Origin of the sequence: Serratia sp. OS31, from assembly GCF_014164835.1 — a bacterium.
GTDB classification, from domain to species: Bacteria; Pseudomonadota; Gammaproteobacteria; order Enterobacterales; family Enterobacteriaceae; genus Serratia; species Serratia liquefaciens_A.
The window spans coordinates 1-57,671 of record NZ_JACJFQ010000019.1 but is presented as its reverse complement, the minus strand read 5'-3'; the positions used below and the strand labels follow the sequence as shown (position 1 = coordinate 57,671).

Below are 57,671 nucleotides of genomic sequence, written 5' to 3'. Positions count from 1 at the left end.
TGTTTTCAAAAACGATGTCGTCATCGTTCATTTCGTCAACAAATTCCAGCACGTACGCCATCCCGGAGCAGCCGGAGGTTCTCACTCCCAGACGCAGGCCAAGACCCTTGCCGCGGTTATTCATAAATGCCTGAACACGCTGCGCAGCGCTGTCGCTCATGGTAATTGACATCACAACCTCACACTTCAAAGCCCAACCAAGGCTGGGCTAAATGACTCAAAAAAATTACTTGGCGCTGTGTTTGCTCTTGTAGTCGGCAATCGCTGCTTTAATGGCGTCTTCCGCCAGAATAGAGCAGTGAATTTTTACCGGCGGTAATTCCAGTTCTTCGGCGATCTGGGTGTTTTTGATCGCTTCGGCCTGATCAAGAGATTTGCCTTTCATCCATTCGGTCACCAGCGAGCTGGAGGCGATGGCGGAACCGCAGCCGTAAGTTTTGAAACGCGCGTCTTCAATGATGCCTTCATTGTTGACTTTGATCTGCAGCTTCATGACGTCGCCACAAGCCGGTGCGCCAACCATACCGCTGCCGACGCTAGGATCTTCGTTGTCGAAAGAACCCACGTTACGCGGGTTTTCATAGTGATCGATTACTTTTTCGCTGTAAGCCATGACCTTGCTCCTGAATCCTGAGAATTAATGATGTGCCCATTCGATGCTGTTGATATCCACGCCCTGCTTGAACATATCCCACAGTGGAGACAGGTCACGCAGACGGCCAATGGATTTACGCACCAGTTGAATGGTGTAATCGATCTCTTCTTCCGTGGTGAAACGCCCCAGGGAGAAACGGATCGAGCTATGCGCCAACTCGTCGGTCATACCCAACGCGCGCAGCACGTAAGATGGCTCAAGGCTGGCAGAGGTACAGGCGGAACCTGAAGAGACGGCAAGGTCTTTCAGCGCCATGATCAGCGATTCACCTTCAACATAGTTGAAGCTGACATTCAGGATGTTAGGAACGCCGTGTTCCAGATCGCCGTTCAGATACACTTCTTCCATATCTTTCACGCCGTTCCACAGACGGTCACGCAGCGTACGCAGGCGCGCCATTTCAGTCGGCATTTCTTCTTTGGCGATACGGTAGGCTTCACCCATACCGGCGATCTGATGCACTGGCAACGTACCTGAACGCATACCGCGCTCATGACCGCCGCCGTGGATCTGGGCTTCGATACGGATACGCGGTTTACGACGCACGTACAGCGCACCGATGCCTTTCGGGCCATAAATCTTGTGGCCGGAGAAGGACATCAGATCGACTTTCAGCTTGCTCAGGTCGATAGGCAGTTTGCCCACGCTCTGGGTCGCATCAACGTGGTAGATGATACCGCGCGCGCGGCACATTTCGCCGATAGCTTCGATATCCTGCACCACGCCGATTTCGTTGTTCACGTGCATGATCGAAACCAGAATGGTGTCTTCACGCATCGCGGCTTCGAGGGCTTGCAGGCTGATGATACCGTTGCTTTGCGGTGCCAGGTAAGTCACTTCAAAGCCTTCACGCTCGAGCTGGCGACAGGTGTCCAGCACGGCTTTATGTTCGGTTTTGCTGGTGATGATGTGCTTGCCTTTCTTTTGATAGAAATTGGCAGCGCCTTTAATCGCCAGGTTGTCGGATTCGGTTGCTCCGGAAGTGAACACGATTTCGCGCGGGTCAGCGCCAACCAGTTCAGCAATTTGGTTACGGGCGATATCTACCGCTTCTTCCGCCTGCCACCCGAAACGGTGGGAACGGGAAGCCGGGTTACCGAAAGTCCCGTCCAGAGTCAAAAACTGCATCATTTTCTCAGCGACGCGCGGATCAACCGGCGTCGTTGCTGAGTAATCCAGATAAATCGGTAATTTCATTGCTCTTGTGCTCCGTACATCACTTCCAAAAACTAAAAAAAGTATCGCCAGCTGCTTATGCGCGCAGATTAACGTTGATAGTTTCTTGCGGACGACCGTTGGCCGTGCGACGGGTATCGTTGTTTTGACGGTCCGCCACCACCAGCACTTCCTGGTTGTTCACCAGTTCAGCCAGCGTAATGTTGTTCAGGAACCCGCTGATGCGCTCGCTCAGATCGCGCCACAGGGTATGGGTCAGGCAGCGATCGCCACCCTGACAGCCTTCTTTACCCTGGCAACGGGTTGCATCTACCGATTCATCGACGGCAGTGATAACTGCACCAACGGCAATCTCACCCGCGTCTTTGCCCAGCAGATAACCACCGCCCGGTCCGCGTACGCTGGCCACCAGGCCATTTTTACGCAGACGGGAGAATAATTGTTCCAGATAAGAGAGCGAGATACCTTGGCGCTCAGAAATATCCGCCAGAGGGACTGGCCCTTCCTGGGAGTGCAATGCCACGTCAAGCATAGCGGTTACGGCATAACGGCCTTTAGATGTCAGTCTCATAGCTAAGTGGTTACCTGTTGGTCAAACATGGCCGAAAGTCTGACATTCCCGAGTAAATCAGTCAACTATTTAACCTAGTAATTTACTCAAGTATTAGCACATTTTGTACTTAGCCATGCAAAATGCATATAAAATACATGTTATAACCCTTGGATAACTAATGCTATTACCTTTAACCGTTACGCAACCCTAAAATTAATGACCTTGCTGTTTATCCTGTTTCTCTATCGACGTCAGCATGCCGCGCAGAATATTCAGCTCTTGAGCTTCCGGCCGTGCGCGGGTGAATAAACGGCGTAAACGACTCATCACCTGCCCCGGATGGGACGGACGAATGAAGCCGCTATTTTGCAGCGTTTGTTCCAGGTGCTGATAGAAACGCTCGAGGTCATCCACCAGCGGATACGGCGTCTCTTCCAATGGCGGCACGCCCGCCTGTTGACGATCGAGGTAAGCCACGCGCACTTCATAGGCCAGGATCTGCACCGCCATCGCCAAATTCAGCGAGCTGTAATCCGGGTTGGCAGGAATGGCAACGTGATAATGACACTTTTGCAGTTCGTCATTGGTCAGGCCGACACGTTCACGGCCGAAGACCAACGCCACTGGCGCATGTTCACCTTCGTGCACCGCGCGTACGCCGCATTCACGGGGTTCCAGCATCGGCCACGGCAAAGTGCGTGAACGCGCGCTGGTACCCACCACCAGGCTACAGCCAGCAATAGCGTCGTCCAAAGTGTCAACAATAGTGGCGTTGCCGATCACATCGCTGGCGCCAGCGGCCAGGGCGATCGCCTGAGAATCGGGTTTTATCAGCGGGTTAACCAGATAAAGGTTGGTTAGCCCCATGGTTTTCATGGCTCTGGCGGTCGAGCCCATGTTGCCGGTATGAGAGGTTTCTACCAGAACAATGCGGATGTTATGCAGCATACAAACTCTGAGCGTAGCGGAAAATCACAGCATCTTAACACAGCCGTAGGCATTTTACCGAACACCTGCTATACTTCGCGCCGTTTCCTGTTCTTTAACATCCTAGTTGGAAGATACCCATGCATCCGATGCTGACGATCGCCGTGCGCGCTGCGCGCAAGGCCGGTAACCTGATTGCCAAAAACTACGAAACCCCAGACGCTGTAGAAGCGAGTCAAAAAGGGACCAATGACTTTGTCACTAACGTCGATCGCGATGCAGAGCATCTGATCATCGAAGTCATTCGCAAGTCCTATCCGCAACATACTATTGTTACCGAAGAACGCGGCGAATTGGTCGGCGAAGATAAAGACGTACAATGGGTGATCGATCCACTGGATGGCACATCAAACTTCATCAAACGTTTCCCACACTTCTCAGTCTCTATCGCTGTACGCATTAAAGGCCGTACCGAAGTCGCTGTGGTTTACGATCCAATGCGTAACGAACTGTTCACCGCTACCCGCGGTCAGGGCGCACAGCTCAACGGTTACCGTCTGCGCGGCACCAACGCCAAAGACCTGGATGGCACCATCCTGGCAACCGGCTTCCCGTTCAAGGTGAAGCAGCACGCAACGCCATACATCAACGTGGTTGGCAAACTGTTTACCCAGTGTGCCGACTTCCGTCGTACCGGTTCTGCCGCACTGGATCTGGCCTACGTGGCTGCCGGTCGCGTGGACGGTTTCTTCGAAATTGGCCTGAAGCCATGGGATTTCGCCGCGGGTGAACTGCTGGTGCGCGAATCTGGCGGCCTGGTGACCGACTTCGTTGGCGGCCACAACCACTTCAGCTCCGGCAACGTGGTAGCCGGTAACCCACGCGTAGTGAAAGCCATGCTTTCCACCATGCGTGATGAACTGAGCGAAGCGCTGAAGCGTTAATCTCGCGAAGTAGAAGTCCTGAATAAAGAAAAAGCGCTGCAATGATTGCAGCGCTTTTTTTATGCCCGTTAGCGGGAGAAAGGCCGAATGCCGCCGCCGAATTCCGGCTGGGCGCTGGTGTACAGCAGCAGCCCGGCAAACAACAAGATCAAACCACCGGCCAGCGCCAGCGAACCCCAGGCCACCGCACTCCAGGCGGCGGGAGCGCGGGAGCGGCTAAGTCGCACCGCCAATCGGCGGCTGTAATGCACCAGTAAGGCCAGTAACGAGATGGTCAGTGAAGTGCCGAGCGCCATCGCCAATGCGGAAACCACCCCCCAGGCGAAAACGCCAATCACCTTGGAAAACAGCAACACCAGTATCGCCCCCGAGCAGGGCCGCATGCCCATCGCCAACACGATGGCGGTCTGTGTACGCCAGTCGCTGCCGGCCTGCAGCTCTGTATCACTCGGCAAATGGCGGTGACCACAGCCACAATGCTCGCTGTGAACGTGATCCGCCGGCAAAGGTTGCAGGCTGTTGATTCGCAGCGCCGGTTGCGGACGCAGGGTTTTCACCGCGTGATACAAACGCTTCAACGCGCGCCAAGTGAGCAGCACGCCGAGCAACATCACCAGAACAAAACTGCCCTTCTCCAGCCAGAAACTGCTCTGATGCAACTGCCGGGATGACAGTTGCAGCACAACCAGCATCAGAGTTACCAGGGCGATAGCCACCAGCCCCTGCACCAGCGAGGCGGCAAAGGTCAGTTTCAGGCTGCTTTTCAGCCGCGCCGGGTGGGTCGCCAGATAGGTGGTAATCACCACCTTGCCGTGGCCGGGACCGAGCGCATGCAGCACCCCATAGCTCATGCTGAACAGCATCAAGGCCAATCCGGCTTGCTGCGGTGCCGCTTTGACCTGCTGCAACAGATCGGCCATCTGCAGATGCAAACCTTTTTGCCACACCACGCTTTGCAACAGCAACTGCGGCCAATAGTGCCACGCCAACCGGGCTCCCAGTACCAGCAGCAGCGCAAACAGCAACAGCGGCCACAGGCTGAAGGCCCAGTGCCGTTTACGCGTGGCGGGCTGGCTGAGATTTATTGACATTGCAGACTGACCCTCTGCGCAAACTGTTGCCCCAGTTCCATATCTTCACCGGGGGAATCGTTCTTATCGAGGGATAACGCATAAGCCTGCAAGGAGGAGTTCGGTTTTGGCGTCATCAGCTTGAACTTGCATTGGGCGGCCATTTCCGGCGGTAAATGCAGCGCCGTTTTATCTTTATAGGTCATATCGACAAAGTAGGTGGGATCGTAAGTGGCGATTTCAAACGGCTTGCCCGCCAGCGGCTGCGGCTCGGCCAGCGGCAACACAAACTCCAGCACCGCCTGATGCCCCTGACGCGACAGGTGATATTCCGTCGGCAGGTTCAAATATTTCACTCGTTTGCCGTCGCGATACACGTCGGTGAAATAGTGTTGGCCAAGCACGTTGGCCATCACCTGCGCCGCCAATTTCTTCCACACTTCCGAGTCGTCTTTGGCATTTTCCGCATCGTAGAGCAGATCCGCCGAGGTAATTTCGTCCATAACCCAAACCATTTTCAAGCCAATCAGCTGTTGATCCTTAGCCACGAAAGTGGTGTTCATATCAATAAAGCTGTGTGGGTGAGCGACAGCACCGGCGCTAAAAAGCGTCAAAAAACCGGCCAGAATAAGTCGTAACTTCATCATCAAACGATACTCATTATTGTTATAAAGTAACATCAACCAAACTTAAACCATCGCCATTACAGCCAATAATTGTGACGAAAGTTGTAAGCCGAAGTAAAACCGGGTGCCGTCGCCGCGCCGCGCATCGCCTTTTGCTATGCTTATTCATAATTTAAACGTTACCCGCCAGAAGGTGATATGAGCCTGGACACCTCCCCCGTGCCTGAGCTCTCCGGTCAACAGCGACGCTGCCATCTGTTATTGATGCTGTACGCGCCGGTGCCCGCAGTACAACTGGAGACTATCAGCCAAATTAATGGCGTCGCCCCCCTCATCACCCGGCAAGATATAGCCGAGGTTGCCACTGAAATCCAGCGTTTCCATCACCTGGAAATTGACGGCAACCCCGACGAAGGCTACCGGATCAGAGGCAGCGCGCTCAACCAACGCCTCTGCCTGATCCACTGGCTGCGACGAACCCTGCGCTGCAGCCCGGAGTTTGTCGAACGTCACTTTTCCCAGTGGTTACAGCAGGCGCTGGGGCGAGTGGCAGACCTGACGCCAGAGTTGGAACAGTGCATCGGCGAATGTGAAGCGTTGCTCGAACGCAGTTTCGATCGACGCGATCGTCAGTTTCTGCAGCACTACCTGCGCTACTGCGCCTGGGAAGGCCAGCGCCAGCGGCACCCCACTTTCAGCCCGATTCAGCGCGACTGGCTGCGTCAGAAGCCGGAATGCCAGGCGGCCGGCAGGCTGCATCACTCGCTGAATCGGCTCTTTGCCCTGCAGCCCGAGGCAAGCGAAAGCGACTTTCTGGTACTGATGTTCACCATGCTGAAAAATCACAGCTACCACAGTAACGACTCAGCGGAAGACCTGAGGCTGATGGCGGCAATTGAAAATATGGTCGAACGATTCCAACAGATCTCCGGCATGACGTTCAGCAGCAAAGAGGATTTGATCAGTCAATTATTTGCCCATCTGGCGCCGGCGGTGGAGCGCTGTCGCTTTGAGATTGGTATCGATAACCAGCTGCTGGAAGAGGTCGAGCGCAAGTACCCGCGGCTGATGCGTACCGCACAAGAGGCGCTGGCGCCGTTGGAGCAGGAGTACGACATTCATTTTTCCAGCGAAGAAGCGGGATTGGTCGCCATCAGTTTTGGGGCCTGGCTGATGCAAGGCAATGCGCTGCAGGAAAAGCAGGTGCTGTTGCTGACGCTGGACAACCCGCAGTTGGAAGAGGAAGTGGAGTATCAAATCCGCGAATTAACGCTGCTGCCATTGAACATCAAATACCTGCCGCTGCGCGACTATCTGCGATCCGGCGCACCGCAGGGGGTCACGCTGGTGATCACCCCCTATGCCGCACAATACAATGAACCGCAGCCGCCGCTGATTTATACCGTGTTGCCGTTGGAACGCCAGCAGCGCAAAGCCATCCGTGCGCTGCTGGAAACCGCTTAACGGCTGCCGCTGACCGCCACCGCCGGCGGGCGAATAAACAGCGCCGGCAGAGCCACCGCGGCCATCACCCAGAACACCCCGCCCTGCAGATACTCGAACAGGAAGCCGGCAATCACCGTCATAATCGCAATCCCGCCCCCCATCGCCAGCGCCGAGTAGACCGCCTGCAGCCGGATCACTTCCGGCCCTTTGCGCGCGGCGATAAAACGCATCGCCGCCAGATGGCAAACGGTGAAGGTGCCGCAATGCAAAATTTGGATCACCAGCAGCCATCCCAGTTCGGTACTGCTCGCCATCAGGCTCCAGCGCAGTACGCCACAGCAAGCGGAAAGCAGCAGCAGATTGCGCGCATTCCAACGTCGGAACAGGAAATTACTGCTGGCGAAAATGATCACTTCCGCCACCACGCCAAGCGACCACAGGTAGCCAATGGTCGAAGCCGAATAGCCCGCTTCCTGCCAATAGATCGAACCAAAGCTGTAATAGCCGGCGTGCGCGCCTTGCAGCAGCGTAACGCACAGCAGGAAACGCCAAACCGGCCCTTCCTTTAGCATCTCACGCAATGAGCGGTCGGCTTCGCTGTGGCTGCGCGCTTCCCCCTGTGGCATCACGCTCGGTTTCAGCATCATGCCCAACAGCATCGCCAAAATACTGATGATCAGGCTGTAAAGTATGGCGTTGTGGCCCCAAACAGACACCATCTGTCCGGTCAGCGCCGAACCGATGACAAACGCCAGCGAGCCCCACAGTCTGACCCGGCCGTAATCCATGGTGATCTGTTTTTGCCAGGTCGCGGCTAGCGCGTCGGTCAGCGGCACCAACGGCGAAAAGAACAGGTTGAAACCGGCAATCACCAACATCAGCCAGCCCCAGCCGTTACCGAAACAGAACCCGATGGCAAAAGCCAGCGTCAGCAATGCCAGCAGCCGCAAAGCCGTCACCAAATGAGAGGGATCCTTAACCCGGGGAGCAATCAGCAAACTTCCGAGGAAACGCGCAACCAACCCGGCGCCGAGCAGAATACCGATGGTTTCAGGCGGTATGCCCTCGCCTTTTAACCAAACGCCCCAAAAGGGTAAGAAGATGCCGTAAGAAAAGAAGTAGGTGAAATAACTGAGAGCGAGCCAACGTGTTGATTGCAGAACCATGATCCCTCCGGTGTGAAGGCAATACTTTGACAGAGCTCACACTGGCTAGCAATGTACATTCAGGAGCGAGTCCATAGAGTGCAAGACAGTTCACAGTTTACCGACCACAAGCATAAAAAAACCCGCCGAAGCGGGTTTTTAAACAGAAAGCGGAATTAGGCGTAAACCGGCAGGCGGGCGCAGATATCCAACACTTTCTTCTTGGTGCGTTCGATGGTGGCTTCATCGTTGATGTTGTCCAACACGTCGCAGATCCAGCCGGCCAGCTCACGCACTTCAGCTTCTTTGAAACCACGGCGAGTCACTGCCGGAGTACCGATACGCACGCCAGAGGTGACGAACGGGCTCTTAGGATCGTTTGGCACGCTGTTTTTGTTCACGGTGATGTTAGCGCGGCCCAGGGCGGCGTCAGCTTCTTTACCGGTCAGATTCTTGTCAACCAGATCCAACAGGAACAGGTGGTTATGGGTACCACCGGAAACCACTTTGTAACCGCGCTCCAGGAACACTTCCACCATCGCTTTGGCGTTATCGGCCACTTGCTGCTGGTAGATCTTGAACTCAGGCTCCATCGCTTCTTTCAGCGCTACCGCTTTACCGGCAATCACGTGCATCAGCGGGCCGCCCTGCCCGCCCGGGAACACGGCGGAGTTCAGCTTCTTGTACAGATCTTCATCACCGCCTTTCGCCAGGATCAGGCCGCCGCGCGGACCCGCCAGGGTTTTGTGGGTGGTGGTGGTCACGATGTGAGCGTGTGGAACCGGGTTCGGATAAACACCGGCGGCGATCAGGCCCGCAACGTGCGCCATATCGACGAACAGGTAAGCGCCGATGCTGTCGGCGATTTCACGCATTTTTGCCCAGTCAACGATACCGGAGAAGGCAGAGAAGCCGCCGATGATCATTTTTGGCTTGTGGGTTTGCGCCTGCTTGGCCAGGTCTTCGTAATCGATTTGGCCTTTTTCGTCGATGCCGTAAGGCACCACGTTATACAGCTTGCCGGACAGGTTAACCGGTGAACCGTGGGTCAGGTGGCCGCCGTGCGCCAGGTTCATCCCCAAAATGGTGTCGCCCGGCTGCAGCAGCGCGGTGTAAACGGCGAAGTTAGCCTGGGAGCCGGAGTGCGGCTGTACGTTGGCGTAATCGGCACCGAACAGCTCTTTGGCACGGTCGATAGCCAGTTGCTCAACGATATCCACGTATTCGCAGCCGCCGTAATAACGCTTGCCCGGATAACCTTCAGCGTATTTGTTGGTCAGCTGGGAACCCTGAGCCTGCATCACGCGCGGGCTGGTGTAGTTCTCAGACGCAATCAGCTCAATGTGCTCTTCCTGACGCACCACTTCTTGCTCCATTGCACGCCACAGTTCGGCATCGTAATCAGCAATGTTCATTTCACGCTTTAACATCCGGCTTCTCCTGACTTAAATCGGCTAACTAAAAAATCACCAAATAACTACCCGTTTGGGTTCTGGGGCACAGTGTAAACTGTTTCCCCCTACTGAGGATAGGCCTTGACAGAGGTTTTTACGCAAACGATTGGCATTAGGCGCGGCAAGGCTTTGATCCGATAAATCCCCCCATTCGGCAACGGACTTTTACTCATGCTGAGAATGCGGTTTTTTCATGTTCTGTGAGCGGGATCGCCGCTCGCCGACCCCGCAACAAAAACAGGGGTATTTACAGCCACCACAGAAACCGTTAGGATGCGCTTAAACTTAAAGATGCATTTAAAATGCATCATTAGATTATTCCAATAATGAACGACCAAGGAGCGCTGCCATGCTGGATAGCCAAACCATCGCCACCGTAAAATCTACCATTCCCCTGCTGGCCGCTACCGGGCCGAAGCTGACCGCACATTTCTACGATCGTATGTTCGAGCACAATCCCGAACTAAAAGACGTGTTCAATATGAACAATCAGCGCAATGGCGATCAGCGTCAGGCGCTGTTCGATGCGATCTGCGCCTATGCCGCGAATATCGAAAATCTGGCGGCGCTGCTGCCGGCGGTAGAACGTATTGCCCAGAAGCACACCAGCCTGAATATTCAGCCGGATCAATATCAGATTGTCGGTGGCCATTTACTGGCAACTCTCGACGAAATGTTCAGCCCGGGTCAGGAAGTGCTGGATGCCTGGGGCAAAGCCTATGGCGTACTGGCGGACGTGTTTATCCAGCGTGAAGGCCAGATTTATCAGGCCAGCGAAAGCGCCGACGGTGGCTGGCGCGATCTGCGCGCTTTCCGCATCGTCAAAAAACAGCCGCAGAGCGAGGTGATTTGCAGCTTCGTGCTGGCGCCGGTTGACGGTGGCCGGGTCATCGACTTCAAACCGGGGCAATACCTGGCGGTGTATATCAAGCACGACAGCATGGAGAACCAGGAGATTCGCCAATACTCGCTGACCACCTCCCCGAACGGCGAATACTATCGCATTGCGGTGAAGCGTGAAGATCAGGGTAAGGTTTCGAACTTCCTGCATCAGCAGGCCAAAGAAGGCGACGTGATTTACCTTGCTCCGCCGCACGGGGATTTCTTCCTCGAAGCCAAGCCGGATACTCCAGTGGCGTTGATCTCCGCCGGCGTTGGCCAAACGCCCATGCTCGGCATGCTCAATACCCTGCACGATAACCGACATCAGGCAGACGTGCACTGGCTGCACGCGGCGGAAAACGGCAGCGTTCACGCCTTTGCCGATGAAGTGGCGGACATCGCCGGGCGCATGCCAAACCTGAGCCGCCACGTGTGGTACAACCAACCGAATGCTAATGATGTTGAAGGCCGAGACTACCAGAGCCGTGGCCTGATGGATCTCAGCGCCCTGCGCGAAACGCTCAGCACCCCGCAGATGCATTACTACTTCTGCGGACCGGTACCCTTTATGCAGCACGTAGGCAAACAGCTGCTGGAGATGGGCGTCAGTGCCGATCGTATCCACTACGAATGCTTCGGCCCACACAAGGTGATGTAATTGAAAAGGGCGCGGCCTGTGATGCCGCGCCCTGATGTTATTTCTCCGCCAGCTTGCGCGTCTCCTGCACCTGCTGCGCCGTCACCGGTGCCGCCTGATTCCCCCAACTGCCTCTTAGATAGCTCATCAAATCGGCTGCCTGCTGGTCATCCAGTGCCCAGGCATAGCCCGGCATGGCGATCGCGGTGGCGTGTTGGGTGATTGGCGTGTGTGCACCTTCCAGCACCACGCGCAGCGCAGTGATCGGATTTTCTGCCGTCACCGTCGTGTTGCCCGCCAACGCAGGAATGGTGTTGTCGCTGCCCTCGCCCTTATTGCCATGACAGGTTGAACAGTACATCGCATAGCTGCGCTGCCCCGCCTGCTGATGGTCGGCGGCCAGCGGCGTCACTTTCTGCGCCGCAGGTTGTTCCGCCGCCAGACTGTGCAAATAGGTGGCCATAGCGTTCAGATCGCCCTCGGTAAGATACTGCGTACTGTGGCTCACCACTTCGCTCATCGGCCCGGAAACCGCCGCATGTTGGCTGCGCCCGGTTTTCAACAGGGCAACCACTTGTTCCTGTTTCATTCCGCGTAACCCGGAAGCGTACCAACCGTCCAGCTCGGCGCCGCTCAGGAAGGCCGGCTCTTTGCTGTCCAGACCTTTTTCCTGCATCGCCCAGCCACGCGGCGTATGGCAACTGCCGCAGTGCCCCGCCCCCTGAACCAAATAGGCGCCGCGATTCCACTCTGCGCTCTGGTTGTGGTCCGGCTGGTAAGGCGTATCGTCATGGAACAGTTGATTCCATACCGCCAGCGGCCAGCGCATCGACAACGGCCAACTGATGTCACTGTCGCGGTTGGCGGTATTCTGCGCCGGTACTTCCTTCATCAGGTAGTCATACAGCGCACGCATATCTTCCGCATTCATTTTGGCGTAAGAGGTATAGGGCATCGCCGGATAAAGCCGGTGGCCATCTTTAGCGATCCCCTGACGCATGGCCCGATCAAACTCGTCAAAAGAATAAGCACCGATGCCATGCTGTTGGTCCGGCGTGATATTGGTGGCGTAAATATTGCCCAGCGGGGTCGGGAATTTCATGCCGCCGGCAAACAAGGCGCCCCCCGGCGCGGTATGGCAGGCGGTACAGTCACCGGCCTTGGCCACGTATTCCCCGGCCGACATCGCCTGGGCCGAGCCGCCCGCCGCCAGTAAGGTCAGCAAATACAGTGAACGCATTCTCATGCTCCCTCCTTCGCGGCAACCTTGCCATAGGCCAGCTCATTGACCGCGCGCCATGCCTGGTCGATCGCCGAGTTGGCGTACGGGCTCCAGTCTGAATCCGAGTTGGCAATCACGATTTTGCCGATCGGCTGGCGCGCTGTCTCAATGATCTTCTTCGCCTCGTCCTCATCGTCAAACAGCCCGTTAAGGAAGTAAGAGTAACCGTGTGACCAGCGGTTAACGGTAATGGCTTCAATATCGCGCTGATGATCGAAGCCGGCAGACCCCAGCATGCCTTGCAACTGTTCGCGGATCATCTGTTCATGCGCTTCAAACGGCGTCCCCAGCAGCAGGGCGCGGCCTTTGCGAGACTGTTCACGCGGGCTGAGTCCGCTGCCTGCCAACGTCGGCACGTACACCATATGCAGGCCAATCGGCTGGTCAGGATCGCTGGGATGCTGATAGCCGCCCATGCTCACCGGATAATCCAGCTTCACGCGGCAATAAGGGGCGGTTGGGGAGTAAACTTCGTGCACGCCCAGTTTGATAAACGGCTGCCAGTTGCGGATCACCACTTTGCTGTACACCAGCGGCGACTTCACGTTCTGCTTCAGCGCCTCTTGCTGTTCGGCCGACATTTCCGGCACCAGGTAAGGGATCATCATGTTATACCCGGCCATCACCACCTGGCCGGCGCGCACCTTGGTCATCTTCTCTCCGGTCATGTAGGTCACTTCGACCTTATCACCAACGTTGGCTGCGTGCAGTCCGGTGCTGTTCAATCGCAGTTTTACCGGTGACTCGGCCCGGTCGAGCTGGCTGTAATCAAACCTGGCGAGAACGATGTCATTCATGTCTTTGCCGCCAGGTGAAACGGCCGGGATCAGATGACGTACCATCAAACGCGTCAGGGTGGCGTTGCCGTCCGGGAAGTGGAACACGTAAGGATCGTCGAGATCCGCCTGCGACTCTTCGTCCAGCGGCGGTAAATTCATGCCGTTCAGGCCCGGCAGGTCACAAATGCGGGCGTCGCTGCACGAGGTCGCGTCAATCCCCACCGCCTGGAAGTCGCTGGTGGTCTGCTGAAAATAGCGAATGGCCATTTCGCTCAGGCCCACCTTTTCACGCAGGAATTCGGTATAGCTGTGCTTGTCGAGCCACTCGCTTTTCTGCTCCTGGCTCATTTCCGGCAGGTAGTCTTTGTCCACCGTATGCAGTGCAATCAGCGCCTGGCGGTCACTTTCCGGCAGCGGGAAATCGCCGATAAAGGCTTCATAGGAGCGGCCATTGAGGCGGTCGTGCGGAATATCATCCGCCACCATACGCCCAGGGTCACCGCTCACCACTTTGTCGACGCCAAAGTTCTTACGGTCGAAATAGACGCCGCGACTCAGGTTCAGATTGGGGTAAAAGGTGGTGTCGAAAGCCTTTTCCAGGTTGTCGATGCTGACGCCCAGCTTCTTCAGCAGGCCCATCGCCACCGGGCTAAAGTTGGAACGCGGCGACTGCAACGACTCGCTGCCGCCATAGCCGAGGATCGTCCCGTTCTCACTGCTGAATTCATTGCGTTTGGCGTGGCCGCCAAAATCATCATGATTGTCGATCAGCAGAATACGCTGCTGCGTCCCCTTCATTTGCTGCCAGAAGCAAGCTGCCGCCAGCCCGCTGATCCCGGCACCGACCACCACCAGATCAAACTCTTCCGTCGCCGGTACGGCGGCAAAATCGAAGGCCCTGCCGTCACGCCCCAATTGGTGGGCATGTTCAAAGGAACCGGGGTGGTTGCCCCGCAACCCTGTCAGCGTCGGCGGATAGTAAAGGGTTTGATTGGCAGTTTGCGGCGATGCCCGCAGGATCTGCATCGGCGTCAGCCCGGCAGCGATGGTGATCGCCACTCCATTAAGAAAATCGCGTCTGGTGATGCCCATAATTGGCTTCCTTTCAGTTTTTATTATCATCAGACCGGCGGGGCCGGTCTGAAGGCCGCGTTATTTTGCGGATAAATACAGTAAAATCAATGTTTGAACATCACATGACGTATCGCAGTGTAGTCTTCCAGACCATACATCGACATATCCTTGCCGTAACCGGACAGCTTTTGCCCCCCGTGCGGCATTTCACTCACCAGCATGAAATGGGTATTCACCCAGGTGCAGCCATACTGCAGACGAGCGCTTAGACGGTGTGCCCGGCCGACATCCCGGGTCCACAGCGACGACGCCAGGCCATACTGTGACTCGTTGGCCCAGGCCAACACCTGCGCCTCGTCCTCGAATGCCGTGACGGTCACCACCGGGCCGAACACTTCGCGCTGCACAATCTCGTCTTCCTGGCGCGCACCGGCCAGCAGCGTTGGCTGGAAATAATAGCCGGGGCCGTTGACTCGCTCACCACCGGTCACCACCTGCACGTGCGGCAGCGCCTTGGCTCTATCGACAAAACCCACCACCCGCTCCAGATGCTGAGCGGTGATCAACGGGCCGAGTTCGCTGTCAGGATCTTCCGGCCGGCCCATTTTCAGGCTGCCGATAGCCTCACCCAAGGCTTTCACCAGCTGCGGGTAAATGCCTTTCTGGGCGTAAATCCGGCAGGCGGCGGTACAATCCTGCCCGGCGTTGTAGAAACCAAAGCTGCGGATGCCCTCGACCACCTGTTGCAGATCGGCGTCGTCGAACACCAGCACCGGTGCTTTGCCGCCCAGCTCCATATGGGTACGTTTAATGCCGGGCGCGGTATGGGCAATGATGTGTTCGCCGGTAGCGATTGAGCCGGTCAGCGATACCATACGCACTTTGTCATGGCCGGTCAGCCGGTCACCGACGCTGGCGCCACGGCCAAACAGCACGTTGAATACGCCCGCAGGGAACACATCGGCGGCCAGCTCTGCCAGCTTGAAGGTGGTCAGCGGGGTTTGTTCCGAAGGCTTGAGCACCACGCAGTTCCCTGCCGCCAATGCCGGAGCCAGCTTCCATGCCGCCATCATCAGCGGGTAGTTCCAGGGGGCGATCGAGGCCACCACGCCCAACGGATCACGGCGGATCATCGACGTGTGCCCGGCCAGGTATTCACCGGCCGCCAGCCCACTCAGGCAACGGCTGGCACCGGCGAAGAAGCGGAAGACATCCGCCACCGCCGGCAACTCATCGTTCAATACGCAGTGGTAAGGTTTGCCGCAGTTAAGCGACTCCAGGCGGGCGAAAGTTTCCGCATGGTGGTCGATCAGGTCCGCCAGCTTCAACAGGTGCTCAGCGCGTTCTTTCGGTGTGGTCTGGCCCCATTCGACAAACGCGGCGTCGGCCGCCAATACCGCCTGATCGACCTGCTCTGCACTGGCTTCAGCCACCTGCACCACCACCTCTCCGGTTGCCGGGTTATACACCGGCAACAACTCGCCCTGGCCGGTAACCAGTTGGCCGTTAATCAACAGTTGGCTTTGCATAGGGTTATCCTTTTATAAGATGTCTGGTACGCATTAGGGTCAGAGGTTATTTGCCGCTGCCGGCGACGCTTTCGCCGCCTTTGGTCAGGTAATAGGCCCCCAAAATCGGGATCATGGTCAGCAACATCACCGACAGCGCCACCACGTTGGTGATCGGCACATCACGCGGGCGACCTAGCTGGTTCAGCAACCACAGCGGTAGCGTGCGCTCATGGCCGGCGGTGAAGGTGGTGACAATGATTTCATCAAACGACAACGCGAACGCCAGCATGCCTCCGGCCAGCAGCGCCGAGCCAAGGTTGGGCAATATCACGTAGCGGAAGGTTTGCCAGCCGTCGGCACCGAGATCCATAGAGGCTTCGATCAGGCTGTAGGAAGTTCGGCGGAAACGAGCAATCACGTTGTTGAACACGATCACCACGCAGAAGGTGGCATGGCCAATGACGATGGTCAGCACCCCCGGTTCGATATTCAACGCCTTAAACGCCGCCAGCAGTGCCAGACCGGTGACAATGCCCGGCAGCGCGATCGGCAACAGCAGCAGCAACGAAATGCTGTCTTTACCGAAGAAGTCACGCCGGTAAAGAGCCGCTGCCGCCAGAGTGCCCAGCACCAGTGCCACGACGGTGGCCAACGCGGCAATCTGCGCGGACAGCAGCATCGCATCGATAATGTCCTGACGCCCGGCGGCAACGCTGAACCAATGCAGCGTAAACCCCTTTGGCGGGAAGCTGAATGCCGCATCCTCGGTGTTGAAGGCGTAGAGGGCGATAATCGCCAACGGGAAATGCAGGAAAATCAGTCCGCCCCAGGCGGCCAGTTTTAGCCCTAACGGCGCGCGTTCAGAGTGCATCGAAGGCCCCCAGACGTTTCACAATGGAAAGATAAATCGCGATCAGTACGATCGGCACCAGAGTAAAGGCCGCGGCCATAGGCATATTGCCGATCGCCCCTTGCTGGGCGTAGACCATGCTGCCGATAAAGTAGCCCGGCGGCCCCACCAGCTGCGGCACGATAAAGTCCCCCAGCGTCAGCGAGAAGGTGAAAATTGACCCGGCGGCGATCCCCGGCACTGCCAGCGGCAGGATCACGTAGCGAAAGGTCTGCGCCGGTCGGGCACCCAGATCCGCCGATGCATGCAGCAGCGAAGGAGGCAGGCGTTCCAGCGCCGCCTGGATCGGCAGGATCATGAACGGCAGCCAGATATAAACAAACACCAAAAAACGGCCCAACCCGGAGGTGGATAGCGTGTTGCCGCCGACGCCCGGTACGGTCAGGATCGCCGCCAGCAACGGCTCCAGCCCGAGATGCTGCAGGAACCATTGCGCTACGCCATCCTTCGCCAACAGCAGTGTCCAGGCGTAGGCCTTGACGATATAACTGGCCCACATCGGCATCATCACCGCGATGTAGAAAAACGCCTTGGTGCGGCCGCTGGTGTAACGCGCCATATAATAGGCAATCGGAAACGCCAGCACCGCGCTGGCCAGGGACACCAGTACCGCCATCGTCAGCGTTCGCAGAATGATGTCGTAATTGGCGGGGTTGAACAGCGCCCGCAGGTTATCGAAAGTCAGATCCGGCGTCACCGTCATGGTGAAGTCGTCGAAGGTGTAAAAACCCTGCCACAGCAGCGTCAGCAGCGAGCCGAGGTAGACCGCGCCAAACCACAGCAGCGGCGGCACCAGTAACAGCAGCAGGTACAGCGTCGGCCGACGATATAAGTAGGTCGACAGGGTGCGCAAGGTACCGCGGCGCGGCGCGGGATAATCGATGCTCATCTCCATTTCACCTCGCCTCCAGCAATGGCACCATCGCCTCGCGCGACCAGCAGGCGGTGACCGGTTGGCCGATCAGATGTGGCTGCCCATCGGCGTGCCACTGAGGGTTCGCCTGGCTGACCAGCAGTTTCTCACCGCTGTTCAACGCAATTTCGTAGCGCGTCGCCGCTCCCTGATAATGGATCTCCTGCAGCGTACCCTGCACCTGAATTTCCCCCTGCGCCGCGCCGGCCTGATCCGCTAGCCGAATATGCTCGGGACGGATCGAGAAGGTAGCAGCCTGCCCCAACAACCGCTGCGCCAAATCGCTACGCACCACGTTTGAGGTGCCGACAAACTCGGCGACAAACGGCGTCTTCGGTCGCATGTAGAGTTCACGCGGCGCGTCCACCTGTTCAATACGGCCATTGTTGAACACCGCCACCCGGTCAGACATCGACAGCGCTTCACTCTGATCGTGGGTAACGAAAATAAAGGTGATGCCGAGCTGACGCTGCAGCTTTTTCAACTCCCCTTGCATCTGCTCGCGCAGCTTGAGATCCAGCGCGCCGAGCGGTTCATCCAGCAGCAGCACCCGTGGCCGATTGACCAGTGCGCGAGCCAGTGCGACACGCTGTCGCTGGCCGCCGGAAAGGTGCGCCGGTTTGCGCTCGGCAACAAACCCCAGCGCTACGCTGTCCAGCGCTTCCTGCGCGCGGGCCAGGCGTTCACGCTTGGCGACGCCTTTAACCATCAGCCCGTAAGCGACGTTTTCCAGCACCGACATGTGTGGGAACAGCGCGTAATCCTGGAAGACGGTATTCACGTCGCGCTGATACGGCGGCAAATTGGCGGCCTCCTGCCCGTGAATACGAATCGAGCCGGCAGTGAGCTGTTCGAAACCGGCGATCAACCGCAGGCAGGTGGTTTTCCCCGAGCCGGAAGGCCCGAGCATGGAGAAGAATTCCCCGTCTTGTATCTCGATTGAAACCCGGTCCACGGCGCGAACCTCGCCGAAGCTTCGCGAAACATCGATAAATTGCACGGCAATGGTCATGATCTGCGCTCCTGATTGACGTTAATCGGGCGTAGCGAACTACGCCCGCACGGGTTACCGACCGCCCATGATGGCGATGTAATCCTGAGTCCAGCGGCTGTAGGGCACGAATTTTCCGCCCTGCGCCTGTGGCGTTTTCCAGAAGGCAATCTTGTCGAACTGGTTGAAACCGTTGGTCTCGCAACCTTTATCACCCAACAGCGTGCTGGCTTTGCAACCCGCCGGCGAAGCCGGGACAGAACCGAACCAGGCGGCAACGTCGCCCTGCACTTTCGGTTCCAGCGACCAGTTCATCCACAGGTAGGCGCAGTTCGGGTGTTTGGCATCGGCGTGCAGCATGGTGGTGTCGGCCCAACCGGTCACCCCCTCTTTCGGGAACACCGTCCCGATCGGTTGGCCTTCCCCTTTCAGGGCATTGGCCTGATACGGCCAGGCGCTGGAGGCGACCACGCCTTCGTTTTTGAAATCGCTCATTTGTACCGAGGTGTCATGCCAGTAGCGATGAATCAATGCATGCTGGGTACGCAGCAGTTTCAACGCTGCCTGATACTGCTCTTCGTTAAGCTGATACGGATCGCTGATACCAAGCTGCGGCTGCGTGGCCTTCAGGAACAACGCCGCATCGGCGATATAGATTGGCCCATCGTAGGCCTGAACCCGGCCCTGGTTGGTTTTGCCATCCGGCAGGTTCTGCTGCTGGAACACCACCGCCCAGCTGTCCGGCGGCGTCGGGAAAGTTTTGGTGTTGTACATCAGCAGGTTCGGGCCCCACTGATAGGGCGTGCCGTAAGTTTTTCCGTCCAGGGTGTACCAGGCACCGTTTAACAAGCGCGGGTCGATGTTTTTCCAGTTAGGGATCAACGCGGTATTGATCGGCTGCACCCGCTTGCCGAAAATCAGCCGCAGCGATGCGTCGCCGGATGCAGTGACCAGGTCGTAGCCTCCTTTTGCCATCAGGCTGACCATTTCGTCGGAAGTGGCGGCGGTTTTCACATTCACCGCACAGCTGGTTTGCTTTTCAAACTGGCTGACCCAGTCGTAGTTTTTATCGGACTGGCCGCGTTCGATATAGCCGGGCCAGGCAATGATATCCAGTCGCCCTTCGCCCTTGCCGAGCGCCTGCGGCAGATCGGCCGCCTGGGCCAAACCGCAAAGTACGGTAAAACAGAGCGCGGAAACTGTGGTGGTGGCTGCGGTAGTTTTTCCCATCGTAATTACCCCTGTGTAGCCTATCTGTGTGCGGCAGGGAACGGCTGCCGCCCTGGTTTTATTTTGTGAAACCGTTAGAAGCTGGCTTTGAATTTCGCCATTACATGCCTGACAACGCTGTAGTCCTGCAGTGAATCGCTGGAAAGATCCTTGCCGTAGCCGGAGCGCTTCAGGCCCCCGTGCGGCATTTCACTCGCCAGGGTGAAATGGGTGTTGATCCAGGTACTGCCGTATTGCAGATGGGCAGCGATATGCAGCGCCCGATCGATATTCTGCGTCCAGATCGATGAGGCCAGACCGTACTCGGAATCGTTTGCCCAGTTGACCGCCTGTTCCAGATGTTCAAAGCGAGTGATGCTCACCACCGGGCCAAATACCTCTCGCTGGACGATTTCATCGCTTTGCAGACAGCCGGCAAGCAGCGTGGGCTGGTAATAGAAACCCGGGCCGGAATGCGCGGCGGCGCCGGTGATCAATTCAATGTGTGGCTGGCTGAGCGCACGCTCGACAAAGCTGGCGACGCGATCGCGCTGACGACTGCTGATCAGCGGACCGATTTCGTTATCCTCATCGCGTTTACGGGCAAAACGCAGGCTGGCAACCGCTTCGCCCAACGCATCCACCAGCTTCGGATAGATCCCCGCCTGCGCGTAGATGCGGCAGGCGGCGGTGCAGTCTTGCCCGGCGTTGTAGTAGCCATAGGTACGAATGCTGTTGACCACCTCGTCCAAATCGGCGTCGTCGCAGACAATCACCGGTGCCTTGCCCCCCAGCTCCAGGTGCGTGCGTTTGACGCTTTTCGCCGCCGCCTGCAGAATTTTTTGCCCGGTGACGATATCGCCGGTGACCGACACCAGCCGCACCTGCGGGTGGCCGACCAAATGGCTGCCAACCCCTTCCCCGCCGCCGTAGACGATATTCAGCACCCCCGGCGGCAGGATCTCCTGTAACGCGGGCACCAGCGCCAAAATGGTCAGAGGCGTGTGTTCGGAAGGTTTGAATACCACGGTGTTGCCCGCGGCCAGCGCCGGCGCAATTTTCCACGCCGCCATCATCAACGGATAATTCCAGGGCGCAATAGAGGCCACCACGCCGATCGGGTCGCGGCGGATCATTGAGGTGTGCCCTTCGATATATTCTCCGGCCAACTGCCCCTGTTGGGTGCGCACCGCGCCGGCAAAGAAACGAAAGACGTCGATGGCCGCCGGCAGGTCGTCATTGAGCGCCTGATGTAGCGGTTTGCCGCAGTTGAGTGCCTCCAGACCGGCCAGGCGTTCGGCCTGCCGCTCGATGGCATCGGCAATACGCAACAGAATAGCCGCGCGGTAGGCCGGCGTAGTCCGCGACCAGGAAGCGAACGCCTGTTGCGCCGCTTTCACTGCGTTGCCGACCTGAGCGGACGAGGCTTCGGTGATCGAGACCAAGGTCTCGCCATTCGCCGGATTAACGATGCACTCTTGCTGGCCTTCGCCTTCGACCGATTGACCGTTAATGAATTGCTGACAGGATAAACCTGAAAGGAGGTGCACATCTGCCATTGCGTATCGCCTCTGAGTGACAAAAACGTTAACTAAATGTGAAATAAGTTAGTTTTAATCAGACTAAGCGAGCATCAGGCAGCCAACAAATTCTAAATACTGAACGACGCGTTCGATTAAATCGAATGCTTCAGCCCAGCCGCGTGCATATTGCCGTTTTCACGTGCAATGGTGAGAAACGGCGTAACCAGCTCCGGCCGTGCACTACCGCGCCGCCATGCCAGGCCGATATCCAGCGGTTCCAGCAGATCCGCCAGCTTGCGTGCCTCAATCATATTGCCTTCCAGAGACCAGGCGCGGTAGGCCATGTCCGGCAAGATAGAAACGCCCATTCCCGCCGCTACCAGGCTGCGTACCGCCTCGGTTGAAGCGGTTTTCATGGCTATTTCCGGTTTTAAGCCTGCGCGCGCCCAGATACGCCGCGCATGCACGTCCATTTCGTCGGCATTAAGCTGGATCAGTGGCAACTTCGCCACATCCGCCAGGCTGATGCTTTCATGATCCAGCAGTGGATGCAGCGGTGGTAACCACAGGCGATAAGGTGAGTGCATCAGGACTTCGCTTTGCAGCGCATCGCGATCTTCGATGTTCGACAGGATCAGCACGCCAATATCGATTTCTCCACTGACCAGCAGATGCTCAATATAGGGCCGCTCGTCTTCAATCACCTGAATGGTGACGTTGGGGTATGCCGATTTAAAGCGCTTAAGCAGCTCGACCAAAAAGTAGCCTGCCACCAGGCTGGTCACGCCGATGGTCAACTTGCCGGTCAGGCTTTCGGTTCCCAGTTGCAGGCTACGCTTGGCGTTGTCCACCGTGGCAAGGATCAGATAAGACTGGCGCAGAAACTGGTGACCCTGATGCGTCAGGTTCATGCCCTTGGCGTGACGCTCAAACAGACGTACGCCGATGTCGGTTTCCAACTGCTGGATGGCCAGCGTCAGCGAAGACTGGGAAACAAACACCGCCTGGGCAGCGGCAGAGATCGAACCGGTTTCGGCCACCGCGATAAAATGGCGGATTTGGCGCAGCGTCATCATGAATAATCATCTCAGGCAAGGCAGTTGCGTTGAGTGTAGCCATCGGCGCGGTGAAGCGATCGGGAAAAGTATCAAAAACGCGATAGCCTTCGCTTTTTTAGAATGCTAACGCTGAAAGCTTCAGATACGACAAGGGCGCAGCATGCTGCGCCCTTGGGGGATTCAGACCGGAAAGGTTAAATCAAATCGCTTCTTCGTCTTGTTCGCCGGTCCGGATACGCACTACGCGCGCCACGTCGAAGACAAAGATTTTACCGTCGCCGATTTTACCGGTCTGCGCGGTCTGCATGATGGTTTCCACGCAGGTATCGACGATATCGTCGGCCACGACGATCTCAATTTTCACCTTCGGCAGAAAATCGACCATGTACTCAGCGCCACGGTACAGCTCAGTGTGCCCTTTCTGACGGCCAAAGCCTTTCACTTCGGTCACGGTCATCCCGGTAATGCCAACTTCAGCCAGCGCTTCACGGACATCATCCAGTTTGAACGGCTTGATAATAGCGTCGATCTTTTTCATCTTCTTTCCTTTACCAATTTTTGCGGCCAAAGCCGGATGTGATTGGGTAGCGGCGGTCTTTGCCGAAATTGCGGGCGGTGATGCGCGGCCCGACGGCGGCCTGACGCCGCTTGTATTCGTTAATATCCACCAGGCGTATCACCTTGCGAACGATCGCCTCGTCGAAGCCTTCGGCCACCAGATCGGCAACCGATTTATCGCGCTCGACGTAACCTTCCAGAATCGCATCCAGAATGTCGTACGGCGGCAGGCTGTCCTGATCGAGCTGATCCGGTGCCAGCTCGGCGGACGGTGGGCGATCGATAACGCGCTGCGGGATCACGTAAGAGACGGTATTGCGGTATTCGGACAGCTTGAACACCAGCGTTTTAGGCACGTCCTTCAACACGTCGAAGCCGCCGGCCATATCACCATACAGCGTGGCGTAACCTACGGCCATCTCGCTTTTGTTGCCGGTGGTCAACACGATGCTGCGGCGCTTGTTGGACAGCGCCATCAACACCACGCCGCGACAGCGCGCCTGCAGGTTCTCTTCCGTGGTATCGCGCTCGGTCCCCGCGAACATGGGCGTCAGCTGGCCCATAAAGGCGTCGAACATTGGCTCAATCGAGACGATATCGAATTCAATGCCCAGAATTTCAGCTTCTTCCCTGGCGTCGGCAATGCTGATGTCCGCGGTATAACGGAACGGCATCATCAGCGCCTGCACCTTGTCTTTGCCCAGCGCATCGACGGCAATCGCCAGCGTCAGCGCCGAATCGATACCGCCGGAAAGCCCCAGTACGGCACCCTTGAAGCCGTTTTTGGTCACGTAATCGCGCACCGCCAGCACCAGGGCTTCATAGACCTGTGCCAGCTGCGGCAGTTCGGCGGCCGGAGCGGTCATCGGTACCACGTCCAGCTCGTTGAATTCCAGCAGGGTTACCTGCTCGGCAAATGCCGCCAGGCGATGGGTCATGTTGCCGGCTGCGTCGAAGACTTTCGAACAGCCGTCAAAAATCAGCTCATCCTGGCCGCCAATCTGGTTCAGGTACACCAACGGCAAATGGGTACGCTGGCAATGGCCGGCCATCAGGGTTTTACGGATGTACGGCTTTTCGCGGTTGTAAGGCGATGCATTGATCGACAGAATCATTTCGGCACCGGCGGCCCTGGCGGCATCAACCGGCTCAGGGAACCACAAGTCTTCGCAAATCAGCAGGCCCAAACGGTAGCCTTTCAGCTCAACCACGCAGGTGTCATTACCGGCCTGGAAGTAGCGCTTCTCATCGAATACGCCGTAGTTCGGCAACTGCTGTTTGAAGTAACGCGCCAGCAACTGCCCTTCAGAAAACAGCGACAGCGCATTATAGAGTTTGTCGCCTTCACGCCACGGATGACCGACCAGGATCGCCACGTCGGTGGAGGCCTGCTGCAGACGCAGAAGTTGCTCGTCACAACGTTGGTAAAAGTCGTTGCGATACAGCAGATCTTCCGGCGGATAGCCGGACAGCGCCAGTTCGGTGAACATGACCAGATCGGCTCCCGCCTTCTGCTGCTGTTGCACGGTTTGCAACATTCGTTCGGTGTTGCCTTCGATGTCACCGACCAGCAGATTCAACTGGGCCAGTGCGATGGAAAGTGATCTGCTCATTGTTTAGGATCCCGCTTAATACGTTCCATGGTTCTTTGCGTTTGGTCATGCCAGCAATTGAGAACGGAGTGTAAATCATTCCGCCGCGTTTGTTGAGAACCTGCGTGCGCAGGCCGCTGCGGAAAACATCATTCTTTAAAATCGTTGGCGTCCAGTTCATGGCGCGACAGCAATTTATAAAACTCGGTACGGTTACGGCCCGCCATGCGCGCGGCCTGGGTGACGTTACCCTTGGTGATCTGCAACAGCTTGCGTAAATAGTGCAATTCAAACTGATTACGCGCCTCGACAAAAGTCGGCAATGCGGTGTTTTCCCCTTCCAACGCCTGCTCTACCAACGCCTCGCTGATCACCGGCGCTGAGGTCAGGGCCACGCACTGCTCGATCACGTTCACCAGTTGGCGCACGTTGCCCGGCCAGCTGGCGGTCATCAGGCGTTTCATGGCGTCCGAAGAGAAGCTGCGGACAAACGGCTTGTGTCGCTTGGCGGATTCGCGCAGCAGATGATTGGCCAGCAGCGGAATATCCTCGGCCCGCTCGTTCAGCGCCGGGATCTTCAGGTTCACCACGTTGAGGCGGTAGTACAGATCCTCGCGGAATTCGTTTTTCGCCATCGCCTTTTGCAGATCGCGGTGGGTGGCGGAGATAATGCGTACGTCGATGTCCAGATCGCGGTTACTGCCCAGCGGGCGTACCTTGCGCTCCTGCAGCACGCGCAGCAGCTTCACCTGCAGCGAAAGCGGCATATCGCCAATCTCGTCGAGGAACAGCGTCCCGCCCGCGGCGGCCTGGAACAGCCCTTCACGGCTGCTGACCGCGCCGGTAAACGCCCCTTTGGCATGACCGAACAGCTCCGACTCCAACAGTTGTTCCGGCAACGCACCGCAGTTAATGGCGATAAACGCCTTCTTGCCGCGTGGGCTGGCGCCGTGGATCGCCTGCGCCAACACTTCTTTACCGGTACCGCTATGGCCGTTGATCAAGACGCTGACGTCCGACTGCGCCACCATTTTCGCCTGCTCCAGCAGGCGCAGCATGATGGGACTGCGGGTGACGATATCTTCACGCCAGCTGTCATCACCGGCCGGCAATGACTGCGACAGCGCTTCGTCGATGGCCTTGTACAGCGCATCGCGGTCCACCGGTTTGGTCAGGAAGCTGAACACCCCTTGCTGAGTGGCCGCCACCGCATCCGGGATCGAACCGTGGGCGGTCAGAATGATCACCGGCATGCCCGGCTGGTGCTTTTGGATCTCGGCGAACAGCGCCATGCCGTCCATTTCATCCATCCGCAGATCGCTGATCACCAGATCAATTTTCTCGCGCCCTAACAGGCGCAGCGCTTCCTGGCCGCTTTCGGCGGTGGTGACATGAAACCCTTCGCTGGTCAGGCGCATGCCCAACAGCTTGAGCAGGCTGGGATCGTCGTCAACCAATAACAAATTGGCCGGTTTGCGTGCTGTCATTGCGCGTGAGACTCCTTATTAGCGGGGGGCGGCGCGTAAGTATCTTCCGGCTCGATCGGCAGGGCGGTGCCCTTTTCCGGCTCAGCGTCCGATTCTTCGGCCTTGGCCGGCGCCACTTTCTTGCCCGTTGCGTCGGTTTTTGGCTGTGTCCCGCTGTTATCCGGGATTTCACTTTGCAGCTGCTTGCGCGAAGAGAGCTGACGTTCGATATCGGTCAGATTTTCCAGCTTGCGTGACGTGTCCTGCAACTGCGCTTGCAGGCGAACCTGGCTCTGGCGCAACTGGTCTATCTGGCTGTCGGTGCTTTCCTGCAGATGCTGATAGCGTGCCTTTTCATCAAACAGGGTGATTTGCAGCACCTGCTGCTGGCGCCACAGCTGCAACAGTGGGCGCAGCGAGCTTGGGAACTCAAGACGATAACTGTTCAGGCGATCGATAATCTGACGGCGCTCGCCCGAAGTCGGTTCGGCGCTGCCCAGCAGAATGCTTTGTTTGAAGATGCCGTCCCAGCTGTTGCCGGGCACGGTTTTTGCCAGCGCACGCGCCTGGGTTGAACCGATACGATCGGCACAGTCCATAGCGCGCAGCCAGTAAAGTGAGTTATTCAGCGCGTCTTTATCATCCAGCGGCCACAGGGTGTCACAGGCCGCAATGCGGTAATCCACCACTTTGGTATCCGGGATCGCTTCCTGCTGGGGTTGATTCAGACCCCCGCTGACCGCACGATCGACACAGCCAGCCAGCAGAAACGGCATAAAAAGCACGCTGCCTAAAAAAGAAAATCGACGCTTGCCGAGCGGCGTGCCCAGTGTGGCACGCGGTGAACGTTCGGTCTGCGTAAGACGAAGGCGTTTAGACCATGTGTACATTATTATTCATTCTCGGCGGTTAATGGCAATTCAATACGGAAGCAGACGTCTGCGCCGGCGACTTCAACCAGCTGCAGCTCACCGCGCATCCGGCGGATACAATCCTGCGCGATGCTCAGCCCCAGACCGCTTCCTTTTACCGCCCCTTTTCGCTGGTGACTACCCTGGAAAAAAGGCTCGAAAATCATGGTTTTCTCGGCTTCGGGGATCGGTGTGCCGCTGTTGGCGACATCAATCTGCACCCGTTGCCCAACCTGACGGCTGCGGATCCAAATGTTACCGGATTCCTTGCCGTAGTGCACCGCATTGGAGTAGAGATTATCCAGCACGCGCATTAATAGCGTAGGCTCTGCCCAGCATATTTCCGCATCCAGTTGGATCTCGGTGCGGATCATTTTTGCCCGAGCCGGCAAACTGTGCGCAGCCACAACCATATCGACCATGTCGGTCAACTCGACATTTTCATGTTCCGCCGGGCCATCGGCCAGTTTGCGGTTGTAATCCAGCAGTTGTTCAATCAGTTGCTGCAGGTGTCGGCTGCTTTGATCGAGGATCGTCACCACCTCTTTTTGATCCGAGGTCAGCGGCCCTGCCACTTCATCCGCCAGCAGTTCGGTGCCTTCACGCATGCTGGCCAGCGGCGTTTTCAATTCATGCGAGATATGGCGCAAGAACTCATGGCGCTGCGACTCCAGCCACGCCAGGCGCTCGCTCAGCCAAATAATGCGCTGCGCCAGCGAACGCAATTCACGGGGACCTTTAAAGGCGTCGGTGCTGCCCAGCGCCCGCCCTTCACCCAAACGGTTGATCATCCTCTCTACCGCTTTGACCGGCCCGATGATCATTCGGGTGAACAACACCACCAGCATCACGCTGACCAGAAACAGCATCAGTGCCTGCCAGCCGAAGAACTGACCGCGCTCGGCAATCGCCTGCTGTAGCTGCTGGCCGCGTGAAAACACCACGGCACGCGTGGCCTGTACCATCTCGGCATTGGAGCGTGAAAACGATTCTAACAGCGTGGAAGCCTGCGGATCCGGACCACTGCTTTGGCATTTAATCGCTGCCAGCTGGGTCAACAGATCGCGCAAGGTTTGATAATAGCGTTCATCCGGCAGGATCGGGGCATGGGCATCCAGCATTTGCGAATACTGTTTGCGCTGATTCTGATAGAGGCGCGCCAGTGTGGGATCCACCAGCACGCAATATTGGCGGTAGCTGCGCTCCATTTCCAACGCCACGCTGGTCATCGCCTCGCTGCGTCGTGCATCCACCAACGTAGTGCGATTGATGTCCGCCGCTTGTGCGCTGAGGTGATCCAGACTCTGGTAAGCCTGATAGGCCAGCACCAGCAGCGGTAACAGCACCAGCAAGAACGCCATCAACACCAGTTGACGTAGCGAACGGGGAAATAAACGCCATCTTTTCAACGAAATCATCTCATTGTCTCTAGTCTGCTTCGATGCTAACCGAGTCGCCGATGAGAGGAAAGCCCGGCGTTCAGCGGAGCGTCAGGAAAATAAAGGGATCGTGCAGGTGGGCGGGGAATAACGTTAGAACTTACTGATAACGAAAGAGAGGCCAACATGACTTTGAGATTGGACGCTGGGGCAAGACTGCCCCATCGCAAGAATGTGTGGATGCCCTTATTTCTCGTCCCCAGGGTGATGTAGCCCAAAGGCTGGCATCGAACAGGACGAATAGCATCCGTAAGTATCCGGAATTGATGAACACTCATCACAGTTGGATACAGGCGGTGCCTCACTCCACGTGTCGCCCGATGCTTGATAAAGCGCTTGCGCGACTGTTATCGGTTTGGTTGGACGATAGGCACCATTTCTTTGGCATCATTCGGGGGCTTATGAGGCAACTGTTCCGTCTATTTACGGGGCCGTCATAAAAAGTTGAATGAGCAACTGAGCAGAATAATGCACTTAACGTGCCAACTTTTCAATTAATTTATTAACCAACTGAATTTAAAGAAAAATAAATTAAAAAATGCCAAAACACTCGTATTCTCAGCTCTGTGGGCGAAGAAAAAAACGCCGACCTGTCGCCAAAAACCGACAACTTAAGCCAATTAATTTTACATCATTATAAATCAGTAAGTTACATGTCTCTTTTTAGAGACAGTGAAAATACCCTCTGTCGCAAAATGCAGACAATCGCCATCGCCATAAATAAATAGAAAAGGGACGCAATTTCTTGCGTCCCTTTCGGCTAGCACAGCGTTATCGCTTAACCCAGCTGCTTACGGGCGTTGCGGAACATGCGCATCCACGGGCTGTCTTCGCCCCACTCTTCCGGATGCCATGAGTTGCTGACGGTACGGAACACGCGCTCCGGATGCGGCATCATTACCGTTGCACGCCCATTGGCGCTGGTGACGGCGGTGATACCGTTCGGCGAACCGTTCGGGTTGGCCGGGTAGCTTTCCGTAACCTGACCGGCATTATCGACAAAGCGCAATGCCACCAGACCATGGTGCTCCAGGGCTGCCAAATGTGCCGCATCGCGCACTTCGACATGCCCTTCACCGTGCGAAACGGCAATCGGCATACGCGAACCCGCCATCCCCTGCATGAACAGCGACGGGCTGGCCGCCACTTCCACCAGGCTGAAGCGAGCCTCAAAACGGTCTGACAGGTTACGTACGAAACGCGGCCAATGTTCGGCACCGGGGATCAGATCGCGCAGGTTCGACATCATCTGACAACCGTTGCACACGCCCAGTGCCAAGGTCTGTGGACGGTGGAAGAAGGATTCGAACTCGTCACGCACGCGGTCGTTGAACAGAATCGACTTCGCCCAGCCTTCGCCGGCGCCCAACACGTCGCCATAAGAGAAACCGCCACAGGCCACCAGAGTATGGAAGTCCTGCAGGTCACGGCGCCCTTCGAGCAAATCGCTCATGTGCACATCTACCGCATCGAAACCGGCGCGGTGGAATGCCGCTGCCATCTCAACGTGGGAGTTAACGCCCTGCTCGCGCAGCACCGCCACTTTAGGGCGTGCGCCCTTGGCAATATAAGGTGCCGCAATATCTTCTTCCGGTGCAAAGCTCAGTTTGACGTTCAGGCCAGGATCGCGCTCGTCCTGCTTGGCCTGGTGCTCCTGATCGGCACATTCAGGGTTATCGCGCAGACGCTGCATCTGCCAGGTCGTTTCCGCCCACCAGGTGCGTAACGTGGCACGGCTTTCGCTGTATACCGGTTTGTCGCCCTGAGTAATCACAAAGCGATCGCCAGCCTGTACGCTGCCGATGTGGTGCACATTGTCCGTCAGGCCATGCTGAGCAAACGCCTGTTGTACCGCTTCAAGCCGATCGGCCGTCACCTGGATCACCGCGCCCAACTCTTCGTTGAACAGCGCTGCCAACGCGTCGTCGCCCAACCCTTGAATATCTACCTGTACACCGCAGTGGCCGGCAAACGCCATTTCCGCCAGCGTCACCAACAGACCGCCATCGGAGCGGTCGTGGTAGGCCAGCAGTGCGCGGTCGGCTACCAATTGTTGCATGGCGTTGAAGAAGCCCGCCAATTGCTCAACGTTACGCACATCGGCCGGTTTGTCGCCCAGTTGACGGTAAACCTGCGCCAGCGCAGTGGCACCCAGCGCGTTATGACCATTACCCAGGTCGATCAGCAGCAATGCCGTGTCGCCCTTGTCGGTTCGCAACTGTGGCGTTACGGTGTGGCGCACATCTTCGACGCGGGCAAAACCGGTGATCACCAGCGACAACGGCGAAGTCATTTCGCGCTGCTCGTTGCCTTCCTGCCAGCGGGTTTTCATCGACATGGAGTCTTTGCCCACCGGAATGGTGATGCCCAGCGCCGGACAAAGCTCTTCGCCCACCGCTTTTACCGCTGCATATAGGCCGGCATCCTCACCCGGGTGACCGGCGGCGGCCATCCAGTTAGCGGAAAGCTTGACGCGCTTGAGCGAACCGATCTCGGTTGCCGCCAGGTTGGTCAGCGCTTCCCCCACAGCCAGGCGGCCGGAAGCGGCGAAGTCCAGCAGGGCAACCGGCGCACGTTCGCCGATCGACATCGCTTCACCGTAGTAACTGTCCAGACTGGCCGTCGTAACCGCGCAGTCGGCTACCGGGATCTGCCATGGCCCGACCATCTGATCGCGTGCCACCATACCGGTCACGGTACGGTCGCCGATGGTGATCAGGAAGGTTTTCTCTGCAACTGCCGGCAGGTGCAGAACACGTTTTACCGCATCGGCCAAAGTAATGTTGTCGCGCTGTACCGGCTGGCCTTTAGCCTGCAGGCGGGTCACGTCACGCGTCATCTTCGGCGTTTTGCCCAGCAGCACGTCCAACGGCATGTCGATCGGCTGGTTGTCGAAATGGCTGTCGTTCAGCGTCAAATGCTGTTCTTCGGTGGCTTCGCCGATCACCGCATAAGGGGCACGCTCACGGTGACAAATCTCGTCGAACTGCGCCATCTGCGCCGGGGCAATCGCCATCACATAGCGTTCCTGCGATTCATTGCACCAGACTTCCAGCGGGCTCATGCCCGGTTCGTCGTTAAGGATATCGCGCAGTTCGAAACGGCCACCGCGGCCACCGTCGCTGACCAGCTCTGGCATGGCGTTAGACAAACCGCCCGCCCCCACATCGTGGATAAACAGAATCGGGTTCTGTTCGCCCAACTGCCAGCAGCGGTCGATCACTTCCTGGCAGCGACGCTCCATTTCCGGGTTGTCGCGCTGTACCGAGGCAAAATCCAGATCGGCGTCGGACTGGCCGGAGGCCATAGAAGAGGCTGCGCCGCCGCCCAGACCGATGTTCATCGCCGGGCCACCCAGCACCACCAGTTTGGCGCCGACGGTGATTTCGCCTTTTTGCACATGGTCGGCGCGGATGTTGCCGATACCGCCCGCCAGCATGATCGGTTTGTGATAACCGCGCAGTTCGACGCCGTTATGGCTGTTGACCTGTTCTTCGTAGGTACGGAAGTATCCCACCAACGCCGGACGGCCGAATTCGTTATTGAACGCTGCACCACCCAGTGGGCCGTCGGTCATAATGTCCAGTGCGGTTACGATGCGATCCGGTTTGCCAAAATCCTGCTCCCAGGGCTGCTCGAAGCCGGGAATGCGCAGGTTGGAAACCGAAAAGCCCACCAGGCCGGCCTTGGGTTTGGCACCGCGACCCGTAGCGCCTTCGTCGCGGATCTCGCCACCTGAACCGGTAGCGGCGCCCGGCCACGGGGAGATCGCCGTCGGGTGGTTATGGGTTTCCACCTTCATCAGGATGTGGGCCTCTTCCTGATGGTAGTCATACTGACCGCTTTGCGGCGCAGCGAAGAAACGGCCGACCTGTGAACCTTCCATCACGGCGGCATTGTCTTTATAAGCCGACAGCACGTAATCCGGCGTCTGCTCGAAGGTATTTTTGATCATTTTGAACAGCGACTTCGGCTGCTGTTCGCCATCGATGATCCAATCGGCGTTGAAAATTTTATGACGGCAGTGTTCCGAGTTGGCCTGCGCGAACATATAGAGTTCGATATCCGTCGGGTTGCGCCCCAGCCCGGTAAAGGCATTCAGCAGATAGTCGATTTCGTCTTCGGCCAGCGCCAGACCCAGCTTAAGGTTGGCCTGTTCCAGCGCGCTGCGCCCTTCCCCCAGCATATCGATCGCCTGATAAGGCGCCGGCTGATGCTGAGCAAACAGCTGCTCTGCCTGTTGCAAGCTGCTGAAGACGGTTTCCATCATCCGGTCATGCAGCAATGCGGCAAGCTGTTGCCACTGTGCTTCAGTCAGCGTCGGTGCCTTGACGTAAAACGCCAGACCGCGCTCCAAGCGCACCACCTGCTTCAAACCGCAGTTATGGGCGATATCGGTGGCTTTGGAAGACCAGGGAGAAATGGTGCCCGGACGCGGTGTCACCAACAGCAGGCGACCTTCAGGGGCATGTTCGGCGAGAGAGGGACCGTACTTGAGCAGGCGCGCGAGCTTGCCGTGTTCTTCGGCAGTGAGCGGTGCGCTAACATCGGCAAAGTGGACGTACTCGGCGTAGATATCACTGACCGGAAGTTGGGCGTCCTGGCAGCGGGACAACAGTTTGGTAACACGAAAAGCCGACAAAGCGGGCGAACCACGCAGTATTTCCATAATCAAAGTTCTCTCGTCTTCGAAGCAACTGACTTCAGCACTTCATTGGGCGCAACAGGGGGAAAACGCGCGCCATTATAGAGAATCTGCGCGACAGACGAAACCGTTTGCGTAGCTATTATTGATAAAAGCTGTTCACGCCATCGAATTGTCATAACGTATCAATAAAGTTGCACGCTGGCGTTTTGTTGCGCAAAATGCCCCGGCACTGGTGATTTAACCATAAGAAAAAGCGGGATGACAGTCGTCAGTGCACCTGTGCCATCACTGGATAACTATTTGAAACGCCTTAAAATAAACTACATTCTAATCGGTGTTGTCACCCTGCTTCTGGCGCTCGCCCTGTGGCCCAATATTACCTGGCGCGGCGGCCAGGGCGGGCAACTCGAAGAGATCAAATCCCGCGGAGAGTTGCGTATCAGTACGCTGAACTCACCGTTAACCTATTTCACCACCAAGCAGGGGCCAAGTGGCCTCGACTACGAACTGGCGAAACGTTTCGCCAGCTATCTGGGGGTGAAACTGGTGGTGATCCCGCATAAGAACATCAACGATCTGTTCGACGATCTGGACGATGACGATGCCGACCTGCTGGCCGCCGGCCTGATCTACAATCAGGATCGCCTCAGCCGTGCCCGCACCGGCCCGGCTTACTATTCCGTTTCCCAGCAGTTGGTTTATCGCCTGGGCACCGCACGCCCCAAAAGCTTTGCCGATATTAAAGGCAAGCTGGCGGTCGCTTCCGGCTCGGCCCACGTCAGCACGCTGAAACAGCTCAAACAAAGTAAGTTCCCGGACCTCAGTTGGGAAGCCTCCAGCGATCTCACCTCAAAAGAGCTGCTTGAGCAGGTCGCCGACGGCAAACTGGATTACACCCTCGGCGACTCCGTGACCATCGCCCTGCTGCAGCGCATCCATCCGCAGCTGGCGGTGGCTTTCGACGTCACCGATGAAGAACCTGTTACCTGGTACCTGAAGCGCGGCACCGACGACAGCCTGTATGCGGCCATGCTGGATTTTTACAGCCAGATGGTGGACGACGGCACGCTGGCGCGGCTGGAAGAGAAGTACCTCGGCCACGTGGGCAGTTTTGATTACGTCGATACCAAAACCTTCCTGTCGGCAATAGACTCGGTACTGCCCACCTTCCGTTCGCTGTTTGAAAAATACGCCAGCGAGATCGACTGGAAGCTGCTGGCCGCCATTGCCTATCAGGAATCGCACTGGAACCCGCAGGCCACTTCACCGACCGGCGTTCGCGGTCTGATGATGCTGACGCGGGCCACCGCCGACGGTCTGGGTGTTAACGATCGCCTGGATCCCGAGGAGAGCATTCAGGGTGGCGCACTCTATTTACAGCGGCTGATGGCCAAGGTGCCCGACACCGTGCCGGAAGATGAGCGTATCTGGTTCGCGCTGGCTGCCTACAACATGGGCTGGGGCCATATGCTCGACGCCCGCAAACTGACCAAAATGCAAAAAGGCAACCCGGACAGTTGGGTCGACGTCAAACAGCGCCTGCCGATGCTCAGCCAGAAGCGCTACTACCCGCAGTTGACCTACGGCTATGCGCGCGGACGCGAAGCCTATAACTACGTGGAAAACATCCGCCGTTATCAGGTCAGCCTGGTGGGGTATCTGCAAGAAAGGGAGAGAAAGGCGGCGCAGGAAGCGGCCGAACAGGCGGAACTGGGGAAAGGCTATCCGGCGGTGGCGCCGGAGTTGGCACTTAACTTCTGATTATTCCGGGTCCTTATCCGCCTGCGCGCGTTGCGCTTGCTTCAACGCCTTTTGCTGTTCACGGCGCATGCGGAAAAAGTTACTCAAGGTAGCCGCGCATTCCTCGGCCAGCACGCCGGAGAGGATCTCCACCTGATGATTCATGCCGGGATGGCGCAAAATATCCACCAGCGATCCCGCAGCCCCGGTTTTCACATCGGCGGCGCCGTAAACCAACCGACGAATGCGGCTGTGCACCATCGCCCCCGCACACATCACGCACGGCTCCAGGGTCACGTACAAGGTCGCATTCAACAGACGGTAATTCTGCAACACTGCCCCACCCTGCCGCAGCGCCATGATTTCTGCATGCGCGGTCGGATCGTGGCGGCCAATCGGCCGGTTCCAGCCTTCGCCAATCACCTGATTATCCAGCACCAGTAGCGCCCCGACCGGCACCTCTCCTTCTTCCTGCGCACGCAGGGCCAGCCGCAATGCCTGACGCATCCAGTATTCATCGTTATATTCAGTCATTGCATCATTCCTCGTGCACTTTTGCGGCGGGCATTATACACAGTAGCAGTGATGCATGCTGCGCCCGTGTTAACCAGGGCAAATATAGTCGCCCCTTATCAGCGGCGGAGAAGTGACACACTGCGGCTTGAAATACAACGGGTATATACTGATTGAATCAGGGTGTTTTTCAGGGACAGGAAACATGAAACTCAGCAAGAAAAACGCCACCGTCGTGCGCAAAGCGCTGGACGGCTGGGTAGATGAAGGCGCGCTGACGGCGCAACAGCAGCAACAACTGCTGCAACACGTTGAGGTACAACCCTTCGACTGGCGACGGCTGGCACGTTATGCGTTTCTCGCCGCGCTGGCTTCGCTGGTGATTGCCATCAGCAGCCTGTTCGCCGACGGTGAATTGCTTTATCGCCTGGGGGAATTGTTCCGCTTCGATGCACCGGTACGTATGGCGATCGCCGCCGTAGTGGCCGCTCTTTGCTATGTCTGGGCGCTGCGACGCCGCCGTCGGCATCCGGAGAAACGCTACGGTAATGAAGCCGCTTTGTTCGTTGCCGTGTTGTTCACCGCCTGTGCCCTGTGGCAAATGGGCGTCTGGCTGGATAACGGCAGCGGCCGGGTCTCGCTGCTGTTGACGTTCGCCGCACTGCTGTATGGCGTGATTGGCTGGTTCAGCCGCTCCGGGCTGGTATGGTGGTTTGCTCTGCTGTCGCTGGGCAATGCTTTCGGGGCCGAGACCGGTTATCTGTCCGGCTGGGGGGCTTATTGGCTGGGCATGAGCTTCCCGATTCGCTTTATTGCCTTCGGCATGGTGTTGATCGCCGCGGCGTTGCTGTTGCAACCGCAGCTCGCCCGTCGTGGACTGGAGCGGGTTTCGCTGGCGATGGGCCTGTTGTACCTGTTCATCGCCCTATGGTTGCTGTCGATTTTCGGGAATTATGGCGATCTCGATAGCTGGTATAACGTACGCCAGATTGAACTGTTCCACTGGAGCCTGTTGTTCGGCCTCGCCGCCGTCGGGTGCATCTGGCTGGGGCTGAAACGCGACGATGCCATGCTGCGCGGTTTTGGGCTGACCTTCCTCGGTATTAACCTCTATACCCGTTTCTTCGAATTTTTCTGGGACGCCATGCCCAAGGCGATTTTCTTTGTGGTGCTCGGCCTGAGCCTGTGGGCGCTGGGGCATTACGCGGAAAAAGTCTGGCAATGGGGCCGTAAACCGCACGACCAAACCGATGATTAAGGCCCGCTGGTTTTAACGGTAAGAGTTACTGCTGGGTTTGGCTCCGGCCGGGCTAAACCCACAGAGTGTAAGTGGTTAAACTAAAACTAAATCAATCACCTGACTTAACCCCTTTGATGTTGCGATAGATCATGATGACTTAATAATTAGCGGAGTAGTGTTTGGGGCAAGCAATAAAGCTTTTATCCAGGAGTGACTTATGGCTGCCTCAACTTTCTTTATCCCTTCCGTCAACATGATTGGCTCCGGCTGTCTTGACCAAGCGGCAAAGACCCTGAAACAACAGGGATTGCACCAGGCGTTGATCGTGACCGACAAAGTGTTGAATAACATTGGCGTAGTCGCCCAGGTTCAACAGTTGCTCGCCGCGCAGCAGATAGAAAGCTGCGTTTATGACGGCACTCACCCCAACCCAACCACGCTGAACGTGAAACAGGGCCTGGCCCTACTGCAAGAGCATCAATGCGACTGCGTGATCTCCCTGGGGGGCGGCTCACCGCACGATTGCGCCAAAGGCATCGCACTGCTGGCAACCAACGGCGGGGACATCAAGGACTATGAAGGCGTCGATCGTTCCACAAAACCGCAGTTGCCGATGATCGCCATTAACACCACCGCCGGCACCGCCTCTGAAATGACCCGTTTTTGTATCATCACCGATGAAGCACGCCACATAAAAATGGCGATTGTCGACAAACACGTGACGCCGATCCTGTCGGTAAACGATCCGCATCTGATGGCCGGGATGCCGAAAGGCCTGACCGCCGCCACCGGGATGGATGCCCTGACTCATGCGATTGAGGCCTACGTTTCCAGCGCCGCCAACCCGATTACCGATGCCTGTGCGTTGAAGGCCGTCACCATGATCGCCGAATCGCTGCGCGACGCCGTTGCCGATGGCCACGACATGCAGGCGCGCGAAAACATGGCCTATGCCCAATTCCTGGCAGGGATGGCCTTCAACAACGCTTCTCTAGGCTATGTGCATGCGATGGCGCACCAGCTCGGCGGTTTCTACGACCTGCCGCATGGGGTATGTAATGCGGTGTTGCTGCCACACGTGCAGGAATTTAACGCCAGCGTTTGTGCGTCTCGCCTGAAGGATATCGCCGCCGCCATGGGGTTGGATGTGAGCCACCTTAACGACCAGCAGGGTGCCGCTGCCTGTATTGCCGCCATTCGGTTACTGGCGCAAGACGTTGGCATCCCGGCCGGGCTGCGTGATTTGCAGGTGAAAGAGCAGGATCTGGATACGCTGGCCACCAACGCGCTGAAAGACGCTTGCGGCTTCACTAACCCAATACAAGCCACTCACGCGCAGATTGTCGCCATTTTCCGCGCGGCAATGTAAGCCATCAAAAACAGTAAAGGGCGGAAATTCCGCCCTTTACTGTTATTCCAACTGCTGCAGCTCACCCAATTTACTGACCCGCCAACGATGCTCACAGAAATACAACAACGGGTTATCCTGTTTGCTGTCGCTATAGCCGCTATACAGCTTGAGCGGCGCGCCGAGACGCTGTTCCAGCTGCGTCACCTTCTGTACCCCCAGGCAACGTAGCGCCAGCACCCAACCACCGTAACGCCGCAGGATGCGGCTGCCCACCAAGTGGACCTGCGGCAGAAAGGCCGAATCCTGATACACCTGCTCCACCAGCCGTTCCGGTGAACCGGTAATCAACCATACCTGCGCGTCGTGCGCCTCGAGGTACTGCCGCAAACGCATTTGCACCACCGGAAAAGCGGTCACCTTACTGCGAAAGTCAGTGACAAAGCGCTGCTCCAGCGCCTTTAGCCTGGCCTCTGAACGTCCGAAGGTGATCGACCATAACAGCACGCTCATCGGCCAGCGAGCGGCGCGGCCCATCACCAGCAGCGCCACCCCGACGACCGGCAACAACGGCACCACCAGCAGCAGATTCAACGGCAGATGGCGCAGCAAAAAACGCAAGAAACTACCAAACATGTCTTCCTGATGCAGCGTGCCGTCCAGATCAAAGAACACCACGCGGCGGCCTTCCCCGGCCTGCTGGCTCTGTTTCTCGCTCAAGGGCTACTCCTCAGGATCGTTGAATCCCATTATCCAGGTGAAAATAAATCCAGCGGCAATGGTAATCACCAGGCCGGCCAGATACAACATCACCTTACCCGAGACGATGGTTAACGCCAAAGGTAAACCCGAGATGCCAAAGGTGATCACCGTTGCCACTTTCCAATAACTGATCAGCGCACCGCCCACCGCACCGCCGAGACAGGCGGCAATAAAAGGTTTGCCCAGCGGCAAAGTGACACCAAAAATCAAGGGCTCGCCAATCCCAAGAATGCCGACCGGCAGCGCCCCTTTGATGACTTTCTTAAGGCGCGCATTGCGGGTTTTCATTAATACTGCCAACGCGGCCCCGACCTGCCCAACCCCGGCCATCGCCAGAATGGGCAGTAGCGGGTTGGAACCATGCGCCTGAACCAGTTCGACGTGGATCGGCACCAGGCCCTGATGCAAACCGGACAGCACCAAAGGCAGAAACAGCCCGGACAGCACCGCGCCCACCAGCAAGCCACCTTTGTCGATCGCCAGATTGGCGCCGTGGGCAATCACGTCCGAAATATAGCCGCCCAACGGCTGCAGGATCACAATAGCCAGGGACGCGGTCACCAGGGTGGTGATCAGCGGATTGAGGATCAGCTCTATCGACTCCGGCAGCCAGTTGCGCAGGCGTTTTTCTACCCAGCACATCAACGCCACCACCAACAGCACGGCAATCACCCCGCCGCGCCCCGGCTGAAGCGCTTCGCCGAATAAAGTAATCTGCGCCAAAGCCGGGCTTGAGAGAATACCGGCCATCACGCCGCCCATGGCCTGCGAACCACCAAACACCCGTGCGGCGTTAACCCCCACCAAAATATTCATGATGGCGAACACTGCGCTGCCGAAAATGGCCAGTAGCCCGAGTACGTTGGGGTAATTCACCGCCAGTTCGCCGGCAATGTCCGGCCGCTTCAACAGGTTGATGATGCCGGTAATCAGGCCAGAGGCGATGAAAGCCGGGATCAAAGGGATAAAGACATCGGCCAGCTTTTTCAGCGCGCCACTCATCGGCGCGGCATATTTCTGCTTGGCCTGCGCCTTGTTGCGGGCGATGTTGTCCCCGACAGCCGCAACCGCAGGAGCCCCGGTGAGCAATGAGCGCATCGCGTCCACCACTTTGGCGGCGGCGCCGGGCCCGACAATGAACTGATGTTGCTCACCCTGCTTGATGTAGCCCTTGACGCCTGGCAACTGCTTGAGCGCCGCCAGATCAAGGCGTTGCTCGTCGCTAACCTCGACGCGTACCCGTGTCATGCAGTTCTCCAGCCGGAGGATATTCCCTTCCCCGCCAATGCCTGCCAGAATCTGTGTTGCCAGTGCCGTTGTTTTGTCCATCGCCCGCCCCAGGTGTCGTTAGCGCGTCAATGCCGCGCGTAAATAGCCGTCGTGCTGCTTTAAGCGCAACTGCGCCTCTTCAGCGTCAACGCCGGCCAGAATCATCAAGATTGCCGGTTTAACCTCAAAACCGGTCTGTGTCAGCGCCGCTTCGGCCTGACTGCGTTCAGCACCGGTGGCCTCCACCACGATGCGGCAGGCACGATCCACCAGTTTGACGTTGGTGGCTTTTACATCCACCATCAGGTTTTGGTAGACCTTCCCCAGTTTGACCATCGCACCGGTCGACAGCATGTTCAGCACCAGTTTCTGCGCGGTGCCCGACTTCAGCCGAGTGGACCCCGTCAGGGCCTCTGGCCCCACTACCGGCGAAATCGCCACCTGCGCTTCATGGGCGATCGGCGAGTCCGGATTGCAGGAGATTGCCGCCGTCGGGCAGCCCAGCTGTCGCGCATAGCGCAGCGCGCCAATCACATAAGGCGTGCGCCCGGACGCCGCCAGCCCCACCACCATGTCGGTGGCGGTCAAATTCAGTGCGATAAGGTCTGCCTCCCCCAACGCCGCATCATCCTCCGCGCCCTCCACCGCCTTGAGCAACGCGCCCGGACCGCCGGCAATCAACCCAATGACCATGCCATGCGGCACGCCGAAGGTTGGCGGGCATTCAGAGGCATCCAACACGCCGAGGCGGCCGCTGGTCCCGGCACCGAGATAAATCAGCCGACCGCCGGCTTTCAATGCCGCCGCTGCCAGGTCCACGGCCTGCGCGATAGCTGGCAACACTTTTTCTATCGCCTCCGGCACCTTGCGGTCTTCCTGATTGAAACAGCTCACCATTTCCAACGTCGTCATTTCATCCAGTCGGAGCGTGGCCGGGTTACGGCTTTCGGAGACTAATGCGCCTAAGTTCATTTCTTCACCTTTGAATTTTTAATTCACAAACATAAATCATTATTTGAATATTTTATTCAACAAAGCGAGCGCTTTTTGCTATTTTAAAGACTCGCTCACAAAAAATTTTCACCGCGCGTTTTCGCCTCCCACGTGGCAGAATGGCCGCTGGCTTCAAGGGAAAAATGAATGAGTACCCTTCTTCGTATTCGCCAGATGTATCCAACGCTGGCTCAGAATGATCGCAAGCTGGCGGATTTTCTGCTGCATAACGCCGAGCAGGCGCGCCATCTCAGCTCGCAGAAGCTGGCTCAACTGGCCGGCATCAGCCAGTCGAGCGTGGTGAAATTTGCTCAGAAGATGGGCTACAAAGGCTTCCCGGCGCTAAAGTTGGCGCTGAGTGAAACCCTGGCCCAACCGCGGAAAGAGCCTGTGGTCACGGTGCATAACCAGATCCTCAGCAGCGACTCGCTGAAAACCGTCGGCGAAAAACTGTTGGTGGAAAAGCAGGCGGCACTGCGCGCAACGCTGGATATCAACAGTGAAGAGCGCCTGCATCAGGCGTTGGAAATGTTGCGTCAGGCGCGGAGGGTCATTTTGTTGGGGATCGGCGCTTCCGGATTGGTCGCCAAGGACTTCTCCTACAAGCTGTTGAAAATCGGCGTTATTGCCGTAGCCGAGCAGGATATGCACGTTCAGTTGGCGGCGGTTCAGGCGCTGGATAAGCGGGATTTGCTGCTGGCAATTTCGTTCAGCGGTGAACGGCGGGAAATCAACCTGGCGGCGGAAGAAGCCCGCATTGCCGGGGCAAAAGTGCTGGCGCTCACCAGTTTTTCACCCAACGGCCTGCAGCAGCGTGCAGACCACTGTTTGTATACTATTGCCGAAGAGCCCAATACCCGCAGCGCTGCCATTTCGTCCAGCACCGCTCAATATGCCCTCACCGACCTGCTGTTTATGGCCTTAATTCAGCACGATCTCGATCGCGCCCCCGAACGAATTAAACACAGCGAACAATTAGTGAAAAAGCTCGTCTGAGTCGTAGGGTGGCCGAGCCACAAATACCAGGGTATAAAAACACAGCTTTTTACGTTCCGCACAGCGCTTTTGAGTTTATCAGTCTGTTTGCCCAGCAGGCAGGCTTAGTAGTGACATCCCCACCGCTTGATGCAGCAGTGACTGGGCCCGGTAAACGCCCCCATCTTCAATGGTCAGGAAATGGTTGATTTCGATCAGTTGGCGAACGCCCCACCAGAGTTACTATGACGGCCGTCTCAAGGGTTGAGCGATCTGCAGCAACGCATTGGCGGGCGCAGGTGGAAAAACGCCCAATAAAATGGGTTTTATGATAGATTGCGCGCCTGTTCGTGTGCACCGATTAAAAGATAACTGAAATGGCACTGCTGATTACCAAAAAATGCATCAACTGCGACATGTGCGAGCATTGAAATTTTTTTATTGTTAATCAGCAGGTTATTTATCAGTGTTATTAATTGCGTTGCTGTATTCTATTCTCGTTTTCCTCATTCTGCACCACCAGTAACACAAATCCTTCCAATTTCAACATGCCGCTACTTGATCAAATGCCAGATCAGAGTCGATAATACTGGCTATATATACAGCATAAATTGAGGCGTGAAATGTTTGTAGAACTGGTTTTTGATAAACGTAATGTTAATGGCTTGCCTGACGCGGCTGAGATTATTAAAGCAGAATTGACTAAGCGAGTGCATCGGATTTTCCCCGATGCCGATGTGAGAGTGAAGCCAATGCAGGCGAACAGCCTCAACTCCGACGCTAACAAAAGCGACAGAGAAAAGCTCAATCGGATGTTGGAAGAGATGTTCGAAGAAGCCGATGAGTGGCTTGTCATGGATGTTTGATGGGCAGCCTTAAAATAAATGGCCGGCAAATCTTCCTTCTTACAGAAAATGATCGGTACCCTTCACCAACAATCAATAGCCCTCCCATGTTTGCTTTGCGCGAAGATGAGGAAAGTAAATTCTGGGTCTACTTTCTACATAAGGGCCGCTGGCTACTCATAGCAGAAACACCGTTCACAACCCAAGGGGGAGCTGTTGAGGCTGCAATGAACTTCGATTACTACAAACTTTTTAAATAGCCGGGATTACTCCCGGCTTCTGTCATAGTGTCCAGTCGAATTGATACTTCAGCACTTCGCGCACCCACGCCCGAAACCTTGCAACCTCATCAGCGGTTAATGCAATGCTAAATATGGCGGCCATACCGATATCGGAAGGCTTACCATTGACCGAGCCTAAAAGGCCCCCCAGCGAGCCGATCATGATATTCCCCCCAATGTCCACGCGGGCGCCGGCAGGCAGTCCATATGCCACAGCATTAGAGGCGCCATCTTGGTTTAGCCAGACGTTACCGCCATTGAGTTGCGGCGAGCTACGGCACTCGGCCAGAGCCCACGTTCCTGGGTTATACGCTAACGACGATTGGAATAACGATTTTGAACCATCGGCATTGACCACAGCGTTGTTGTAATAAAATTGGTTCGGGCGAAACATCATGCCCGTGCCTTGACTGGTTCCACCACCAGGCGCCACACCGTTGAAGTTCGACATTAAGGCGCTCTCTTCTTTCGGGTTTGGCGCCCTGGCTAAACAGATCATGGTCATTGAGTCAGTATGGGCAACGCCACTGTCAATGTAATTGGTTGAGCTGTTAAACGTGGTATAGGTGCCATGTGGTACCGGCTTACCGATCACTCGCCCTGCCGGCTTACCTCGCACTAAATTTCTCGTCAGGTTTCCCGTGTCACCACAATAAAAATTGAGATATTCCAACCCGCGCATGATCGGCGTTGTGACGCTCTTCGCTCGAGAGATCGCTCGGGAGTTGTTGGAAACGATAGTGATACCGAGATCGACTAAATCAGTCATTTTTTACCGCCTGTATTCTGTACGCGCAGCTCGCGTTGTTCAGTGGGTAGGGTTTATTCACATAGGCTGGCAGGTTCGCCGCAGCATACTGGCCGGTTCCTTCCCGATATTCGTAGTTGTACAGCGCCCGCGTGGTGTCGGAGTCAAAAAGGTTGCCATCACCGCCATAAGTCCCTTGCCCGGCATACCAGACGAAAACTGGCGCTATTAGGTCACGCTGAGCGGTGATCCGGGTTATTGTGTCTGCGGCAATTTCCACACTCGCTATCGCTGCATCACCTTGCGCATCCGTGATGCGATACCCTTTGTTCTGAAACATCGTGGGGGTAATGGTGCTGAATGTCTCCCGCCACTGAAGTGGAGGATTCCAGACCAGGTGATCGGTGAGCACCTCCTTACCATCAAAAGTCGCACCCATCGGCAGCGTAGGGAACCAGTCAAGCCGCCGGTCAGCTACCTGATGCATGACCTTCCCGATTTGCTGCCCTAACCAACGGTATCCATTTGGATCGCGATGCCCTCCGGGTTTGGACGGCACTGGCGCCTCCGGCCCTGCCAGAAATACGTTATCCCGCTCGTTCTGCAATTCGATATGGGCCATGCCGATCGACAAATTCGTGTTGTCGCGGGTGTAATTATCGCCTGTCTGCATGGTGATAAAGAACGGGCGTTCCGTTACACCAAAAATTGCCGTGTTTTCTGAAGCAATATCATCAAACAGCGTGCCCAGCTTCGCCTTATACAGGTCTTTGTCAGTCGTTCCGTCGGTACCCAGATAGTTCCACTGGTTGCCGTTATAAACGCATCCGGCGATCCCGCAGGTCAGCGGGCGACCAACCTCTACAGATTTCGCATCCACCAGCGCCTTGATGTTGTTCAGCGCCTTCAACACCCGGTTTTCATAGTGTTGCGATGGGGCTCTTTTCGACAGTTGCTCAACAGAACGGCCGGCAACGGCGCAATTCACTACGATGATTTTCCTGTTTGGGTTATCCGTCATGCCCTGGAGTTGCAATTGAAGCGCCCGCCACAGATGGACCGCGCTAACTGCGCTATCTTCACCCTCACTGGTATCTCCAGGTTGTAAGGCAGCAACCTGTTCATCGGTAATGCCAAGGCCGTTTGTCCCCTGAACCACCGCCCGCAGGGGGGTAAATACATTCTCTCCAAGCGGGGCATAAGTGCCGCTTCGAGAACTGCCCCGCGTCGAATTGCCAACCATCAAAAGGTTTTCAATCTCGCGAGCAATTTTCGTTAAAGCGGGCCATCCTTCCATCGCTGATGCGAGTGACTGACCGTAAACAATAATGATGCAGTAATCCCAGATGGCACCGGCAATGTCATACGTGATGCCCTTCGATTTTCTGAACATCGCCGCCAACTTGTTCCGGTTGTCCCTTTCCAGCAGGGAATTACCCGGTTCTGGTGGTTTCGGTGGTTCAGGGCCTACTGCAGGTGAGTCCTCGGGCTGAAACTCGAATGACTGAGAGTCCATCATAATAAAGCGTCCCTCGACGTTCGTTTTGATGGTGAAGGCCTCGTTAATTATCGCATCAGGCGCAACGCGTACTCTGGTCGTGCCAAAGGCACCGCCCTTTTCGATTTCGAATTCTGAAAAACCGTTCGGATCGCGAATGGCGGCGGCGAGATCGGCCTTATCATCCCTGAGTGAGTTCGCCACTTTTTCCACAGCGTTACCGCTGGTAGTGAAAACGCCTGTCGGTGTCAGCACTTTATTAACGTTGTGGTATTCGTCAGAAACATGGCCTTCAACAGTAGAGCGAACCCAGATGTACTCTCGGGTTTCTGCACCACTGTTAACCGCCTCCTGCGCTTTCGTTAGCGTTGGGTATGCGTCAATTCCAGCCTGTGCAGCATCTGCTGACGCCTTTGCGTCGTCCCGCGCTTCTCTGGCTTGCTGCGCATACACGGCGGCGGCGGCCCGCATATCATCAACTATCGCCACAATCGCTGGCGTTAATTCATCCTGCCCAGGGCTGGTCAGAAAATCATTAAGCGTCCCTGGCTTTGAGTCGCTATAAACGGTGATTTGCCCTACTTTCTCGAATGGACGCCCATATGCCTCAATCATTACGTTATGCGTGCCGATCTCGACTGATAGTGAATAACTACCATCAGGGCCAGTAGTTGAGCTGGACGGTGCCAAATGAACTACTGCCGAGGACGTTTTGACCGCTGTCAGCATAATGGTTACACCGGGGCGCGGATCACCATTTGGGCCGATGAGTTTACCGCTGATTAAAACAGCCATAATTTCTCCAATAAAAAACCCGCCGAAGCGGGTTGCTTGTTAATCATGAAATCGGTTGTTCCCTTTTCGGAAAACCATAACAGCCATCGAACTATCATTACCCCAGAATTGCCCTGATGCGGCCCCGGTTATTCCAAACTCCATATCAACCGTTCCATTCGCTGGAACAGTAACAACTATAGAGCTGTCAAACCTATTACCCGAAGAAGCAGAGCCTCGGTAATAATCATCCCCATTCACTTTTATATATACTTCGCCACTCCCACCTGGCTTGGTTCCTGTATATAAAGAGGGGTTAGGCACTATTAAAATTGATTCGTACGGAAGACCACCGGTAAAATACCTATGCTTAGAGTCATTAACTCCATTGTTGGTAATTCGACCCCAGGCTCCAACGGAGACAACATCCCCAACTATATTCTCAGCATAAACAGTGCCTTTAACTACGCAGTTTTCATTGATAGTGACATTATCAAGGGTTCCTTGTTTCGCGTAAATATTCCCCCTTACTGTTGTATCTTGAAATTCTGACGTGCCATCTTTTCGAATAATCCAACCCATCATACCGGAAATGTAATTATTGGAACTTATATACTCTCCAATTTTCGCATTCGTGATGGAGGCATCCTTGATGAAAGCTGAGTTAATGAAAACTTGATTATTTTCGATAGCGAATGGCACTGATACAGCCGAACCTTGCCCATCCGCAGTGTTCAGCACGGCGAATCTGTCAGCCAATATCAGTACCTGGCTCTGCATTCCTTCCGGTGTATTCTCAACGCCTACGCCGATCCCGGCGGTGTAAAGCTTTCCGTCAACGGTCTGGCCTACTTTGACAGACCACATATCCTTCAATTTTCCGGCATCTTCAACCGGCCCCAGCAGCTCCTGCCCCAGCTCCGTGTCGGTGATTTTCCCTTTCAGGTAGTCCAGTACCTCGCTGGCGTCATCGCTTGACGTTCCTTGAGTCCAGCCCGTCCACGGCCCTGTATTTCCCAGCTTATCCACCAAACGTGCCTGGAACCAAAAATTAACGCCGGCGGCCAGCCCCGTCATCGTGTGGCTGCGCTGCGGATAGGCGTAATCACCTAGGTGCATTTTGTTGCTGCCATCTGAGTTATGGCTATACCAGATTTCAGTCCGCTGCGTATCCTCGGCCCCGAGAGGAAACTCCCAGTTCAACACAATGCCGAATACCTGGCCTAACGTCGTGAAACTGGCCAGCGCTGGCGGCTCTCCCTGTTTGCCGGTCAGTACCATTTCTGGCGCGTTCGCCCACACGCTCGAAATTTCAGAAGGGTTTATGGCACGCACGCGAGCCTGATAGCGGCCAGCATAAATACCGGAAACCTCAAAGCCGAGTGTTGACGTGCGCGGTGCAGGTATCCAGTTGCCATTGTCCCTACGCCACTCGGCCTCGTAGGCAATCGCACTTTCAGCCCGATCCCATGTAACACGTAGTGTGGCCACGGCCAGCCCTTGAATAATGGCTGACGACTCACCTATCTGAACATTCTTCGGCGGCGGCTGCACACCAGGCGGGATAACGCTGATCGGCGGGTCTTCGATTCGAGCGCCAGTATCGATTTTGGAATATTTATTCGGGTCATGCTCGACTGCAGTAATATCGAACGATACCCCGTCATCGCCTTCTTTAATGCCGGTCACACGGAACTGCTGCAGCGCGAGATCTGACGCGTCAACCGCCCACACCGCCTCGGCAACCGGTGCTTCAGAATACGCCGTTGTTACCGTAACGGTTTTACCCGCTACCGCCGCAATGGTTCGGCCTTCCGCTTTTCCGCTCGGCAGGTTAAGAATTAATCGCTCACCAACAACGGCTGAGGAAACGCGATCAAGATTGATATTGCGGCCATCCACGGAACTGATACGGCCACCGAGCGGGCGGCCTGCCAGCATTTCATCTGCGATAGCAATAATCCAACCCGGCAGAGGTACTTTGCCATCAAGACCAACGGTGAACGATACAAGGCGATCTTTATCATTGGTGTGGAGCAGCCATTTCCCACGGCGAATACCTTCAGACTTTCGAGTCCCCCCAATAGCTGTTAGATCGGCCTGCTTGATACCGTAACGGCGTATCAGGGTCTGTTCGGCCACAGGCTCTATCGCATCTTGATAACCGTTGGTCGGGTCACTCCAGCTAACCATGCAGGTGCTGTAGTGCGTTTTCTCGCTAGCGCTGGCATAAGTGAATTTGCCATCTTTAACATTTGCGCGGGTGAATATGTATTTAACGTCCGAAGGCATATCAGCAAGAACATTCATGCCGTTATTGGCCCAAAAGGTAGAGCCGCGATAAATGGAGGCTATGTCGCGTAATACGTTCCAGGCATCCTCTTGTGACTGGATATAAACGTCACAAAGAAAACGCGGCTCTTTCCCGTCACCGCCCCGGCCATCAGGCACTAACTGATCGCAGTACTGCCCGATCTGATACAAGTCCCATTTTGTCAGCGCGAGGTTTTCCGCCTTAACTCGGGTTCCGATGGAGAACCGGTCATTGATCATCAGGTCATACGTTATCCAGGCGGGATTATTCGTCCATGCTGTTTTAAATGTCCCATCCCATGCGCCGGTATATTCCCGAGTCTCTGGGTTGTAGTTCGATGGCACCCTAACGATCCGCCCTTTTGGCTCACTGGATACCTGGGGAATGTTGGGAAATTGCTTTGCATCAAACTGGATAAATAACAGCGCTGTTTCCGGGTAACGTAGCTTGGCGTCGATCGTCTCCGTAATGGCTTCAACCACCATTTTATCGGCAACCCGGTTGCTAGTGCTGTTTGGTGTCAGACGACGGACACGCACTTGCCACCCTGTTGTGGCCGCCGGCAGATCGATGCGGTGGCTGCGCTCATATTTGGTCGTGGTCTTGCCATCAATGGCAGTGCGCAGGGCTTCTTGATAAGTGCCGCCATCGGTGGCAACGTCGATCGCATATTCAATACGGTACCCGACTACATCCCCGTTATCTTGCTGCTGCTGTAATTGCGCCCATGAAAAACGTAGGCGAACAGCAGAAAGCTGAGTATTGGCCACTGCCCGCACCCAATCACGCTCGCTGGTTAATTCGGTGCTAACCGCAATTTCGTTTTCAACATCAGGCATGCCGGGAATGTAGTCTTGATGCGGTGTGCCTGGGCGAAATTCCCACTTCACGCCAGGGAAGTTTTCAGTGCCATCTGCTGACGTCAACGGAGTGCCATCAAGAAAAATACGGGTGCCATCAAGTTCGCCGGCAAACTCTCCCTCGCCCAACGCCAGAAGTATTTTTGCGTAAGAGGTAGACTGCAAGGAATCGGGTGATTCTGTTGGGGTGCTGGGGCTACTGCTTCCGCCTTTCCGGCCTTCAATAACGTGCATACTTTTCTCCAGGCGTAAAAAAACCCGCCGGAGCGGGTTCAGTGAATCAACAGTTTCTAATTACTGCTGGTCTTCTGCATAGATGCCAGCGGAGATAATGGCGCCACCAATGCGGCGCTTGCCGTAGAGGATCGGAACCGGGTTACCCTGCGCAATGGTATTTACCGGGCCACCGAATGCGTATGAAGGTTTATTATCCGGGTCTTGACGTGAAGCCAGTCCGCCTTGCATGGGCGAAAGCATTTGGATAACCCCGCCAAGCATCATTGATGCCCCAGACATTGCGATCCCAAGACCAATTGAGCCACCAACACCCGTCCAACTCGTCATCACACCAACAACAACGCCTACAACAACCAAAACAGCACCTAATATTGTTTGAAAAGCACCGGCCTTTTTACTGCCAATAATAACTGGAGCAATACGGATATCATTCCCGTTAGCCGATAGAGGTAGGTCATCTTTACTTAAATTCCTACGGCCTTCAAAAATGGCATAAGTCAACCCATGATCCTTACTCTCTAGGAGAAATTTTTGCAATCCGGGAATCACTGTACATAAAGCCTTAATGGCCTCTTGAGGGCTATCTACAGCTAAGTGATGGACGCGACCAAACGTTGCGCCTAACACACCATACAAACGAATTATTTTAACTTCAGGAATTAGAATTGGCATATTTAACCTATAAAAAAACCCGCCGGAGCGGGTTTAGTTTAAAGACATGATTTTGCTGATGTACCCCAAGGGTCTCCAATCCCTCTAGACTGAGCGTAAACATCTATCTGGCTACCACCGTTACTGCTGTTATTTATTCTAGCCAGAGAAACAGCCCCAACTAATAAATTATCAGCAGACAGTTGATATCCTGTCTCTGTTTCAATCATTTTCGTAGTTGGGTTGAGGTTTTGCCATTTCGGAGCAAGGCATTGGGTGTATTTCTGGGGCGTCTTATTGCTATGACCTGAATATATAGGCTCCTGTTTAGCAAGCTGCTCAGTCATGCACCCAGAAAGAAGAAATGATGCTAGTGCTGTTATTAGAACTTTTTTCATTGTGATATCCCTTCGCTGAATATCACAACATCATAGCAGCAGATCAGCCTTTGTAACGTAAAACGGTGATTGTCCTTTCTGACCAGTACCCGCCATAAGGAACGCGCGTACTGAGCTGGCCATACATGTGATGCACCATCAACCCATCGCCCAAGTATACGCCTGCGTGATTCGGCTCCGGTGCCTGAACCTGCATAACGATTACGTCGCCGATCTGCATCTCGCCCGATGCCGGTACGAAGCCTGCCTCGGCGTAAAGTTTCATATAGAGGTTTTCCCCTCTATCCCACCAGCCATCTGTCCGTTTAAAATTCGGCAGCGTAATGCCACGCTCGAGCTGATACCAGTCCCGGATTATGGCGTAACAATCCCAGAACCCATGCACGAACGGACGGCCCAGCAGCGGCTTAATGCCCTGCGTGGGCATGACTTCCCGAATATCCCCCTCCGGCCAACTGGCGATGATCCACGGCAATCGTGACAGGTCACACTGCGCAATATCGAGTTGGCTGGGTTGGGTGGTAGCGTCGGGATGGCTGTGAGCAATCGCAACGATTGTGCCGCCATCCTCGGCGGCGGCGTAATCCTCTGGTGCCAGGCTAAACTGTTCGGTTGGTTCCGGTGCCAGATTACGGCATGGAACGTAACGCTGGCGGCGTCCGTTTTGCACCACCAACCCACAACACTCTCGCGGATACTCGGCCTCTGCATGCGCCAGAACGGCGCTGATTATCTGTTTACGCATCATTACCTCTTCAGCAATGCAGAGCCAGGGAAGCCACCGAAGGGTAGCGGGTTACCCTTCCCCCACCGAGGTTCACAACCGGTGGACAGCAGGCCGGAACATTCATCCTTTGATGGATCGTCGATTGGGTTGCCATCAGCATCAAAATACGCGGTACCGGTATAACCACACGAAGCGCCGCGATACTGCCCACGAATGCACCAGGTGCACAGGCTATGGATTTGGCGCGTTGGTATTTGGATACCCTGAAGGTCTGCTGGCGAGGACAACTGAAACTGAATAATTTCGTCATCTTCGCTGGTTTTGTTTTCGATGTAGTAAACATCCAGCTTTTCTTTGGTGGGATCAGCTTCTGGGTTGCCGTCCGGATAATTTCGCGCATCCAGATATTGGGCAAAGGTAAAGTGCCTGGTGACTCTGGCCTGCGCCATGTTTTGATATGCCAGGCACATGGCTGAGATTGTTCCATCGAGGTTCGCCACGCTCAACGTGGGTGTGGGCGCACTGCCATCGCTGGTGACTTCGAAACCTGTTGCTTCCACCGGCCACGGCCTGTACTCCTGCCCCTGCCACCAGATCGATTTAGCCGGCAACAAGTTAGGATCACTGCCGGCGGCAACCAATTCAGCTTCTGTGTACGGGATCGGATAGTTATGAAAAAACAGTTCTGGCCCGTCGAACATGCTGCCGTCAACGTGGAACAGATACACTCGTTTCCCCGGCGCAAGTAGCTGCAGGTCTGCGTTAATGCTCATGGATAATCCTATGGTCGATTTGCAGTTTCAAACGTTGCGGCGATCTGGTACATCGGTTCGCCGCGTGAGTTTTTCCCCATCGCAGTAACCTGATGCCCGTTGCAGGTGTACAGCCCCAACTCGAAGAGCGGGTTTCGCCATTTGAAAGCCCGAAAGCCTTCATGCCGTTTCAGGAAACTGCGGATACCGACGATGTATTGCCAGTTGCCGACGAACGTCAGCGGCCAGCTCTGGCGCTCGCCGTTAATGCCGTCGCCGGACTGCTGTTTGTACCCATCGCCGAATTGCACCTCTCGCACCCGCTGGGTGATATCCCCGGTCGGGTTTACCCGGGGGCTATAGACAAATTCTTCCAGCGTCATCGTCTACCCCCTAATCGTTGAGTCAGGACACCGTTTTGCCCCAAGTCCTTATCCCGCAATGCGCGGTAACGCTGATCGACAAACTGGCCAATCTCGCTGCCAAACTGCTCCCATCCCGGCGTGGTGGTCTGAGACGCTTGCCCATTGCTGTCGATGCTGATGTATACCTGCGGTGCACCACCGCCACCTCCACCAGCCCCACCTTGCGATATGGCGCGAACACCCAGTGAACCATCGGCTGCGCGTGTCAGTGGCATGATCGCCTCTGGCCCCGCTTCCCCCATCAGCCCCGCCCCCTTGGCAAACGCAAACGTTGTGGGACTGCTGACGACCTGGCCGCTGAACTGGCTCAGATCGCTGGAGGCAACAACACCGCCCTTTGCATACGCCATATAGCTTGTGCTCATCCCCATAGCGCCGGTGCTCCCGGCAGCCGCTGACGCCCCACCAGCGGCACCGCCAGCAACCCCACCAAAAATACCGGTAATGGTTTGCATAATGGTGCTGGTAATCAGCGCCTGTGCCGCCATATCCACCAGATTGTTGATGATGGATTGCGTCAGCGTGGAGAACAGATTGAGCATGGACTCTTTAAACGTCTGCGTTCCGGTAAGCATACCGGTCAGCATGTTGGTGACGCGTTCCTGCGAACTTTGGAACAGATCCACAGCCAGCTTTTGCATGTCACCCTGCGAGGAATACAGGGACATAGCCGCCTGGTACCGCTGTTCATTAGTTTCATTTTCAGAAGCCAGGATCAGCTGGTTTTTGCGCTGTTCGGAAATAACGCCGGCGGTGGCGTAGGTTTCTATCAGGGCTTGCCGTTTGGCCAGTTGGTTTTCAATGTTCTGCAGGGGGTCAACGTTCCCGGCCAGCTCCTGATTGCCTGTCACCGAATTGCGTTGGTTGGCCTCTGCTACTGCATTGAGGTAGGTGGTGTTGATTTCCTGCTTACGGCGGGCCAGCTCTGCCGCGCTCTTAATTTCATTGCCGGCAATCTGGCGCTGTAGCTGCTCCTCTGATTCTTTTCGGGTTTGCGATGCCTGCCGGTAAGGGTCAGAGGCGATCGCCGCGTTGTGGTCATCCCAGCGCTGTTTTGCCTCCGTTAACGTTTTATTAAGCCGCTCAAGTTCAGCACGCTGCGCCCCCGTCCATTTGCTGCCGGTCTCCAGTGACGCAGAAAATAGAGAAGCTGCCGCATCGCCCTCCTTCAGCCTCACCCGCTCGACCTGAATTTCTTTGTTCAGGTTGGCGATTTTCTGCTGATATTCACCGGTAACGGTGGCGGATTTTTTCGCCGCGCTGGCGGCATCCTGCTCGGCTTTTTGTTGGGCTTTGGTTGCTGCCGTGAGTGCTTCTGTTTGCTGCTCTGCGCCGACCTTGGCCGCAATATATTGCTCGTAGCGACCAGGGGGCAGTTTCAAATCATCGGCTTCAAAGGTGGCTGACAAACGCACCTTATCGAGTCCTTTTAAACCGGCAAGCTGCTGATCGCGCATCGCACGCGTCATTGCATCCTGCTGCTTCGTGTCCAGTTTCGGCAGTTGCATACCGGGGAATGCCGGTAAGGCTGCCGATGTAGCCAACCCTGTTACACGGTTGAGCTGAGCATACATGCCAGCCAGTGAACCCACGGCACCGGTCAAGGCCGCTGTTTTACTGATGGACTCGTTTAACACCTGGGTGCGCAAAGATTCAGTCGCACGCAGCTTGTCAGTCTGCTGTTCAAGGACGTAATTCTTTTGGCTGAGTTCCCCCTGCGCTTCAATTAACGCCTGCTGGATATCCTCCAGCGTCATCAGGGTGTTGATCCGGCTCATCCACGGGCTTTCCTTTGCCCCGGCTTCCATTTGAGTTAATGCCGACACGCTGTCTTTCAGCTTGCGGATTTGCTCCTCAGTCTTGGCAATCTCAGCACGTTGCGCGGTGATCGAATTGCTGGCGTCAACCGCAGTAGACTGCAATCCGGCGAGTGACATGCCGGACATTTGTTTTTTCACTTGCTCGACGGTATCGCCATAAGCCAGCGCCACTTTACGAGCCTGCTCATTCTTCTCGTTGACGTACATCCATGCTGCGCCAACACCGAGCACAATACCGGGTATCCCACCCACAACACTTAACAGACTGCCGCCAAGGCGAGCACCCAGCGACGTTACCGAGTTAAGCCGAGTCTGGGCCGCGCTGCGGGCGCCAACACTCGCCGATAACTGGCTTTGAGCCACTGCCAGTTGCCTCTCGGCCACAATCTGTTGCTCAATCCCCACAGCAGCAGCTTTCGCCTGCTGCGCACGGTAAAGCGTTGCGCGGGCCGCCGCCGTTGCCGTTTTAGTGCCTTCAACCTGGGCAGCAGCAACGGCAACCTCTGCACGGTAGGCGGACATCATGCCGGCTGTTGCTGTCCCCATACTGGTGACTAACCCGCCGAAGTAACGCATGGCGCCAATAGAAACCAGAACGCCCAGCGCGGTTGCCACATCATCAATATTGCCAGCCAGGCCATCGAGGGTGCTTGAAAGAGCGGCTGTAACACCGCTGGTTTCATTAACACCACCCACCCATTGCTGGAAGGCATTTTCTACTTTGGTGATAGATCCGCTGACCGTGCTCGGCATCGCCGAAAATTCACTTTGCAACGTGCCAAGTTGGCTGAGCAATGCAGGAACCACTTTATCAATGGACAATAGCCCCTGATCGGCCATCGCCTTCAAATCTTTGCGGGCAACGCCCATACCCGTTGCCAATGCACGGATCACGCGGTCACCGTTTTCATTGACCGAGTTAAACTCCTCGCCGCGCAATACCCCCTGCGCCAACGCCTGGCTGAATTGCGTAATTACGGAGCTGGCCTCTTGGGTTCCAGCTCCCGATAGCTTTAGCCCCGTAGAAATAGCCTCGGTCACCTTCAGCACATCGTCCGACGCGTAACCAAATTCACGCATCGAAGCCGCAGATCGGGCAAACAGGCTGGCGTTATCCCCAAATGCTGTGCCGGTACGCTGACTAATTGCCATCAGGGTTTGCTGGCTTTTGGAAAAGTCATCGGACGATTGTGAAGCCTGTTTCAGGCGGGCGTTAACCTGGTTCCATTGATCGGCCAGGTTAATCAGATGACCAGTAGCAAAAGCGCCGGCGAATACACCCGCCATACCCATAGCAGTTTGCCGCACGGTGGCCAGCTGCCCGTTGAGATCGGCCAGCGCACGCTGGCTTTGTCGGGTAGCGTATTCGGCCCTGCGGTTCCCCTGCTCCATCGTTTTGTAGTAATCGGCTCCCATGCGTGATGCGCGGGAAATTTCAGTCTGAAACGAGCTGGAATTCGCCGAAATTTTGATAATTAGTTCGCGCAAAGAAGCCATATTTCACCCATAAAAAAACCCGCCTAAGCGGGTTATCCAGCCATTTCATCGAGCCAGGACTCCAAACCGGTCAAACTCTCCTCCGGTCCATCGCCGCTGGCGCCCCACTTAATCACCATGTCGTTGAGGTCAACAGGCTGACTTTTCGGGTCACGCCGCGCGTTATGGAAGGCTGCAACCAACTGAGCAGCAAGGAAATCTCCGCGCTCATCCCCGATCGGGCTTATCCGGTCATAGGCAGCCCACAGGCGCAGCTCACTCATGCTGATCGATTGCTGGAGTTCACCCAGGGTTTTCCCCAGGCGAAGCGCAAGTTTCATCATGAATTGGGTGTCTGGCTCTCGGACTTTTTTTCAGCTTCCTCGGGTGTGGTGGCCAGATTCATGGCCTGCTTAAGCAAGCGGGCATGCACCGGGCCATAAAACGCGGTCACGTCTTCCAGCTCACTCAATGCGAAAACAGGGTGCCGATCTTCATCCAGTAACACGTCAATGAACATCACCGCGTCGGCACGGATATTTCGCTGCGTTTCCTGCGAGATGGACAGTTTTACAGGCTGTTCACCCTCTTCCGGTTCAGGTGGGGTCATGATCTCCCGCCACCGGCCCCAGCCTTCCGGAGAAGGCTCGCGCAATACAACTTTTGCCCCTTCCCACTCCTCAACCTGAACGGTTTTGGTACGGAACCCAGATTGCGGCGCTGAAACCAGCGCCTTGAGGTTAAATTTCTTTTTAACGGCCATGTTTTACTGGTCTCCGATTAAGCGGTTACGGTCGCCGCAAACGTTGCGGTAAAGTCGCCGTCGCTGGTTTTAACTGTGATGTTTGCTGCGCCAGCAGTGGAGGAACCATTCGGCGCCGTGACAGTCACGTTCAGGCCGTTGGCGGCTGCGGTGGCGCGTGCCGGAACGGATGAGATCAGGGTAAAGCCCTTATTCGTGGCATTGGCCGGCGCAATGTTTACGGCAAAGGTCGTGGTGCCGCCCACTGCAAGATTGCCGCTGGTCGGCGTGAGCGTTACCCCGGTCACCGGCACGTTATCAGATGCCTTGATACGCTTCGGTTTACCCTTGAGGCGCAGCGTGTACGAGGCCGAAACCACACCGGAGGTCGCTGCAGACCAACTGTTTTGACGGACTTCAGCCAGGTAGATAAAACCGTTTCCAGAGGGGAAAACGACTTTGATTGCGCGTTTTTCGTCAGTTTCGTAGGCGGTCAGCAGTGATTCCTGCGCCTCTTCATCACCCACCCAGTTACGGTTAATGGTCATCTCACCCGGAGACGGCAGGCCGTTGGTATTTTCCTGCTCTTCCGAACACAGGGTGGTTACGTCGATATCGGCTTTTTGCCCAGCGGTGTAGGTGATTTCCTTGGTGGCGCATTGGGCGTCAAGCCAGGTGATGCTTGGATCATCTACCGAAATTGCTTCCGCAGACGAGACAGATACTTTCGTTCCCTGCGTTTTTTCAAACTTACTGGTCATGTGTTTTCTCCAGACATAAAAAAACCGCCCGGATGAAGTGAACCCCGAAAGTTGGACACCCAACAAGTAGGGGTTTTACGCTTAAATGGGCAGAAAAAAGTACACAACAGAATTCATCCGCAAGGTTGTCCTCCACTACCTCA

The 57,671-nt window shown here is 56.1% G+C and carries 49 protein-coding genes (1 of these 49 running past the window's edge); 9 read left to right on the top strand and 40 right to left on the bottom strand.

Features of this window, described 5'->3' with window-relative positions; translation table 11 throughout:
- The 5 genes from iscA to trmJ form a co-directional block, all read right to left on the bottom strand.
- Window positions 1-172, bottom strand: the 5' portion of a protein-coding gene (gene iscA / locus H5P17_RS16355) for an iron-sulfur cluster assembly protein IscA (protein ID WP_004952089.1). It extends 152 nt beyond the left edge of the window; 172 of the gene's 324 nt are visible here — the first part of the coding sequence; its start codon is at window positions 170-172; its stop codon lies beyond the left edge, outside the window.
- A 54-nt stretch (window positions 173-226) separates the two neighbouring features.
- Window positions 227-613, bottom strand: coding sequence for a Fe-S cluster assembly scaffold IscU (iscU, locus tag H5P17_RS16350; RefSeq protein ID WP_012146333.1), 387 nt, complete (start codon window positions 611-613; stop codon window positions 227-229).
- A 24-nt stretch (window positions 614-637) separates the two neighbouring features.
- Window positions 638-1,852: an IscS subfamily cysteine desulfurase gene (locus H5P17_RS16345; protein ID WP_044554568.1), complete on the bottom strand. Its 1,215-nt coding sequence runs from the start codon at window positions 1,850-1,852 to the stop codon at window positions 638-640.
- 55 nt (window positions 1,853-1,907) lie between these two features.
- Window positions 1,908-2,402 carry a Fe-S cluster assembly transcriptional regulator IscR gene (gene iscR, locus H5P17_RS16340; protein ID WP_020828166.1) on the bottom strand — a complete coding sequence of 165 codons (495 nt, stop codon included), beginning with the start codon at window positions 2,400-2,402 and terminating at the stop codon, window positions 1,908-1,910.
- A gap of 195 nt (window positions 2,403-2,597) precedes the next feature.
- Window positions 2,598-3,332 (bottom strand): tRNA (cytosine(32)/uridine(32)-2'-O)-methyltransferase TrmJ, encoded by a 735-nt coding sequence (gene trmJ / locus H5P17_RS16335; protein WP_020828167.1) that lies wholly within the window; start codon window positions 3,330-3,332, stop codon window positions 2,598-2,600.
- A gap of 119 nt (window positions 3,333-3,451) precedes the next feature.
- On the opposite strand from trmJ, the gene suhB reads away from it, so the two are divergent.
- Window positions 3,452-4,255, top strand: a complete 804-nt coding sequence (gene suhB / locus H5P17_RS16330) for an inositol-1-monophosphatase (protein ID WP_020828168.1) — start codon at window positions 3,452-3,454, stop codon at window positions 4,253-4,255.
- Between the two features lie 68 nt (window positions 4,256-4,323).
- Here the strand turns inward: suhB and H5P17_RS16325 are convergent, their stop codons facing one another.
- Together H5P17_RS16325 and H5P17_RS16320 are read right to left on the bottom strand one after the other, a co-directional pair.
- A complete protein-coding gene (locus H5P17_RS16325; protein WP_182824027.1) occupies window positions 4,324-5,346 on the bottom strand; it encodes a nickel/cobalt transporter in 1,023 nt (340 codons plus the stop codon).
- Window positions 5,337-6,005: a DUF1007 family protein gene (locus H5P17_RS16320; RefSeq protein WP_182824026.1), complete on the bottom strand. Its 669-nt coding sequence runs from the start codon at window positions 6,003-6,005 to the stop codon at window positions 5,337-5,339. Before H5P17_RS16320 ends, H5P17_RS16325 begins: the two co-directional genes overlap by 10 nt.
- 144 nt (window positions 6,006-6,149) lie before the next feature.
- Here H5P17_RS16320 and csiE point away from each other — a divergent pair, with 144 nt between their 5' ends.
- A complete protein-coding gene (gene csiE, locus H5P17_RS16315) occupies window positions 6,150-7,415 on the top strand; it encodes a stationary phase inducible protein CsiE (RefSeq protein ID WP_182824024.1) in 1,266 nt (421 codons plus the stop codon).
- Here csiE and H5P17_RS16310 read toward each other — a convergent pair.
- Together H5P17_RS16310 and glyA are read right to left on the bottom strand one after the other, a co-directional pair.
- Window positions 7,412-8,563: a 3-phenylpropionate MFS transporter gene (locus H5P17_RS16310; protein WP_182824022.1), complete on the bottom strand. Its 1,152-nt coding sequence runs from the start codon at window positions 8,561-8,563 to the stop codon at window positions 7,412-7,414. The genes csiE and H5P17_RS16310 overlap by 4 nt on opposite strands.
- A gap of 155 nt (window positions 8,564-8,718) precedes the next feature.
- Complete coding sequence (gene glyA, locus H5P17_RS16305; RefSeq protein WP_044554563.1) at window positions 8,719-9,972, bottom strand: serine hydroxymethyltransferase; 1,254 nt, start codon at window positions 9,970-9,972, stop codon at window positions 8,719-8,721.
- A gap of 373 nt (window positions 9,973-10,345) precedes the next feature.
- Here glyA and hmpA point away from each other — a divergent pair, with 373 nt between their 5' ends.
- The gene (hmpA, locus tag H5P17_RS16300) at window positions 10,346-11,536 is read left to right on the top strand and encodes an NO-inducible flavohemoprotein (protein WP_182824020.1); all 1,191 of its coding nucleotides are present in this window, start codon (window positions 10,346-10,348) and stop codon (window positions 11,534-11,536) included.
- A gap of 37 nt (window positions 11,537-11,573) precedes the next feature.
- Here the strand turns inward: hmpA and H5P17_RS16295 are convergent, their stop codons facing one another.
- The 15 genes from H5P17_RS16295 to purL form a co-directional block, all read right to left on the bottom strand.
- Window positions 11,574-12,761, bottom strand: coding sequence for a cytochrome c (locus H5P17_RS16295; RefSeq protein ID WP_182824018.1), 1,188 nt, complete (start codon window positions 12,759-12,761; stop codon window positions 11,574-11,576).
- Window positions 12,758-14,668, bottom strand: coding sequence for an FAD/NAD(P)-binding protein (locus tag H5P17_RS16290; protein ID WP_182824016.1), 1,911 nt, complete (start codon window positions 14,666-14,668; stop codon window positions 12,758-12,760). The genes H5P17_RS16295 and H5P17_RS16290 overlap by 4 nt, the downstream gene beginning before the upstream one ends.
- Before the next feature lie 86 nt (window positions 14,669-14,754).
- Window positions 14,755-16,179: an aminobutyraldehyde dehydrogenase gene (patD, locus tag H5P17_RS16285; protein ID WP_182824014.1), complete on the bottom strand. Its 1,425-nt coding sequence runs from the start codon at window positions 16,177-16,179 to the stop codon at window positions 14,755-14,757.
- 46 nt (window positions 16,180-16,225) lie between these two features.
- A complete protein-coding gene (locus H5P17_RS16280; RefSeq protein ID WP_044554558.1) occupies window positions 16,226-17,032 on the bottom strand; it encodes an ABC transporter permease in 807 nt (268 codons plus the stop codon).
- The gene (locus tag H5P17_RS16275; RefSeq protein WP_020828179.1) at window positions 17,022-17,966 is read right to left on the bottom strand and encodes an ABC transporter permease; all 945 of its coding nucleotides are present in this window, start codon (window positions 17,964-17,966) and stop codon (window positions 17,022-17,024) included. The genes H5P17_RS16280 and H5P17_RS16275 overlap by 11 nt, the downstream gene beginning before the upstream one ends.
- 1 nt (window position 17,967) lies before the next feature.
- Window positions 17,968-18,996, bottom strand: a complete 1,029-nt coding sequence (locus tag H5P17_RS16270; protein WP_044554556.1) for an ABC transporter ATP-binding protein — start codon at window positions 18,994-18,996, stop codon at window positions 17,968-17,970.
- A gap of 54 nt (window positions 18,997-19,050) precedes the next feature.
- Complete coding sequence (gene ydcS / locus H5P17_RS16265; RefSeq protein WP_182824012.1) at window positions 19,051-20,205, bottom strand: putative ABC transporter substrate-binding protein YdcS; 1,155 nt, start codon at window positions 20,203-20,205, stop codon at window positions 19,051-19,053.
- A gap of 74 nt (window positions 20,206-20,279) precedes the next feature.
- Window positions 20,280-21,743: a gamma-aminobutyraldehyde dehydrogenase gene (locus H5P17_RS16260; protein ID WP_044554555.1), complete on the bottom strand. Its 1,464-nt coding sequence runs from the start codon at window positions 21,741-21,743 to the stop codon at window positions 20,280-20,282.
- 116 nt (window positions 21,744-21,859) lie between these two features.
- Complete coding sequence (locus H5P17_RS16255) at window positions 21,860-22,783, bottom strand: LysR substrate-binding domain-containing protein (protein WP_020828183.1); 924 nt, start codon at window positions 22,781-22,783, stop codon at window positions 21,860-21,862.
- A gap of 181 nt (window positions 22,784-22,964) precedes the next feature.
- A complete protein-coding gene (glnB, locus tag H5P17_RS16250) occupies window positions 22,965-23,303 on the bottom strand; it encodes a nitrogen regulatory protein P-II (protein ID WP_004847623.1) in 339 nt (112 codons plus the stop codon).
- A 10-nt stretch (window positions 23,304-23,313) separates the two neighbouring features.
- Window positions 23,314-24,936: an NAD+ synthase gene (locus H5P17_RS16245; RefSeq protein WP_044554551.1), complete on the bottom strand. Its 1,623-nt coding sequence runs from the start codon at window positions 24,934-24,936 to the stop codon at window positions 23,314-23,316.
- Between the two features lie 128 nt (window positions 24,937-25,064).
- Window positions 25,065-26,402, bottom strand: coding sequence for a two-component system response regulator GlrR (gene glrR, locus H5P17_RS16240; protein ID WP_044554550.1), 1,338 nt, complete (start codon window positions 26,400-26,402; stop codon window positions 25,065-25,067).
- Complete coding sequence (qseG, locus tag H5P17_RS16235; RefSeq protein WP_053225549.1) at window positions 26,399-27,271, bottom strand: two-component system QseEF-associated lipoprotein QseG; 873 nt, start codon at window positions 27,269-27,271, stop codon at window positions 26,399-26,401. The genes glrR and qseG overlap by 4 nt, the downstream gene beginning before the upstream one ends.
- A gap of 2 nt (window positions 27,272-27,273) precedes the next feature.
- Window positions 27,274-28,710: a HAMP domain-containing sensor histidine kinase gene (locus H5P17_RS16230; protein WP_044554549.1), complete on the bottom strand. Its 1,437-nt coding sequence runs from the start codon at window positions 28,708-28,710 to the stop codon at window positions 27,274-27,276.
- Window positions 28,711-29,509: 799 nt separating this feature from the next.
- Entirely contained in the window at window positions 29,510-33,400 is a 3,891-nt protein-coding gene (gene purL, locus H5P17_RS16225) for a phosphoribosylformylglycinamidine synthase (protein ID WP_182824010.1), read from the bottom strand.
- A 279-nt stretch (window positions 33,401-33,679) separates the two neighbouring features.
- Here purL and mltF point away from each other — a divergent pair, with 279 nt between their 5' ends.
- Entirely contained in the window at window positions 33,680-35,140 is a 1,461-nt protein-coding gene (gene mltF / locus H5P17_RS16220) for a membrane-bound lytic murein transglycosylase MltF (protein WP_182824083.1), read from the top strand.
- On the opposite strand, the gene tadA is transcribed toward mltF, so the two are convergent.
- Window positions 35,141-35,653, bottom strand: a complete 513-nt coding sequence (gene tadA / locus H5P17_RS16215; protein WP_044554547.1) for a tRNA adenosine(34) deaminase TadA — start codon at window positions 35,651-35,653, stop codon at window positions 35,141-35,143.
- A gap of 184 nt (window positions 35,654-35,837) precedes the next feature.
- On the opposite strand from tadA, the gene H5P17_RS16210 reads away from it, so the two are divergent.
- Window positions 35,838-36,890 carry a DUF2157 domain-containing protein gene (locus tag H5P17_RS16210; RefSeq protein WP_182824008.1) on the top strand — a complete coding sequence of 351 codons (1,053 nt, stop codon included), beginning with the start codon at window positions 35,838-35,840 and terminating at the stop codon, window positions 36,888-36,890.
- Window positions 36,891-37,089: 199 nt separating this feature from the next.
- Entirely contained in the window at window positions 37,090-38,241 is a 1,152-nt protein-coding gene (gene yiaY / locus H5P17_RS16205; protein WP_044554545.1) for an L-threonine dehydrogenase, read from the top strand.
- A 42-nt stretch (window positions 38,242-38,283) separates the two neighbouring features.
- Here the strand turns inward: yiaY and yfhb are convergent, their stop codons facing one another.
- The 3 genes from yfhb to murQ are packed head-to-tail and all read right to left on the bottom strand — an operon-like array spanning window position 38,284 to window position 41,223.
- Window positions 38,284-38,940 carry a phosphatidylglycerophosphatase C gene (gene yfhb / locus H5P17_RS16200; protein ID WP_182824006.1) on the bottom strand — a complete coding sequence of 219 codons (657 nt, stop codon included), beginning with the start codon at window positions 38,938-38,940 and terminating at the stop codon, window positions 38,284-38,286.
- A 3-nt stretch (window positions 38,941-38,943) separates the two neighbouring features.
- Window positions 38,944-40,311, bottom strand: a complete 1,368-nt coding sequence (locus H5P17_RS16195) for a PTS transporter subunit EIIC (protein ID WP_044554543.1) — start codon at window positions 40,309-40,311, stop codon at window positions 38,944-38,946.
- Between the two features lie 18 nt (window positions 40,312-40,329).
- Window positions 40,330-41,223 carry an N-acetylmuramic acid 6-phosphate etherase gene (gene murQ / locus H5P17_RS16190; protein WP_020828196.1) on the bottom strand — a complete coding sequence of 298 codons (894 nt, stop codon included), beginning with the start codon at window positions 41,221-41,223 and terminating at the stop codon, window positions 40,330-40,332.
- A 168-nt stretch (window positions 41,224-41,391) separates the two neighbouring features.
- Between murQ and H5P17_RS16185 the strand changes: the two genes are divergently transcribed.
- The 3 genes from H5P17_RS16185 (at window position 41,392) to H5P17_RS16175 (ending at window position 43,324) form a co-directional block, all read left to right on the top strand.
- On the top strand, window positions 41,392-42,240 hold the full coding sequence (locus H5P17_RS16185) for a MurR/RpiR family transcriptional regulator (RefSeq protein WP_182824003.1): 849 nt from the start codon (window positions 41,392-41,394) through the stop codon (window positions 42,238-42,240).
- Window positions 42,241-42,842: 602 nt separating this feature from the next.
- Complete coding sequence (locus H5P17_RS16180) at window positions 42,843-43,085, top strand: DinI family protein (RefSeq protein WP_182824001.1); 243 nt, start codon at window positions 42,843-42,845, stop codon at window positions 43,083-43,085.
- Window positions 43,085-43,324: a hypothetical protein gene (locus tag H5P17_RS16175; protein WP_182823999.1), complete on the top strand. Its 240-nt coding sequence runs from the start codon at window positions 43,085-43,087 to the stop codon at window positions 43,322-43,324. Before H5P17_RS16180 ends, H5P17_RS16175 begins: the two co-directional genes overlap by 1 nt.
- Window positions 43,325-43,346: 22 nt before the next feature.
- Here the strand turns inward: H5P17_RS16175 and H5P17_RS16170 are convergent, their stop codons facing one another.
- The 12 genes from H5P17_RS16170 to H5P17_RS26825 all read right to left on the bottom strand — a co-directional run bounded on the left by H5P17_RS16170 (window position 43,347) and on the right by H5P17_RS26825 (window position 57,528).
- Complete coding sequence (locus tag H5P17_RS16170) at window positions 43,347-44,114, bottom strand: hypothetical protein (protein WP_182823997.1); 768 nt, start codon at window positions 44,112-44,114, stop codon at window positions 43,347-43,349.
- Window positions 44,107-46,386: a prophage tail fiber N-terminal domain-containing protein gene (locus tag H5P17_RS26675; RefSeq protein ID WP_255477940.1), complete on the bottom strand. Its 2,280-nt coding sequence runs from the start codon at window positions 46,384-46,386 to the stop codon at window positions 44,107-44,109. Before H5P17_RS26675 ends, H5P17_RS16170 begins: the two co-directional genes overlap by 8 nt.
- A gap of 39 nt (window positions 46,387-46,425) precedes the next feature.
- Complete coding sequence (locus H5P17_RS16160; protein ID WP_182823995.1) at window positions 46,426-49,773, bottom strand: DUF1983 domain-containing protein; 3,348 nt, start codon at window positions 49,771-49,773, stop codon at window positions 46,426-46,428.
- A gap of 60 nt (window positions 49,774-49,833) precedes the next feature.
- Entirely contained in the window at window positions 49,834-50,448 is a 615-nt protein-coding gene (locus tag H5P17_RS16155; protein ID WP_182823993.1) for a tail assembly protein, read from the bottom strand.
- Between the two features lie 38 nt (window positions 50,449-50,486).
- Window positions 50,487-50,825 carry a hypothetical protein gene (locus H5P17_RS16150; RefSeq protein ID WP_182823991.1) on the bottom strand — a complete coding sequence of 113 codons (339 nt, stop codon included), beginning with the start codon at window positions 50,823-50,825 and terminating at the stop codon, window positions 50,487-50,489.
- 43 nt (window positions 50,826-50,868) lie between these two features.
- Complete coding sequence (locus H5P17_RS16145) at window positions 50,869-51,570, bottom strand: C40 family peptidase (protein WP_182823989.1); 702 nt, start codon at window positions 51,568-51,570, stop codon at window positions 50,869-50,871.
- Between the two features lie 2 nt (window positions 51,571-51,572).
- The gene (locus H5P17_RS16140) at window positions 51,573-52,325 is read right to left on the bottom strand and encodes a phage minor tail protein L (protein WP_182823987.1); all 753 of its coding nucleotides are present in this window, start codon (window positions 52,323-52,325) and stop codon (window positions 51,573-51,575) included.
- Between the two features lie 8 nt (window positions 52,326-52,333).
- Entirely contained in the window at window positions 52,334-52,687 is a 354-nt protein-coding gene (locus H5P17_RS16135; protein WP_182823985.1) for a phage tail protein, read from the bottom strand.
- On the bottom strand, window positions 52,684-55,965 hold the full coding sequence (locus tag H5P17_RS16130) for a tape measure protein (protein ID WP_255477939.1): 3,282 nt from the start codon (window positions 55,963-55,965) through the stop codon (window positions 52,684-52,686). Before H5P17_RS16130 ends, H5P17_RS16135 begins: the two co-directional genes overlap by 4 nt.
- 113 nt (window positions 55,966-56,078) lie before the next feature.
- Entirely contained in the window at window positions 56,079-56,369 is a 291-nt protein-coding gene (locus H5P17_RS16125; protein ID WP_182823981.1) for a DUF4035 domain-containing protein, read from the bottom strand.
- The gene (locus tag H5P17_RS16120; RefSeq protein ID WP_182823979.1) at window positions 56,366-56,788 is read right to left on the bottom strand and encodes a phage tail assembly chaperone; all 423 of its coding nucleotides are present in this window, start codon (window positions 56,786-56,788) and stop codon (window positions 56,366-56,368) included. The genes H5P17_RS16125 and H5P17_RS16120 overlap by 4 nt, the downstream gene beginning before the upstream one ends.
- Window positions 56,789-56,805: 17 nt before the next feature.
- The gene (locus tag H5P17_RS26825) at window positions 56,806-57,528 is read right to left on the bottom strand and encodes a phage tail tube protein (protein ID WP_182823977.1); all 723 of its coding nucleotides are present in this window, start codon (window positions 57,526-57,528) and stop codon (window positions 56,806-56,808) included.
- Between the last annotated feature and the right edge of the window lie 143 nt (window positions 57,529-57,671).

Excerpts from the sequence above, each read along its gene's own strand:
- iscU (WP_012146333.1), bottom strand. The coding sequence starts at position 613 with ATGGCTTACAGCGAAAAAGTAATCGATCACTATGAAAACCCGCGTAAC.
- H5P17_RS16345 (WP_044554568.1), bottom strand. The coding sequence starts at position 1,852 with ATGAAATTACCGATTTATCTGGATTACTCAGCAACGACGCCGGTTGAT.
- iscR (WP_020828166.1), bottom strand. The coding sequence starts at position 2,402 with ATGAGACTGACATCTAAAGGCCGTTATGCCGTAACCGCTATGCTTGAC.
- trmJ (WP_020828167.1), bottom strand. The coding sequence starts at position 3,332 with ATGCTGCATAACATCCGCATTGTTCTGGTAGAAACCTCTCATACCGGC.
- suhB (WP_020828168.1), top strand. The coding sequence starts at position 3,452 with ATGCATCCGATGCTGACGATCGCCGTGCGCGCTGCGCGCAAGGCCGGT.
- H5P17_RS16325 (WP_182824027.1), bottom strand. The coding sequence starts at position 5,346 with ATGTCAATAAATCTCAGCCAGCCCGCCACGCGTAAACGGCACTGGGCC.
- H5P17_RS16320 (WP_182824026.1), bottom strand. The coding sequence starts at position 6,005 with ATGTTACTTTATAACAATAATGAGTATCGTTTGATGATGAAGTTACGA.
- csiE (WP_182824024.1), top strand. The coding sequence starts at position 6,150 with ATGAGCCTGGACACCTCCCCCGTGCCTGAGCTCTCCGGTCAACAGCGA.
- H5P17_RS16310 (WP_182824022.1), bottom strand. The coding sequence starts at position 8,563 with ATGGTTCTGCAATCAACACGTTGGCTCGCTCTCAGTTATTTCACCTAC.
- glyA (WP_044554563.1), bottom strand. The coding sequence starts at position 9,972 with ATGTTAAAGCGTGAAATGAACATTGCTGATTACGATGCCGAACTGTGG.
- hmpA (WP_182824020.1), top strand. The coding sequence starts at position 10,346 with ATGCTGGATAGCCAAACCATCGCCACCGTAAAATCTACCATTCCCCTG.
- H5P17_RS16295 (WP_182824018.1), bottom strand. The coding sequence starts at position 12,761 with ATGAGAATGCGTTCACTGTATTTGCTGACCTTACTGGCGGCGGGCGGC.
- H5P17_RS16290 (WP_182824016.1), bottom strand. The coding sequence starts at position 14,668 with ATGGGCATCACCAGACGCGATTTTCTTAATGGAGTGGCGATCACCATC.
- patD (WP_182824014.1), bottom strand. The coding sequence starts at position 16,179 with ATGCAAAGCCAACTGTTGATTAACGGCCAACTGGTTACCGGCCAGGGC.
- H5P17_RS16280 (WP_044554558.1), bottom strand. The coding sequence starts at position 17,032 with ATGCACTCTGAACGCGCGCCGTTAGGGCTAAAACTGGCCGCCTGGGGC.
- H5P17_RS16275 (WP_020828179.1), bottom strand. The coding sequence starts at position 17,966 with ATGGAGATGAGCATCGATTATCCCGCGCCGCGCCGCGGTACCTTGCGC.
- H5P17_RS16270 (WP_044554556.1), bottom strand. The coding sequence starts at position 18,996 with ATGACCATTGCCGTGCAATTTATCGATGTTTCGCGAAGCTTCGGCGAG.
- ydcS (WP_182824012.1), bottom strand. The coding sequence starts at position 20,205 with ATGGGAAAAACTACCGCAGCCACCACCACAGTTTCCGCGCTCTGTTTT.
- H5P17_RS16260 (WP_044554555.1), bottom strand. The coding sequence starts at position 21,743 with ATGGCAGATGTGCACCTCCTTTCAGGTTTATCCTGTCAGCAATTCATT.
- H5P17_RS16255 (WP_020828183.1), bottom strand. The coding sequence starts at position 22,783 with ATGATGACGCTGCGCCAAATCCGCCATTTTATCGCGGTGGCCGAAACC.
- glnB (WP_004847623.1), bottom strand. The coding sequence starts at position 23,303 with ATGAAAAAGATCGACGCTATTATCAAGCCGTTCAAACTGGATGATGTC.
- H5P17_RS16245 (WP_044554551.1), bottom strand. The coding sequence starts at position 24,936 with ATGAGCAGATCACTTTCCATCGCACTGGCCCAGTTGAATCTGCTGGTC.
- glrR (WP_044554550.1), bottom strand. The coding sequence starts at position 26,402 with ATGACAGCACGCAAACCGGCCAATTTGTTATTGGTTGACGACGATCCC.
- qseG (WP_053225549.1), bottom strand. The coding sequence starts at position 27,271 with ATGTACACATGGTCTAAACGCCTTCGTCTTACGCAGACCGAACGTTCA.
- H5P17_RS16230 (WP_044554549.1), bottom strand. The coding sequence starts at position 28,710 with ATGATTTCGTTGAAAAGATGGCGTTTATTTCCCCGTTCGCTACGTCAA.
- purL (WP_182824010.1), bottom strand. The coding sequence starts at position 33,400 with ATGGAAATACTGCGTGGTTCGCCCGCTTTGTCGGCTTTTCGTGTTACC.
- tadA (WP_044554547.1), bottom strand. The coding sequence starts at position 35,653 with ATGACTGAATATAACGATGAATACTGGATGCGTCAGGCATTGCGGCTG.
- H5P17_RS16210 (WP_182824008.1), top strand. The coding sequence starts at position 35,838 with ATGAAACTCAGCAAGAAAAACGCCACCGTCGTGCGCAAAGCGCTGGAC.
- yiaY (WP_044554545.1), top strand. The coding sequence starts at position 37,090 with ATGGCTGCCTCAACTTTCTTTATCCCTTCCGTCAACATGATTGGCTCC.
- H5P17_RS16195 (WP_044554543.1), bottom strand. The coding sequence starts at position 40,311 with ATGGACAAAACAACGGCACTGGCAACACAGATTCTGGCAGGCATTGGC.
- murQ (WP_020828196.1), bottom strand. The coding sequence starts at position 41,223 with ATGAACTTAGGCGCATTAGTCTCCGAAAGCCGTAACCCGGCCACGCTC.
- H5P17_RS16185 (WP_182824003.1), top strand. The coding sequence starts at position 41,392 with ATGAGTACCCTTCTTCGTATTCGCCAGATGTATCCAACGCTGGCTCAG.
- H5P17_RS16180 (WP_182824001.1), top strand. The coding sequence starts at position 42,843 with ATGTTTGTAGAACTGGTTTTTGATAAACGTAATGTTAATGGCTTGCCT.
- H5P17_RS16175 (WP_182823999.1), top strand. The coding sequence starts at position 43,085 with ATGGGCAGCCTTAAAATAAATGGCCGGCAAATCTTCCTTCTTACAGAA.
- H5P17_RS16170 (WP_182823997.1), bottom strand. The coding sequence starts at position 44,114 with ATGACTGATTTAGTCGATCTCGGTATCACTATCGTTTCCAACAACTCC.
- H5P17_RS26675 (WP_255477940.1), bottom strand. The coding sequence starts at position 46,386 with ATGGCTGTTTTAATCAGCGGTAAACTCATCGGCCCAAATGGTGATCCG.
- H5P17_RS16160 (WP_182823995.1), bottom strand. The coding sequence starts at position 49,773 with ATGCACGTTATTGAAGGCCGGAAAGGCGGAAGCAGTAGCCCCAGCACC.
- H5P17_RS16155 (WP_182823993.1), bottom strand. The coding sequence starts at position 50,448 with ATGCCAATTCTAATTCCTGAAGTTAAAATAATTCGTTTGTATGGTGTG.
- H5P17_RS16150 (WP_182823991.1), bottom strand. The coding sequence starts at position 50,825 with ATGAAAAAAGTTCTAATAACAGCACTAGCATCATTTCTTCTTTCTGGG.
- H5P17_RS16145 (WP_182823989.1), bottom strand. The coding sequence starts at position 51,570 with ATGCGTAAACAGATAATCAGCGCCGTTCTGGCGCATGCAGAGGCCGAG.
- H5P17_RS16140 (WP_182823987.1), bottom strand. The coding sequence starts at position 52,325 with ATGAGCATTAACGCAGACCTGCAGCTACTTGCGCCGGGGAAACGAGTG.
- H5P17_RS16135 (WP_182823985.1), bottom strand. The coding sequence starts at position 52,687 with ATGACGCTGGAAGAATTTGTCTATAGCCCCCGGGTAAACCCGACCGGG.
- H5P17_RS16130 (WP_255477939.1), bottom strand. The coding sequence starts at position 55,965 with ATGGGAGCCGATTACTACAAAACGATGGAGCAGGGGAACCGCAGGGCC.
- H5P17_RS16125 (WP_182823981.1), bottom strand. The coding sequence starts at position 56,369 with ATGATGAAACTTGCGCTTCGCCTGGGGAAAACCCTGGGTGAACTCCAG.
- H5P17_RS16120 (WP_182823979.1), bottom strand. The coding sequence starts at position 56,788 with ATGGCCGTTAAAAAGAAATTTAACCTCAAGGCGCTGGTTTCAGCGCCG.
- H5P17_RS26825 (WP_182823977.1), bottom strand. The coding sequence starts at position 57,528 with ATGACCAGTAAGTTTGAAAAAACGCAGGGAACGAAAGTATCTGTCTCG.